Genomic DNA, 42,334 nt, shown 5'->3' with positions numbered 1-42,334 from the left:
TTTCCACTTTCGCCACTATCGAACTTGCGAAAATCTTTCAACTTACCATCTTTAAAAATGGATAAGTAATAATCTGCCACAGCTTTGGCATCTTTCTCCACCCACAAATAGGGTGTAATTTTTTGAATTGTATCAGTCATTTTTTTAGGTTTTTTATTGTTAAAACAAGATGTTGTTAAGATTGATACTGCAACTATAGTTGCAGTCCAAAAGATAATTTTAAGCTTCATCATTTTTATTTTTTAAAATTACTAATATGTTTGTCAATTCGTTTAATGTTACTGTAAATCCTTCTTTAAACCCCATTTCTATCATTTTTTCAAGTCCTTCAAGTGATTTAAAGTTCATTTTGTTAACTAAAAGTCAAGTCCAATTTGCACCTGGCAAATGTGGTGTTTCGTGCTTATCCGCAAAAACACGTAGGCATTTAAAATTTGATTTGGGTATAATGGAAGTATAATCAAATATTTGCCAACCTATTTCCGCACCTTCCGGGCTCACCATTGCATAAAATCTTCTACCACCAACTCACATTCAGCTAATATTTTTATATGTTTTGATACAGCCTGCCGGCTTGTGTTAAAATGTTCGGCAAATGCATTTGGTGTCATTGCCTGTATGGCAATAAGCACAATAATTGCCGTCTTGTGGGGTCTGCAATGGCTTGAAAAATGTCTCTTCTTATTTCCATATTTAAATTATTTGCAACTACGTGGTTGCAAATATATATGCAATTACATAGTTGCGCAAATTTTTTGTGTACTTTTTTTGTGCAACTAAAAATGTGGGAAAGTTTAAAATGTTAAGGTGTTGTGTACAATTGGTTTTATTACGGTTTTTGGCTTGGCGATGGTGTAGAAATAGAAGTGAAGTTTGATATTAATTTGTTATCTAACAGTTGGCTAAAGTTTAGAGACTATCATTTATTTTTGCTTGAATTAGTGCAGGGTGTTCAATAGGGGAACATAAAAACAAATAATGCTTAAGACGGGGGAATAGGATTTTTAAAATAATAGCAAATAAAAAAGACTGCCCTTTTGAGACAGTCTTTTTTATTAAATAATATTTTTTAAAAAATGTAACGAACACCTAACTGGCCCTGCCATACATCGGCAATAGAAGTGCCTTTTCTGTAAGTGGTATAGTTTAAACCGCTGTTTACAGTATTCATTCTAAAATATGGAACACCGTTGGCATCTACTCTTGAATAGGCTAATGGAGATGTAGTATTAATAACATTTGCAACACCCCATTGGTGATCTATCATATTGCCTATGTTAAAAATATCTGCTCTAAACTGAATGGTATGTCTTTGTTTACCGAAGTTTTTAAATACTTCAACCATAGTAGACAGATCTAATCTGGTTAACATTGGCATTAGCACACCATTGCGTTGGCTAACCTGCCCACGATGATTTTTTAAGTAAGAATTTTGCTGAATGTATGCTTCAAAAGCATCTTTTTGCTGCTGTACAGTAAACGGAGTTGCTCCTGTAATAGCATCAAAATTCATTTCACTCTGGTCTTTTGGAATGTATAATAAATCGTTACCGCTGATGCCATCTAAATTCATATCGTTTGAATAACCATAAGAAAATCTGCCCAAACTTTGCGATTGGCCAAATAAAGAAACCTGCAATGCAACTGCTTTAGCAATTTCTTTACGGTAAGTAATGTTGCCAATTATACGGTGGCGGGTATCATTATCACTAAAAGAATTATCAGGAAGATTATTACCGTTAACAGTTCTGGTTGATGTAAAACTGCTGAATGCAATAGTGCTAGAACTGGAATAATCTTTTGTACGTCCAAAATTATAAGCCAGCATCCAGCTAAGGCCTTTTTGTAAAGGCTTTTCTAATTTAAGTGTTACGCTTGTGTTAGAGCCGTAAGGTCGGCTGGCCAATACAGTTGCATCGTTTACATTAGGATTAATTCTTACAGCAGTGGCGCCACCTGCAAACCTGGGGCGTTTATCCGGCCCTGTAAAGTTTGCAGTAGCAACTTTTTGGTTAGCATTGTAATAAAAAATATTACTGATGCTTTGCGTAAATAAAAACTCAGCCGAACCCACTATGCCTGCAAATAATTTTTGATCAACTGCAAGGTTTGTACGGAACACCTGGGGAAAACGGAAGTTTTTTTCAATAGGCGCAATATTATAACTTGCCGCAGGCGAGCCTGGTGTGGTGGCAGGAATATTACGGGTAACATTTGGGCTGAAAGGATATTGTGTTACCGGAGTAGTAATTACACCGCCAGTAATTACCTGATCCCTGCTTATTTGCCCAGCCTGCATACCATTGTTACCAACAGCATTGCTAACAAATACAAACGCAGGACGGCCAGAGAATAAACCTAAACCTCCACGCAATTGTGTTTTTTTATTTCCATTAACATCATAGTTAAAACCAAACCTTGGATTTATCATTAATTTTGCCGATGGTAATTGCGAAGTGCTTAATTTGGTGGCGTTGCCTTTTTCATCTACAAAACTGTAGCTATCAACCTGTGGATTGTTTACAGCATTTGATGTAAAGAAAGGTACATCTAAACGGATACCGTAAGTAATATTTAAATTATCCTGCAGTTGCCATTCGTCCTGCACATAAGCACCAATATTTTTGGCTTTTGTAACAGCGTTCCATAATTGATTGCCGGCTAAATTACTGTATCCTAAAATGTATCTTCTTAGCGAAGTAGGATTTGTTGCCATATTATTATTAGCCAGGTAAGCGTTGGCAGAAGTATAAAAATCAGTAAGATTGTTAAAAGTATATTGCCCCTGAATTTGTGGCGTAAACTGGTTAAAAAATTTAAATGATTCAAAATTTGCACCTGCCGAAGTGGTATGTTTACCATTGTAAAAAGTAATGTTATCAGATGCCTGCCAGGTATCGGTAAACAATTTATTGTTGGGTGTAAATGGTTCCGATCCAAAAGAAATATAATTTCTGTCACTATTTGAACCATCTAGAATATCAACAATAGGAAAAATATTTCCTCCTTTAATTGCTCTGTAATCCCTGTTTGCAGTCCAGCCAAAAATTAATTCGTTAGATACTCTGTTGCTGATACGTGTATTTAATTGTCCAATTACAGAATAAATATCATTGTTAATTTCATAATTATTATTAGCGAAGTTCATGGTATTTAAATTGCTTTGTCTTGAACCTCCTAGCACGCCGGATGAACTTGCGCCAATATCTTTAAAAGATCTTAATGAGTTAAAACGAACACTGAATTTATTTTTATTACTAACGTTCCAGTCAATTTTTGCTAAAATTTTATAGCTGGTAGTAAGAAAATCATATCCTTCGTATTTACCGGGGTTATAATTAAAATTTGTATTTAAGAAAGTTGATAAAGCATCAAGATCTGTTTTTTTAACTCTTGAAACGTTTGTTTGGCCAGTGTTTGAACCGTTGTCAGCTGCAAAAGCAGTTCCGGGGTCAGTTCTCTTTTCATTTTCGTAATTAGCAAAAAAGAATAATTTATTTTTAATGATAGGGCCACCAAGGCTAAAGCCATACTGCTTTACATCAAAATTAGAAATAGTTACCGGTGTTTTACCATCGGGTCCGGCTTTAGTACCTACCAACTTTTGGTTACGGTTATTAAAAAAGCCTGAGCCATGAAAGGTATTGGTACCGCTACGGGTAACCGCATTTATACTTGCACCAGTAAAGCCTGCATCTTTTACACTGTATGGCGAAACGTTTATCTGTATTTCCTCTATTGCATCAATAGAAATAGGAGAAGCGCTGGTTTGGCTGCCGGGTAATGCCTGTAAACCAAATGAATTATTAAAAATAGACCCATCAACAGTCAGGTTGATAAAGCGGTTATCCTGCCCGGCAAACGAAGTGCCGCTCGACTGTGGGGTTAATTTAGTTAAGTCAGTTATATTTCTCGAAAGTGTGGGCAATGCTGCAATTAACCTTCTGTTGATATTGGTAGAAGTTCCTTTTCTGTCTTTAGAAATTAGCGAGCCTTTTCTTGCAGCACCTGTAACCACTACTTCAGTTAAGCTTGCATTGGCATCGGTAAGTACCACATTTATTTTTGATGCTTCTCCTAATTGAACATAAACATCAGTAATTATTTCTGGTTTAAAACCTACAAAACTTATAGTTACTTTATAAGGCCCGCCCACACGTAAACTTGGGATATTAAATACACCGTTTTTACCAGAGGAAGCCCTGTAAACCGAACCTGAAGGCTCGTGCAATACTTCTATAGTTGACCCTGTAAGATCGGTTCCTTTAGCATCTTTTACATTACCGCTGATGCTGCCTGTAGTAACCTGTGCGGTTAAGGCAAATGGAAAAATAAGCAGTACGATTAATAAACGTACTATGTTTTTAACTCTCATAAAAAATTAGCTTTAATTAAGTGCAAAGGTGCTGATAAAAGAATAAAATTGCTTTAAGAAATTATTAACAAGTTGTGTAACCTTAAATTGGGCAAAACTTAAGCCGGGGGAATATAATTTTTAAAATAGCAAATAAAAAAAGACTGCCCTTTTGAGACAGTCTCTTTTCATTAAATAACGTATTGTATTAGAAAGAATATCTTAAAGTAACCTGTCCGTTCCAACGGCTGCTATTGAAAGCAGAAATACCATCGCTAATTACACCAACTTTATTATCTACAGGCTTATTAAATCTGTAATTTGGTTTGTTGCCGGTAAAACTAACTACCTGCACAACTTGTGCCTGATCGAAATTAAAGAAATATTGACGTCCGGCATTTTTATCTATTAGATTAGTAAGGTTAAAAATGTCAAATCTTAGTGATAATGTATGGCGAACTTTTGCCACGTTAAGAGAAAAATCTTGTTGAATATTTGCATCAAGAATATGAGTAAAAGGAGATCTTGCGCCGTTGCGTTCTGCAAATTTGCCACGATTTTTCCTCATGTATTTGTCTGATTGTATAAATTCTTCAAACTGATCTTTTTGAATGGTTTCAGTTAAAGCACCATTGGTGGGAAATGACATCAAATCCATTTCTGCCCTGGTTGAAGGAATATACATAAGATCATTAAATGTTGCTCCGTCTCCAATAAAACCATTACCACTCATAGTATAACTGTAAGGGCTGCCTGATTGCCCATTATAAACAAAACTAACAGTTGTAGCCATCCTGGCTTTTAAGTAAGTAAATTTCTTAGATAATAAAGCAAATACTCTGTGCCCCATATCAAAATCAGAAGTTGAAAGACCGATATAGTTTCTTGAACTTACAGCCTCCATATTCAGCCAGTTAGAAGTATTAACCGAGCTGGTGGCTTCGTTATGCACACGTGAGTTGCCATAGGTATAATTGGCATTGAAAACCAAACCATTTTTAGCTTGTTTTTCTATACCGGTAGAAAAGTTATAAGAAAAACCTTTTTGTCCTGTTGTGTTTCTGATGAGGATAACATTGGCATAAGGGTTACGAGCCGCAGCAGTAGTACCCGCAGGCCTGTAAACCAATTTAACAGGGGCATTATTTGTAGAATAAATTAAGCGGCTATCTGGCCCTGTTGATGTTATTGCAGGAGGAGCAAAATTTATATTTATCCAATCAACCTCATAAATATTCTTTGTAAACATCAAATCAAAAGTGTAAGTCCATCCCTTTCCTAATTTTTTATCAGCTCCAAATGATCCTCTGAAAACAGCAGGCAGATGAAAGTTTTTAGCAACAATATTCATATCTCCCTGTGGTTTAATTTGGCTGGGGGCAAGGCCAAAATCTGATTGGGTATATTGATTATTTACGTTAGCTCTGAAAGGGATTGGCAAACCATTAAGTAATGCAGGAGCTGTACCAGATGCACCACTCACATCCAATGCACCAATGGTAACTCCGTTATTTTGGTAAACACCACCTGGCCATACCAATGGAGTTCTTCCGCCAAAAACTCCAACACCACCACGGAGGGTAATTTGTTCTTCATCAAAATTTGCTTTAAAACCAATACGTGGAGAAAACTGCCATTTTGGTTTGAATTTACCACCAGAAACTGCCCCTTCAATATTGTAAACTGAAGCGATAACCGGCCTGGCTGTATCATTAAAAAATTGATCTGTAGGAGCTGCAGTTGTAAAAGCATTTCTATCAGCACGAAGGCCAATAGTTATAGTAAGTTTGTTTGATACTTTAATATCATCATTAACAAAAAATCCCATACGAACAGAATTGAAATTGGCGGCAGCATTAACTGCCAGATCACCACCTTTATCGTTAGCATCAACAAGTGAATAGCCTCTTCTTAATCGATTGGGGCCACGGTCTTCCATGAATGCCTGTAATGAGCCAATTTGAGATGGGCCAGCGGCTCCAAGATTGTTATAACCATACAAACTAAGGGCACGGTTCATAAAAAGATTATACGATTTATTATAATCAAAATCCGCTCCAACTGTAATAGCATTTTTACCTGTGTAATATTTAAAAGCATCATAAAAATTAATGATCCTTTGCTTTAAAAGATTTGCAGATGAAGCAGCTTCGGTACCAAAATTAATACTAGGGCCACCATTAAACGATTGAAGCGAAACAGCAGGGAAAGGATCTCCCGTAGGCCCACGGTCATCAACAACATTTGTAAACGAAACCCGGAATTTATTATTTATTTTATTACTGAATTTAGAATTTAATTCAACGTTACCAGAATGGGTAGTTGAAGGAAACAACTCAGCACCACTAACAAAGTTAATGGTGGTATTTGTACTTCTGCCAGGGTTAACTCTTTCGGTATTGGTATAGCGGTAACTTACCGTTAGTTTATTTTTACTGTTTAAATTAAAATCGAACCGTGAATTAAGATTTACACGGTCAATATCATCTGGGTTATTTAAATAATCACCTGTGGCATAGTTGTATTTAGTTTGTAAATGATTTACAATTTTTGCAACAGAGTCTTTAATATTATAACGTATAGAACCATCAGGATTTAATACATTTTGCAGATTGGCAGGTTGAGGGCGGCTATCTTTTTGCACTTCTGCATTTATAAAAAAGAAAGCTTTGTTCTTGATGATTGGACCACCAATAGTAAATCCATAAGTTTGGTTTTTAAAATCAGTTAATTTCATACGCTGATTATCGGCTATTTTGCCAGGAGTTTTACCTGCCATATCCTGATTACGAAAAATATAATAAGCAGAGCCATGAAAAGCATTGGTACCAGATTTGGTTATTGCATTAATAGCGCCACCAGTAAAATTGCCCAATGCGGCATCATACGGTGATAATTGTACCACAATTTGATCAACAGCATCAATACTTATTGGTGGAGTACCGGCACGTCCACCGTTAGTTCCCTGATCACTTAATCCAAATACATCATTATTAACTGCACCATCTATAAGAAAACCGTTGTAACGGTTATTCTGTCCTGCGATTGAAATACCTCCTGTAGAAGTAATTTTTGTTTGAGGTGTAAACCTGACAAAGTCATTCAGGTTTCTTCCGATGGTTGGTAAAAGTGCAAGCTTATCTCTGCCAATCTGAGTTTCATTTCCTGTTTTGCCTGCTCCCCTAACACTTGCAACAACTACCGTTTCTAATTGAGTAGTCTTATCAGTTAGTTCAAAGTCAACTGCCAAAACATCACCTAACACTAAGAATATATCTTCTTTTTTGTTGATTTCGAAGCCAACATAGGTAGAAGTAATGGTATATGGCCCTCCAGGATTCATATTATTAATATCAAAACGTCCACCAGTACGGGCAACTGAAGTGTAAACAGTACCAGTTGGAACGTGAGTAGCAGTAATAGATGCTCCGGGAAGAGGGTTGCCACTTTTATTTTTTATAATACCACTAATACTGCTGGTTGTAACCTGGGCACTTAGCGCAAAAGGAAAAATTAATAGTACTGTTATTAATCGTACAATTTTTTTAATTCTCATAATAGTTTTGTTTTATTCGGTGGCAAAGAAACTAAATAATTGGCGAACTAGCGTCAACTATTATTAACAAATTAAAAGGCAACAATAGGATAACAATCGCTGCTTTGTTAAACAAGGTTGCTTTATTGTAAATTGAGGCATTAAATGATAAATTAAACCAATATTTTACAGGCAACAGTTAAAATTTCCCAATTTCAAAAGGATCTTCATCCTCCGCAAAAGCTAAACCTTATTACCTTTGCCCGATAAATAAAATATATGTTAGACAGTATTGAAAGTGCCATTGAAGAGATTAAAAAAGGGAAAATGATAATTGTGGTAGATGACGAAGACAGGGAAAATGAAGGGGATTTTATTGCGGCAGCCGAAAGTGTAACGCCGGAGATTATAAATTTTATGAGCACCCACGGCCGTGGCCTTATTTGTGCACCATTAATAGAAGAACGCTGTAACGAATTGAATTTGCCGCCGATGGTGGTTGATAATACTTCGCTGCATGAAACTGCATTTACGGTAAGTGTGGATTTACTGGGGCAGGGCTGTACCACCGGAATTTCTGCACACGACAGGGCAAAAACGGTACAGGCATTAATTAACCCGGCAACAAAACCCGAAGACCTGGGCAGACCAGGACATATTTTTCCGTTAAGAGCAAAAAAAGGTGGTGTGTTACGCCGTACAGGCCACACCGAGGCTACTATTGATATGGCGCAGTTGGCTGGCTTTTACCCGGCTGGTGTTTTGGTAGAAATTATGAATGAAGATGGCAGTATGGCGAGGCTTCCGCAGTTAAAAGAAATTGCAAAAAAATTCGACCTTAAATTAATCTCTATTAAAGATTTAATTGAATACAGGTTAAAAACCGAAACACTTATTGAAGAAGAAGTAAGTGTGCAGTTACCTACTAAATATGGTGCTTTTCAATTGATTGCTTTTAAGCAATTAAATACAGGCGAAATTCATATGGCTTTAAAAAAAGGGGAATGGAAAAAAGAGGAACCCGTTTTAGTAAGGGTACACAGCAGTTGTATGACAGGTGATATTTTGGGTTCGCTAAGATGCGATTGCGGCGACCAGTTGCACCACGCCATGAAGATGATAGAAAATGAAGGCAAGGGATTAATATTATACATGAACCAGGAAGGCCGTGGTATTGGATTATTGAATAAATTAAAAGCGTACAAATTGCAGGAGCAGGGCATGGATACCGTAGAAGCAAATTTAGAACTGGGTTTTGGTATGGATGAAAGGGATTATGGTGTTGGTGCACAAATTTTAAGGCACCTTGGTGTAAGTAAAATGAAGTTGATGAGCAACAATCCACGCAAACGTGCCGGACTTTTGGGCTACGGGTTAGAGGTAGTCGATAATGTGCCTATCGAAATAAAAAGTAATCCGCACAACGAAAAATATTTACAAACAAAAAAAGATAAACTGGGCCACAATATTTTAAATGGTTAGTTGGTTTTTGTTATAGGTTGTTTCTCCGGCGCAGGTAGGTTTTTTGTTTTTCTGCGTTGTTCTCTTCGCAATAACCTTTCAGCTTTGGTGAGTTTATCGTAATCTTTACGGTAAGTTATTTTTGCACCCGTTTTATTTCTTTGTGTTCCGGTTAAATCTGTAGCAACAATACTGCTGCGGTTAAAAACCACGGCTCTCCATCTGCCATCTTTAGTAAGCATATACTCAATAGTAATATCCGGGGTAATTAAACTTCTATTGGCCAGCAACACATTGGGACTGTTAATATCAATATTACCGCCAATTAAAACTACCAGCCTGTTATTTAAAAGTAACCGTAAACCTGTTTTCACATTTGCCTGCAGTAAAGCGGCGGTACTTTGTAAATCGAAACTCGAATTAAAATCAAGATAAACTGATGCTACTCCATTGGTAGCTTTTTCTAATCCTTTATTAAATATGCCGGTAAGCCAGCCCGAAACAACACCACCAATTGAATTGGCGGCAAGTGTAAATGGAGTATTGCCCGATAATACATTTTGCTGACCCGAAATAAATGAATTGATCAGTAATAAACTTGCCACCTGTTTATTCATTTCACTCGATTCTTTCTTAAAACCATCTAATTTATTTTGAACAAAATAATCGCCTTTGTACGGGCTCTGATCGGGTAATGCAAAACTAAATTGAATATCGGGTTTATTTAAGATACCAGTTAAAGATGCTATGATTCTTATATCACCTCTTTGTTTATAGCTATTTGAAGCAGAGATGCTGCTGAAGTCAACATTTTCTGCCAAATATTCTGCTTCTATATTTATGTTGGCAAGATAAGGATCGCCGCTCCAGGTTATGGAAGAACCTTTGTTAAGTGTAAATGGTTTTTTTAAAAACGTTTGAAAGTTAAAAGTGTAATCTCCTTTTGTAATATCGTATCTGCCCCTTATACTTAAAGGAGTTGTAGTGCCTACCTGTATTTTTAAATCACCGTTACCCTGCCCTTTTATAATATCGCCTGTTGCTTCATCTAATATCACATCTATCTTACAGGCAGGGTTAGCCTTTAAATCCATATCCACAAAAATATTACTTGCCTGTTTGCCGGTAACGTCTTCCATTTTGGTACCAAACTGTATAAAATCAATATAGTCAATAACACCTGTTTCTCTGCCGGAGCCTGTTGGCAAATAAATATGGCTGCTGTCTAAAATAGAAGGTTCTCCATTAATTTTCATACGCATATCGGTAATATCTCCATTCAAACTCATGGTTGCTTTGCCAATAACTTTTCCGTAAAACTGCGTATTATCTTTTTGAGTTGTATTCAGCAATAACATTTTACCGGTTTCAACATTTACATTATCAAATGCAAAATTTTGAAAAAATTTATGGTATATTTTTCCGCTTACTGTTCCGGTGTTGCCGAGGGTGTCTTTTAACTGCAGTGTTCCAAAATCAATTTCGCCGGGATTGAAAATAATGGTTTCGTTAGTGAACAGGTATTTGCATTGTGTGTATTTTACTTTTAACGAGCCATCAGTTATGGTTACACTGCCAGTTATAGATTTATTATTGCCACTGCCACTAATTTTTAAATTTGATGCAGCATCTCCCTGCATATTGCTGAAAATGGTGCCGAGGTAATTATCTAATAAACCAATATCAAAATGTTCCGCTAAAAAATCAATATTCATCCGGTTATCTAAAGTGTCTTTATAATTTATGCTGCCATCTGCATTAAATTTATACAGCTTATTATCTGTGCCGACTTTAAAAGTTACTAATCCAGTAGTAGTGTTAACATCACCTTTTAATGTGGTGTTGCCTATATCTTTATCATCCAGTTTAAAATTTTCTGCTATCGCATCATATTCAATAATTTGTTTTCCAAAAGGATCTTTCAGGGTAATGGTGCCGGTTAATGTTCCTTCAAGCCTTGGCTTTTTTAAAAAGAAAGGTGTAAAATCGTCTATGTTTACTTTTTTAAGTTTGGCAACTACATTAGTGTTGTCGGTTCCATCTTCTGCCGGTTCAGTTGATAAAACTATTTCCTGGTTGCCCTGTACAAATTTTACTTCGCTGGCATCAATGTAAGATTTACGAATAGTGAGTTCGCCATCTTTTTCCAGCTGCCATTTTTTATCATTTATTATAAATGAAGAAGGGGCAAAATTTATCCTCACGCCATCTTTTAAAGTTTGTACTGTTGCATTTAATTCGGCTTCGCTTAATGTTTTGCTGGCACTTGTTTTTAATGCTATAATAGATGCATCGTTGTGCGACTTTATGGACAGATCAGTTCCGGGAAAATGCAGGCTGTCGTTTATTACAATATCGCCGGTGGTTATTTTTGTATTCAGTGTATCTAAATTTCCGCTGCTTACAAGATTAACTGTATTAAATACTTTTTTATCGTACTCAAACTGCGGTACAATTGCATTTACATTCAGTTCGTTTTTTGCAAGGTTTAAGTTACCGCTGAAGGTGGAGTTATTAAAACCTTTTAATTTTTTATTAATCAGCTGCACATATTCATCCACTTCTTTTGTTTTAATAAAAAAACTAAAATCCTGGTCGCTTACGCTGTAATTGGGTTTGGGGATATATGCAGGATAGTAGCGGTTTAAAAAAACTTTAAAAGCATCTGGCAGTTCTAATATTTTAAACTTACCGGTTACATTACCTTCCACTTCGTTTGATTGAAAGGAGAGAAATTTTTTATTATCTGTTATGTAAGAATTTAATGTAAGAGAATCGAAAGATAATTTATTGCCGTTGTGCAGCAGCGTGGCACCATAAACTGATGCGGTGCCTAAAAAGTTATCGATGGTATTACCTGTAAAGTTTAATTTAAAACGGCCATCTAATGCAACATCATCTTTAGTAAGCTGCAGTTTTTTTAAATCTGATTTTGCTAAAACAGCATCAAAATTAAATACCGATTCTTTACCTGCAAAACTTACTGAACCATCAAACTGTTCAATTTTTAAATTTGGATCATCTACTTTTCCGTGGCCTGTAAAAATTTGTTTATCAAACTTGCCATCAATTGTAATGTTGGTGAAATTATAATTGTTAGCTTCTAACTGGTGGATATTTCCTTTAAAAGTGGCGTTTAAATTTTTGAGCGCAAATCCGCTGCCAATAATATTTCCATCTAATGCAATATTGCCAACAGCATTACTGTTAATAAATTGCCCCAGTTTAAAACCAGCAGAAGATATTTTGCCCGAATAAGTGGCGGATTTATTCTCCGGTAATTTCATGTTTATATCCGCAACAATATTTCCAAGGTTGGTACTAATGTTTCCGTAGGTTACAAAATCGTTTATGAAGCCGGTATAATTTCCTTTAAAATTTATATTGCCCAATTTGCTTAAAGCAGGCTTTGTTATATTTTTTAATGAAGGAATAATTGCAGAAAGATCGTTGTAATTGGTTACCAGGTTATTCGATTTAAAATCGATAAAAGTAGTGTTGATATCCGGCAAACCCCTTAATGCAATATCGCCATCAACAGATGAGTTACCTGTTTTAATAATCATTTTTTTTGCAGTAAGGTTATCAACCGGGCCTTTTGCAACACCCTCAATATTAAAAGTACGTTTCCATGTTTTTAAGGCAGGCGCAAAAAAAGCAATATCATCGCTGTTGATATAACTGTTTTCAAAATTTCCTTCAAGGGTAACGTTGTGTATAAAACTGCTGAGGTCATCATTAAAATCTTTATACCGCATTGAAAAATAATTACCCAATTTGCTTTTATTGGTTTCTAAAAGCAGGTTTTTAAATTCCATTATGTCAGGTGTAAATTTCAAGCTGGCCTGCAGGGTTTTTAATTCAAAACCACTTTTTTCTTTTGCCTTTAATTTAATATCGGTAGTTAAAGTGTCATTAAGAAATACCACGTTTTTAAGATTACCTGTAATGCCGGTAAATGCAAGGTGTTGACCATCAAACCTGTCGGTATAAGGTTGGCGTATGGTTTCTTTTTCATTTACAAAACTGGCATTGGTAAGGTCAATATTTTTTATACTTACCATCCAGCCTTCTGTATTCCATTGCAGGGCAGATAGTACAGGAATCTTTGGAACTAGATCCCTCAAGTTATCATTATCAACCTTTGGTTTATTACCGGTATAATTTGATTGCAAAAAATAAGGGGCATCTAATTTTAAATCGGAAATATAAATATGCCTGCTGTTGAAATTAACTGTATCGGCTTTTAAATCAAGTTTTTTTATCGCCACCTTCATATCCTGGCCTACCCATTTATCTTCTTTATTAAAATAAACGTTTTCTAATTGAATTACTTGCAGGTCAAATTCAATTCCGCCATCGGATGAATTAGTTTTTTTAGGGCTGGAAAAATAATCAACCAGGAACTGGTAATTCCAAACCGAATCGGTACGGTTAATATTTATCCTTGCATTTTGCAGGCCGATATATTTTAGTGTGGCGTTTTCTTTAAAAAAAAACCAATCGGTAATATTTACTTTGGCAGAGGCAGCGTATATTAAAGTGTCTTTCTTTTTATCTTCTACCAAAACACCATCAACAATTAAGGTGTTAAAAAGTGCAATATCCACATGCTTTACAGAAACCTTTGTTTGTAATTTTTTTGAAAGACTGGCAGTAACCTTATTTACTAAAAAATTTTGAAAAGGTGTAAGGTTAATGATGCCCCATAAAAATAAAAAGAGCAGGAGTATAAAAATAAAAAAGGAGAGTTTTTGTTTAAGTTTTTTAAAGATAAACAGCCAGCCAATCAGCCAGCCAGCCAGTAAAATATAAAAAAGCCATTTATAATCGGTGTATAAAAAAACCACCATAGCGCCAAGCACCAACCAAAAAAGCAGGGTAAGCGTAATCCATTTTAATATGTTAAGGCTTTTGCTCAGGGAAATGTGTAATTACTGTAAAATTAATGTTTCGCCTGTTAAAGGCAAATTCAATACCAAACTTTACAATTTATTTAGATAAGGGAGGGGCTGCTCATTATTTCAGTAAAATTATTATTCAGCCTTTATTTTATAAGCTGAAAACAATACCTGCTGAACAAAAACTTTATTTAAAATAATACCCAATATTCAGGTTCAGCATGCGGTTGCGGATGTTGCGCTGGTCAGTTTCTTCATTATTATTAATGCTGGCAAACCCGTGCATATAGCCCACTTCTACAAATACTTTTTTCATGTGATAACCCACACTTGCATTAAGGCCTAAATCGAACCAGCCCAACTCGCCAAAACCAAATTTTAATTTTTGTGTGGTGGTTACATTGCCGGTAGTTGTTGCTTTAATTTTTCCAAAATTGGTAAAACCAAATACCGGCCCAAGGCTTATGGCTAAAGATTTATCTTTATTAGGAAAATCTACACTTAAAGAAGGGATTAAATCAAGATAAGTTATGGAATATTGTTCCGTTTTATTGGTGCCGGCTTTAGGCTTAACAATAAAACCTCTTTTATTTATCATTACCGATGGCGAAAAATGCAATACACCATCAAAAGGAACTTTTGCCAATACGCCAATTCCATAACCAAAAGTAAACTCGTTAGGTTGTTTTACCCCACTGTAAACTGCCCTTGCTGTTGAATAATTCCAGCCGCCTTTTACAGCAACTTTTACCTGGGCAGCAATATTTTTTATCAGTATTAAAGCAGCCAGTACGGCAATACATTTTTTCATAACGTAAATAATTGCGGCAAATGTACAGTTTTAATAACAGAGCTAAATATTTTGCCCACTAATTCTTAAATAGTCAGCAGCGGTTTTAAAATGAATTTTAACTTTCATTTTTTTGTATTCATCTGGTTGTTGAATTGAGAAGAATTTCCTTTTGCAATAGAAAGATTTTGCCAGTTGTTATTGGTTATTGTTTTAGCAACATAAATTATTTGCCCTACATGATATGGATAATGCGCCAGTTGCCTGTTAACAGCATCCACCACCAGCAAACTTTCGCTGCGGATATAAATAGTTTTTAAAAGATCATCTTCGGCTAAAGCGTTTAACGCATCCAGTAAACATTGCCATCCTTTTTCCCAAAGATCAATTAACTGCTTTTTGGATAAATGCTGTTCTTCAAATTCGGTATCACGGTTGCGCCATTCTTTTTCGCCATCGCTGGTTAAAAAATCTGTCCAGCGGCTGAGCATATTGCCGGCAGTATGCTGAATGATGATGGCAATACTGTTACTGGCTTCATTGGGTTGGTAATGAAAATCAGCATCAGTTAATTGAGCAAATGTTTTATCGCCTAAATCTTTGTAATAGGCGAGCCGTTTGATGGCGGATTGGAGGAATGATTTTTCTATTGTCATTTTATTTAGTTTAATAAAAGTCTAATTACTACGCTGACAATTGCAAGCGAAAATGATGCAAATATTAACCTTGCAGACTTGTAAAATAATTCATAACCCTTGTTGAATAAATCGGCATCATTTTTTTGAAAAGAAAGATCAATTAGTTTATTAGCTTTTACACAATAACCCCAACTAACAATTCCCATACTTAATAGAATAACTGCTATTACTGGAATAATTCTGTAATTAAAAAAAACGGAGTAAGATGAGATTATTTTACCAATTGTATCACTTATTGCTATATACCAATTTGTTAATTCTAATATTGAATAAACAATAGTCAAAGTTAAAACAGCTTTTGAAAAATTAAATGTCTTTTTAATTACTATTCTGTTTACATTGTCAACAAAATTATTGGAAATTAAATCGTCACTCATCTTTAAAGTATTTTAATAAAAAATATTTTTAGCTTCTATCTTCTCCATTTCGCTCTCCTCAGGGGATGATAGGAGCGGCCGCTAGTATCCCTCCGCCGCATCATCACCCCTCTTATCACCCACAGCAATAATTTGTTTGCCTTTAATTTGTATCACCTCTGTTCTTCCAATTTGTCCTCTTGTAATTATTTTGTATCCCATTGCTTCCAATTGCTTTTTAACGGTTTCGTCAAAATCTTTTTCTACAAACAATTGGTCGGGTAGCCATTGGTGATGAAACTTTGGTTTGTTAACCGCATTCTGGGCGCTCATACCAAACTCTAAAATATTTACCAGTGTTTGGTAAACACTGGTAGGAATGGTGGTGCCGCCAGGAGTGCCGACTACTAAGTAGGGTTTATTATTTCTCAACACAATGGTTGGTGTCATGCTGCTCAGCATTCTTTTACCGGGAGCAATAGCATTTTTTTCGTTACCTACTGCGCCATACATATTCGGTACACCGGGCTTTACACTAAAATCATCCATCTCGTTATTTAATATAAAACCTGCACCACTCACAACTGTTCTGCTGCCATAGCCACCATTTAATGTGGTGGTAACTGCGACCACATTTCCTTTGTTATCAGCAATACTTACATGAGTAGTTTCTTCGCTTTCTGTAATCATCCCGGCTCTGGTTACATCGCTACTGCCTGCTTTATTTGCATCATAGTCTTTCATTCTTTCAGCTAAATAAGCATCGCTGTTTAATTTTTTCACGGGTACTTTTACAAAATCAGGATCACCTAAAAATTCGGCACGGTCGGCATAAGCCCTTCGTTCTACCTCTGTCATTAATTGCACACTGGCAGCAGTTTGAAATTTCATAGCGCCAATATTTCTTTTTGCAATCATCTTCATCATCTGCTGCAAAATTATGCCGCCGCTGCTGGGCAATGGCATTGTAACAATAGTATTGCCCTTGTAATTAAATACATCCGGTATTCTTTCTTTTGCCTGGTAATTTTCTAAATCATCGTAACTGATAATGCCATTGGCCTTATTCATTTCGGCAACAATTAATTTGGCAGTTTCGCCACTGTAAAAACCTTTGTGTCCATTATCTCTTATTCTTTTTAAAGTATTGGCTAAATCTTTTTGCGTTAATGTATCACTGGTTTTCCAGAGTGTATTTTTTGTAAATGCAGTTGGAGAAGTGTTTAGTTCTAAAAATTCTTGCCGGTGTGCATTAAGCGATGCAGCTTCTGCTGCTGTAATTGCAAATCCATTTTCGGCCAAATCAATTGCAGGCTGAATTAATTTTGCAAATGGCAAGCTTGCATATTTATGCGATGCAAATAGACCTGCAATGGTGCCGGGTACGCCGGCAGCTAAATGTCCATCCTGCGATAAATGCATTTGCGGATTACCTGCACTATCCAAATACATATCTCTTGATGCTTTAGCTGGCGCTTTTTCCCTGTAATCGATAGCAATATTTTTTCCGCTTTTTAAATGTGCTACCAAAAAACCTCCGCCACCAATATTACCAGCACCCGGATAAACTACGGCTAATGCTAATTGTGTGGCAATGGCTGCATCAAATGCATTGCCACCCTGCTTTAAAATTTGCACACCCACTTTACTTGCTAATGGATGGGCCGAAACCACTGCACCGTTTGTACAAACTATTTTTTTTTGTGAGTGGTAACTATAAGGATTAATTTGTGCCGTACATTGCAGCACTAAAAAATAGATTAATATTAACAGTGCTGTTGTTTTTTGTATCATACTTAATAATTATTTTTCAACTTAGCCAGGCAAAAGTTTACATTTTATGAAGAAGATCTTTTTTGTTTTTTTTACTTTCCTAATTTCAAGTTACACTTCTTTTTCGCAATCCCTAAAAAGCCCTGATGAATTTTTAGGATATTCACTAGGCAGTAAATATACACTGCATTACAAAATTGTAAATTATTTTCAGCAGGCTGCAGCAGCAATGCCAAAAATGATGAAGCTGGAGCAATACGGCACCACTAACGAAGGTCGTCCGCTGTTGCTGGCTTTTGTAGCCTCCGAAGAAAATTTTATAAAATTGGAGGAGATACAAAAAAATAATTTACGACTTACAGGAATGTTGAATGATAAACCTGGGGATGTAAATACGCCATCCATTGTTTGGCTCAGTTATAATGTACATGGCAACGAAACCAGCTCTTCCGAAGTGGCCATGAAAACTTTATTTGAATTATTAAATGCAAACAATACGCAAACAAAAGAATGGTTGAAAAATACAGTGGTAATTATTGACCCCTGTTTAAACCCAGATGGACGTGACCGTTATGTTAATTGGTTTACACAAGTGGTGGGAAAGAATGCAGATGCCAATTTAGATGCAAGAGAACACAGTGAACCATGGCCCGGCGGCAGAACCAATCATTATAATTTTGATTTAAACCGTGACTGGGCATGGCAAACACAAATTGAAACGCAGGGCCGCTTAAAAAAATATAACGAGTGGATGCCGCAGATACATTGCGATTATCATGAGCAGGGCATTAATAATCCTTATTATTTTGCGCCTGCGGCAGAACCTTTTCATGAAGTGATAACTAAATGGCAGAGAGATTTTCAAACTACCATTGGAAAAAACAATGCAAAATATTTTGATGCCAATGGCTGGTTATTTTTTACTAAAGAAGTTTTTGATTTATTTTACCCTGCTTACGGTGATACATATCCCATTTACAACGGCGCCATTGGCATGACGTATGAACAGGCCGGTGGGCCCGGTGGTGGTGCAGCAGCATTAAAAGCAGATGGCGATACGCTTACTTTAAAAGACAGGATTGCACATCATTTTACTACCAGCATGAGTACTGTAGAAATGGCATCAGTAAATAATAACCGGTTGATGACGGAATTTAAAAAGTTTTTTGATGATGCGAAAAACAATGGTGTTGGAGAATACAAAACTTATATTGTTACAGATAATAATGCAGGTAAATTAAAAGCGCTGCAAAACTTTTTTGATGTTAATGGAATAAAATATGGCACAGTAAATGGCGCATCGTTAAAGGGGTATAATTATTTTTCGGGCAAGGATGAAAGCTTTGCCGCAAGCAACAGTTTAGCAATAAGTGCCTATCAACCCAAGTCTGCATTCATAAAAGTATTGTTTGAACCTAAATCAAAATTAAGCGATTCGGTTACTTACGATATTACAGCGTGGAGTTTACCTTATGTGTATGGTGTGCAGGCATATGCTGTAAAAGAAAAAATAGTGATCGGCAATTATGCAGTTATAAAAACTGAAAATAATATTGCTGCAAACGCTTATGGTTATATTATTCAATACAATTCATTTAGCGATGCAAAATTTTTAGCAACCATTGTAAATGCAAAAATTAAAACAAGGTTTGCTGAAAAAGATTTTACTTATAGCGGTAAAGCTTTTAAAAAAGGCACTTTAATTGTTTTGAAAAAAGGTAACGAAGAAAAGATGAATGCATTTATGAATGCTGTAACAAAATACAATGCTGCTGTTACTTCGGTTGCCGGTGGTTTTATGGAAACCGGGTTTGATTTTGGCAGCGAGAAAGTACATTTTATTAAGCAACCCAATGTAGCTATGCTAACTGGCAGAGGAGTTGGCTCCAATGCAGCAGGTGAAGTTTGGCATTTGTTTGAGCAGCAGTTGGATTATCCCATAACATTAATTAATGCAGAAGAGATAAATGGCGCTGCTTTAAAAAATATGGATGTCCTTATTTTGCCCGATGGCAATTATAAATTTTTTAATGATAAAGATGCCACATCTGAAATTAAACAATGGGTACAACAGGGTGGAAAAATAATTGCTCTTGAAAATGCCGCCGCACAAATTGCAAAGGCAGATTGGGGTTTTAAATTAAAGAAGAACGAAGATGATGAAAAGAAGGACGATAAAAAAGACGATAAGAATTTATACGACGATATAAAACGTTTTGAAGACAGGGAGAGAGAAAGTATTGCAGATTATATTCCCGGCTCAATTTATAAAGTGATACTGGATGATTCTCATCCTTTGGCTTTTGGTTACAAGGGCAATTATTTTTTGCTGAAACAAAATGCTGACCTGTATGAGTTTATGAAAGATGGCTGGAATGTGGGTGTAATTAAAAAAGAAAACCAGGTAGCAGGTTTTGTAGGCAATCGCTTAAAAGAAAAAATAAAAGACGGAACAGTAATTGGCGTACAGGATTTAGGCAGAGGAAGTATTGTTTACTTTGCTGATGACCCGATATTCAGGAGTTTTTGGGAGAACGGGAAGTTAATGTTTGCGAATGCAGTGTTTTTGGTTAATCAGTAAATCAAAAGTTGTCAGCCTGAGCTTGTCGAAGGCGGGTTGCAACAAAAAGGATAGATCGCCTGGGTTAACTTAGCATCAAATTCTAATAGTTTTAAAAATGGTAATAATAATTATTTAAAGGATGAAAAAAATCATAAAAGTAAAGTCTCTTATTGGAATTGTTGCGATGAGTTGTTGTTTTTTAAACCTTCCTGCACAAACTCCCAAATCCTACACCTCCTCCGAAATATTATTACAATTAAAAAAATTGAATGTACTTGGCTCAGTGTTATACATCGCCGCACATCCCGATGATGAAAATACAAGGCTGCTTGCTTATCTGGCCAATGAAAAATTATACCGCACCGGTTATTTAAGTTTAACCAGGGGGGATGGTGGACAAAATTTAATTGGTGATGAACAGGGTGTTGATTTGGGTTTAATAAGAACACAGGAATTATTGGCCGCAAGAAGAGTAGATGGCGCCGAACAATTTTTTAGCCGTGCATTTGATTTTGGGTTTAGCAAAAGTCCCGAAGAAGCTTTACGTATATGGGGACACGATAAAATTTTAAGCGATGTGGTTTGGGTGATACGCAAATTTAAACCCGATGTAATTATTTCGAGATTTCCAACAACAGGCGAGGGCGGGCACGGGCATCACACTGCATCGGCAATATTGGCCGAAGAAGCATTTGATGCAGCAGCTGATGCAACAAAATTTCCTGAACAATTAAAATATGTGAGTGTGTGGCAGGCTAAACGTTTGCTTTGGAATACTTTTAATTTTGGCGGCAATAATACACAACGTGATGATCAGTTAAAATTAGATTGCGGCGATTACAACCCGATACTCGGTAAAAGTTATGGCGAGATTGCAGCTACCAGCCGCAGTATGCACAAGAGCCAGGGCTTTGGTGTACCTGGGCAAAGAGGAAGTATTTTGGAATATTTTAAAACCATAAAAGGGGAAGCACCTAAAAATGATTTGATGGATGGAGTTGATTTAAGTTGGAAACGCTTAGATAAATATTTTAATTGCGGAAATTCACAGGAACCTAATCGTGTCATTAAACCCATTTCTATTGAAATAAAAGGAGAAAAAATTTTTTATGAAAAACCGGAAGCTTTGATACCTGTTTTAGTACAGTATTATGAATTGCTGGCAGAGGCTAAAAATTTATGTAAAGAAACCTCAAAGTTCACAGAGGCAGATTATTGGGTTGATAAAAAAATAACAGAAATAAAAAGTATTATTGAAAACGCCAGCGGTTTATTTATGGAAGCAGTTGCCAACACCCAATATGCTGTACAGGGCGACAGTTTAAAAGTTACTTTAACAGTTAATAACAGAAGCGGTGCAAATATTTTAAGTGCCGATGCACAAATAGATACCACCTATGTAATTTTTGATCAGCTGAAAAAAAATACTAACGCTGTAAAAAATTATACCTGGTTTATACAACCCGATACAAAATTAACGCAGCCTTACTGGCTGGAAAATCAAAAAGAAAAAGGGAGTTTTAATGTAGATGACCAGCTTAAAATTGGCAAAGCAGAAAACGATCCGTTAAGTGTGAATTTTAGTATGATGATTGAAGGGAAAGAATTTGTATTTACTAAACCTTTGGTGTACAAATATACCGATCCGGTGAAAGGAGAATTGTATGAACCTGTAAATATTATTACGCCGGCTTTTATTGGCAGCTCGCCTTCGTTAGTACTTTTAAATAGTGCTGTAAAAAATCAAACTAAAAGCATAAATTTTGTTGTTCAGGCAAATAAGATAATTACTGATAGCGTAAAGTTAATCTACAACAAAAATGATATTGATGTAACAGCATTTAATGATTTATCAAGTTTTGCAAAAAGCGAAAAGAAAAATTTTACTGTGCCATTTTCAAATACGGGATTGAATGAGAATGATCCTTTAACAGTTAACGGAATTTTTGCTGTGAAAAATATTTTGCAAAAACAATTGGTTGGACAGCGAAAGATTAATTACGATCACATACCTGATATTGTTTATAATTATGTAGATCCTGTAAAAATTATTAATCTGGATTTAAAAACCGTTGGCAACTACGCCGGCTACATCCCCGGCGCAGGAGATAAAATTCCTGAAGCGTTAGAACAAATGGGGTACAAAGTAGTAACATTAAAAGAAAGCGACATCACGCCAAATAATTTGCGGCAGTTTGATGTAATTGTTACAGGTGTAAGAGCTTACAATACCAACGACTGGATGGCGAATGTGTACGATGCTTTAATGCAGTATGTAAAAGAAGGCGGCGTTTTATTTACGCAATACAATACTAATAATTTCATCAGCAGTGTAAAAAGTAAAATTGCGCCTTATCCTTTTACCATCAGCCGCAACAGAATTACTGATGAAGAAGCTAAAGTAAATTTTTTAATTCCCGATCATAAAGCATTAAACTATCCCAATAAAATTACACCAAAAGATTTTGACGGATGGATACAGGAACGCAGTATTTACAATGCCGAAAATGCAGATACAGCATATAAAAAAATATTGAGTATGAAAGATCCCGGTGAAAAAGAGCAGGAGGGAAGTTTAATAATTGCTAATTATGGTAAGGGAAGATTTGTTTATACTGGATTGGTTTTCTTTAGAGAGTTACCTGCAGGTGTACCCGGTGCATACCGGTTGTTTGCAAATTTAATTGCTAATAAAAGGGTGAAGTATATAAAGTAAAACGCCCCTCTGCCCCTGAAGGAGAACCATGGCGGAGAAGCCTAATCTCCTTGCTCAGCATCCTATGAAAAAAGGGGGATAGGAGAAGAGCTTAGCGAAGACGAAAAGAAGATTATGGAATAAAATAGTTCCGTAGGAGCTTAAGGTGAGTAGAAAATGAGGTTTATGTTTGTCAACGTGTAGGGACGAAAGGTGCTTTTGCAAAACATAATTAAAGCTCAATAAAGGTATTCCGTAAAAGTGAGGTTCTTCTTTCCTTTTACTAAAAGAAAAGAAGAACAGAACAAGTTCACAACGATGTTGATAGAAATAAAAATGCTTGTTACCAAAAATGCAAAACGAAAAATCATATTGGAATAAATGGTACATAGGTGTACTGCTGTTTTTAATTGTGCAAATAATTATTTTTTATTTAATAACCCGCTATTTTAATTAATTACTTTGAATAAGCGAAGAGAACATAAAATTATTATACTCTTTAAAGCCCCTTCAGGGGTTTGGCGCAAATGAGTACCATTGACTGGACGATATTAATTACTACACTTACTTCCATAATTATTTATGGTATTTACAAAAGCCGTACAACAAAAAATTTAGAAGGTTATTTTTTAAGCAACCGCAGCCTGCCCTGGTATTTAGTATTATTAAGCATTATGGGTACGCAGGCAAGTGCCGTAACTTTTTTAACCGGGCCTGGCCAGGCGTACAGCGATGGGATGCGTTTTGTGCAGTATTATTTTGGATTGCCATTGGCCATGATCGTCATCAGTATTTTTTTTGTTCCTGTATTTAGTAAGCTAAAAGTTTATACAGCTTATGAATTTTTGGAGAACAGGTTTGATGTTAAGACAAGAACTTTTACCTCTGCATTATTTTTATTATCCCGTGGGCTAAGCACCGGCGTTAGTATATTTGCGCCATCGCTTGTGCTAAGTTCTTTAATGGGCTGGAATATTTATTACACCAATTTAGTAATGGGTGGCTTGCTTATTATTTATACCATGAGTGGTGGAGCAAAAGCTGTGGCACATACGCAAAAGCTGCAAATGATCATAGTTTTTGTAGCATTATTTTTAACAGGATACCTTGCTGTAAAATTATTGCCGGAGGCAGTCAGCTTTACCGACGCATTAAAAGTTGGCGGGCAAAATGGCAAGATGAATATTATTACCACCGGCTTTACAGATAAGGGCTTCGACTGGAAAGACAAATACAATATATGGAGTGGTTTAATTGGTGGATTTTTTTTAGCGCTCAGTTATTTTGGTACCGATCATAGCCAGGTAGGCAGATATTTAACAGCAAAAAATATTAAAGAAAGCAGGAAAGGATTATTAATAAACGGACTGGTAAAAGTACCCATGCAATTTTTTATTTTGCTGATAGGTATTTTAATTTTTTCTTTTTATCAGTATACTAAAGGGCCGGTGTATTTTGATAAAGTAACGCAGGAGCAGGCGAAAAAAACCAACAAAAAAGATTCGTTGAATATGCTGGAAGCGCAATACAATACGGCTTTTGCAATGCCTGATAAAACTGAGGCCAATGCTTTAAGAAAAACTTATGCCGGTGTTATGAAGAGAGCGATGAAAAATGATGATACCAAAGACACCAACTTTATTTTTTTATGGTTTGTAAAAGAAAATTTACCGGTGGGATTAATAGGATTAATTTTTGCCATTATTTTTTTGGCGGCCTGGGGCAGTATTGCAGCAGCGCTTAATTCCCTGGCGGCTTGTACTGTAATTGATTTTCATAAAAAATTCTTTGCAAAAAAAGATACTGATGTTGACGATTATAAAATTTCGCAGTGGTACACTTTGGCCTGGGGCATTTTTTCTATCATCATTAGTATGTTTGCTTACAATATTGGTAACAGTTTAATTGAAGCGGTAAATATTATTGGGTCTTTATTTTACGGTGTGATTCTCGGCGTTTTTTTAGTGGCCTTCTGGTTAAAATTTGTAAAAGGTAATGCTGTTTTTTATGCAGCAATTATTTCTGAGTTATTGGTAATTGCAGTTTATAGAATGGATGTTATTTCTTTTTTATGGTTGAATGTTATTGGCGCAGTACTTGTAATTTTCTTCAGCATATTATTGCAGCCATTGTTAAAAGAAAAAGCACCGCAATAATGCAGTGCATTTAAAATAATTTCTTTGGAGTTTTATCTCAACTTCTTCAACAACTGCTCATTCATTTTTACGTAATCCTCATTGTTGGCTTCCCTGGCAAGCTCTAAAGATTTTTGTGCGGTAATTTTTGCGCCAACTTTATCACCCATTTCCTTCTGAATTTTTGCTTTGTATAAATAAATCCAAAAAGCTTTTTTATCTTCTTCAATTGCTTTAGTACAATTATCGAGTGCTTTATTTAAATTGTCATCGTACTCTTTATAAAATTGTGCAGCCTGCCAGTAAGGTTTTTTATCTGTCAGCATGGCTTTATCAATTTGTGCTTTTAATCGATCTTTAATATTTGAAGTAACAGGAATGGTTACTACCGTTTTCTCCCACATAATTTGCAGGTCGCAACTTTCAGGTTTAATATTTGCAAACTCCATGGAAAATGTTTCATAGTTAGGCCGCATTTTTTGTGGTACTACTTTAAAACGAATAACATCCTGTCCTTCTTTATAGCCATCAATTCCCCAGTTAGATATTCCTTTGTTCAAAATTATTTCCCACATGTCAAATCCGGGTATGGTATATAAAACATAAGTGCCGGTATCAATTTTTTTACCTCCTAATTCAACAGCATCAGTAAAAGTTATTTTTGTTGCAGCATTAGCACCGGTGCGCCACAATTTATTATAAGGTACAAGATCGCCATAAACCTTACGGCCTTTTGCATTTGGCCTGCTGTAAATAATTTCAATGGTACCCATGCCAAAATCCTGCTTAACTGTTTGCGTTGGCGATGATGCAGGCATTTTTACCTGTGCGGCTGCAGCAGCGGTAAATAATAAAAAAGCAATAAATATTGGCAGTATTTTTTTCATACATTATTTTTTAGAAAGTAAAAGTATCAACATGGTCTGACGTGGCGTCTGACCATGTTGATACTTTATTAAAGTTTAAAACTGTACCGTTATTTTTCCTTTACCTCTTTTACCGGTTTTCGTTTTCCATTGCGGACCTTGTTCAATAAGTCGTTTTGCAGCTTCATCGCAATTATCGCAAAGCGATTTATCAACTTTAATATTTGTAATGCTGCCGTTAGGTCTTACGTCAAAAGAAATTTCTACCTGCCCGTGAATATTATTTTTCAAAATATCGTCAGGTATTTCAATATTATTATTCACATAAGTATTGTAATTGTCCCACCCATCAGCAGGCTCTACATTAACAACCGAATCTTTTAAAAGTGTTGCCCTTCTGGATAATCTGCCTTTTGTTTCTATTCCATAGCCGACCACGGTTTTTTCTTTAAATGCTAAAGCATCTTCAGTAAGTACAATTTTATTTTGCTGCACATTACTTTGCAACGTGTATAATTTATTTTGATAACCTGCTGATTTTATCTCCACAGTTAGTAAAGAATCTGCCGCCACTAATCTGAAGTTTCCGTTAACATCAGCATAAGTACCAAAGTTTTCACTTTTAATACTGATGTTGGCAAAAGGAAGTGGGGTATTATCAGCCGCAACTACCTGCGCTATAAAACTTTTGTTAAGCTGCTGATCTCTTACCGCTTCACCTAAGCCTTTTTTATCGTTGGGTATTTTATAATTTTCTGCTTCGGTTGCTGCTTTAGATTTCAAGACTTCTGAATTATTAAAAACACCATTTGCTGCAATGTTAGCATTTGTTTTATTAACAGCTTCTGCTTTTTGAAAAGCAACATTATTTTCGGAAGCAACTGTGGGTGCCGCATTATTATTTAATGCAGGATTTGAATTTGCCTTGGCTGCATAATCAGAATTTTTATAATTGTAGTAAGTTTTTGCTGCAGGAGCAGCAGGCTTAATATCTGGCCTGTAAACAAAATTGCTAAAACTGCTATCTGCTCTTTTTGTTTCTGCTTTCGCAATAACATTTTTATCATTAATATCACCATCAATAATTTTATCCTCAGCTTTTATTTTATTAAGTTGAATATTATTTGCAGTTAGTGGTTCCGATATAGAGGATTGTGCAGAAATCGAATCAGGTATTATTTCTTTAGTTATTGCCTTATCAACAACGGTATCAGGCGCCGTATCTTTTTGTACTGTTTGTGCAATTTGCTGATTATCTTTTTTATTAACCAGTAAATATGCGATAGTGGCAGTACCGCCAATTAATAAAACTGCGGCTGCAATTTTTAACCAATTGTTATTGCGCCTGGGTAATGCAATAACTTTTGCTGTATTGCCATTAGTTTCAAATTCATTTTTTAAAGCAGCTAAATCATTTTTCCATTCACCATTTTTCATCTCCCCATAGCCTTCCATTGCTTCGGCTAAAAACAGATCGTCCAGCGCTGCTTTTTCCATGGCATGCATTTGCAAAGGCGAAAGTTTGCCGGCAAAATATTGTTCAATATCCTGTGCGTTGTAAATAATATCGTTTTCTTTATTGTTCATTATTGTCAATGGTCAATTGTGAATGGTCAATTGTGAATAGTGAATTTTATTACTTATCAACCACAAACAAATAAGATAACTAAAATCATAAACCTAATTCCAAATTCCAAATTACTAATTCCTAATCCCTATTTTGATCCATACATAACTTCAAATTCCTTCTGCCATTTTGAATATAACTTCTTACTTTATTCCAATCATAACCCGTAATGGCGGCAATTTCATTATAACATTTGTTGTCTAAATAAAATAACCTTACGCTTTGCTTTTGTTCCTCCTGTAAAGTGTCCAAACATTGTTCCAATTTAACAAAGTTCTCCTCTTTTTCCAACACTTCCCCATTCAGATGTGTATTTTCTGCCGATTGCATAAAATCTGCATTAAATTCTGTGGTTTTCTTGTTTCTCGGGCTCCTCAACTGCATAAGGCAGTAATTACGGGCTAAAACATGCAGCCAGCCCTTAAAATTATCTACTTCATAATTTTTTAACTTTGTATTTAAATCAAGATAAATCTCCATTACCGCATCCTTGCTTTTTTCCGCATCTTTAAAATATTTCAGGCAAACACCAAACACCAGGTCCATATAGCGCTGGTACAATTTGCTTAAATAGTCATTGTCGCCGCTTTCTTTAAAAGCGGCCACCAACTCTTTGTCGGTTTCTGTGGTTGATATGTTTTTTAAAAAAGGCAAGCTCAATTTCTAAAAGCCCCTCTATCTCCCGAAGGGGAAGAAAAGGAGAAGATTGTGTTATGGTGAAAAATATTTAGAAATAAATTATTAATGGTTACGTTTTAAAATTAACCGGCTTGGTGTCTTTACGCATTTAAAAATTTACTTGAATAAATATCCGCTATGTTCTTCCTCATTTCCCTCCCCTTCGGGGAGGATAGGAGGGGCTGTAGCGCCTCCTACTCAAAATAAACCTTCACCGTTTGATAAAAAATTCTGTTACTCATATACTGATGCTGCTGTTGTTTTTCGGAATAACCCTGCAAACCAAATAACCCGGCAGCATTGCCTTTGTTAATAGCAATTTCTAAGTAACCCGCCGAATTAAATAAGGCTAACTTTTCTCCTTCATTAACATCAGCGTAAGTTTCGCTCACCCTGTCTATTACTTCATCTCTTTTAAAAACAATTTTAAAACTTCTTCCTTTGCGCTGTTCTTCAAAATCTTCTTTAGTAATATTTACAATTACGTTTTCAAAATTGTCAATAAAAATAATTTGCCCTTCAATCCAGTTATTGCCCAGCATGGGTTTTAAAGGATTTTTTACCTGTATAGAAACTGTATTGTCACCAGTGTCTTCAATGGACTTTCCATCTAGTAACTGGTTAAATGCTTTTGCAAAAATACTGGTGCAGTACAAAGTGTTTTTTTGCTGTGTTTTATCAAGCGTAAGCGCTACAACTTTTTGCGGTACTTCTTCTAAAATCATGGTGAGTAAACCATTATCGGCGCAGCCAATAAAATGCCCATTGTGTTCTGCAAGTAACATATGTTCTGGCCTTTCATCAAATAAATTTACCAGCACCAAATGAAATGTGCCTGAAGAAAAATTTTTTATTGCATTGCGGCAAACATAAGCCGCCTGCGGATAATTAAAAGGGGATAAATGATGAGTAACATCAACAATATTAAAACTTTCATTTGCCTGCAGCAATTGCCCTTTTACAGCCCCAACTAAAAAATCTTGGTGGCCAATATCAGATGTAAGGGTTAGTAAAGGCATTCGGTAATAATGAATAATTAGTAATGAATAATTAATAATGAAAAATCTAAACTTCTAAACCCTAAACTTCTAAACATATTACCGTACCAGTTCGCCATTTTTAAAAAAGAATTTTTTAGTTAATTTATCAGTCCACGATGGGAAAAACTTATTCATAAAAACAGTTCGCATTCCGGTAAATGTAAGTACTAAAGTTCTTTTACGTTTTTCAATGGCTTTTAAAATATGTGCAGCACATACTTCTGAACTCATCATTGCGCCTTCATCCATGGGGCTTTCGCCATGCATTTGTCCTTTATTATTTAATGCAGCATTGCGAATATTGGAGGATGTAAAACCGGGGCAAACCCACATTACATTAACACCATCATCCAGCAATTCTGTTCTTACCGCTTCCAGCCAGCCATTAACAGCAAACTTACTCGCCGAGTAGCCGCTTCTGCCAGGCAAACCACGGTAACCGGCAATGGAAGAAACACCTACAATAGTTCCTTTTCTTTCAACAATAGAATGTAATGCCAGTTTAGTGCAATACACCATCCCGTGATAATTTATATCCATTACTTTTTTAAACACATCCAGTTCTGCATCTTTTAATAATGCCCTCATGGAAATACCGGCATTATTTATTAATATATCAATACCGCCAAAAGTACTGATGGTGGAGTTGATAAAATTTTTACAGTCATTTAAATTACTTACATCGGCTACAAGTGTGTGTAAGGGCCTGCCTGAATGTTTAACCTGTAAATCGTACAACTTATCCTGGTTGCGGCCACAGGTGGCAACTTTTGCACCCAGTTTAATTAATGAATCTACTAAGGCTTTTCCAATGCCATCGCTGCCTCCGGTAATGGCCACCACTTTATTTTCAAAATATGTACTCATATAAATAATTATTGGCAAAAATAAGTGAGTTAGATGGCTGTAAGCAAACAAATTTTAAATAAAAAACCCCCGAGAAACGGGGGTTTGTGAACTGGCTGGGACTCGAACCCAGGGCCCATACATTAAAAGTGTATTGCTCTACCAACTGAGCTACCAATTCAACTCTTAAATTTTTGGATTGCAAAGATAGGGGTATCAGTTTAAATAATACCAATCAAAAAATGATTTTTTCCACGAAAAATAAAAATTGTTGATAAGCTTTTTTAGAGTGCCATTAAACTGCATCCTCTTATATCACTATTATCCATGCGGCCCAGTACTTCAAAACTTTCGTTGCTGTACAGGCGGCCCACATCTGCAGTAGCAATAAAACTGCAACTGTAAATATTGGCAAGGTCAATAATATTAATTGCGCCGGTCATTGGTTTTTTCTGTAAAATGTGTGCTGTTTTTATTGCAAAGGGGTCATCTTCTTCTCTTATTAAAACTTTCATCCATGGCGGGCAATGAAAAATACCATCGCCTTTTGAATAAGCCTGCGATAATAATTCCGTCATTCCATATTCGGAATGTATAAGACTTGCACTTAAATTATTTTGCAACTGGATGTGTACCTGCTGCCTTGTCATTTCTTCCCGTCTTCCCTTCATGCCACCGGTTTCCATAATAATGGTATTTCGTAATTGCATAGAATGTTTTTCGGCAAAATCAAGCAATGCATAAGTAACGCCAATTAAAACTGTGGGTTGTTTTAAAATTTCGTTGTGTAAAATGGTACGCAGTAATTTATCATAATCAGATAAATAAAAACCGCTTAAATTATTATCGCTTTGCTTTATCAATTCTTCCACCATAAATACTAAAGAAGAATTATTGCGTTCTACATAAGAAGGCAATAAACCAAGGATACATTTGTTTTTTGCCTGGCCATAAAATTTTTCGAAACAGGCGGTAAAACTTTTTCTATAAACAGCAATATCCTTTACAAAATGCCTGCTGTTAAAGGCAGATGTGGTGCCACTGCTTTCAAAAATAACTGCTGGTTCAAAAAAAGTAGTTTTAATTTCGTGAGATTTAAAAAATTGAATGGGCAGAAAAGGAATTTTTCTTATAGTATCAATGGTGTCGGGTAAAATGTTGATGGTATTACAATAATTGCGGTAAACCTCGTTATAACGGTACTGAAAATGGAATAATTCTACAGCCAGTTCAGTAAAATTAACTGAGGAGGCAGCAAAAATTCTTTTTTCTAGGTCTGTATTTTTAACGGGTTGTTTCAATTTGTATTTGTAAATTTGAATTATTAAAATTACACGATGCGTTACATACTATCAATATTTACGGTTACCATTCTTTTTTTCGCTTGTAAAAAAGATAAATTTACAACTGTTCCGCAAATCACTTTTAAATCAGTGAAACCTAATGCCTGGTTATCTACTAATACAGCTGTACAAAAAGATATTGCACCCGTGCTTACCATAAGGGTTACTGATGCCGAAGGCGATTTGGGATTAAAGGCTGGTAAAGATACTTCTCTTGTGTATGTTAAAAATCTTTTGAACAACGTTATAGATTCTTCACAACTTCTTCCTGATATCGGCACTTCGTCTAAACCGGATTTTCAGGCAGATATTGAAATTAATTTATTTTCTGTAATGGGCGGCAACCCAAATTCAAATGTAAGGCCCAGGGTGGATACTTTATATTTTGAAGTGTACATTAAAGATTTTGCAAAAAACAAAAGCAACGTTATTAAAACCAGCGATCCTGTTTTTTATATTGTTCAGTAATGCGGCTGCTTTACTTCATCCTCTCACATTCTATTTTTATTGCAATTTGTGCTGTAGCACTTTGTTTTCAAACTGCTTTGTTGCTGCATATTAATTTACCCGTTTATTTATTTGCATTTATTTTTTTCTCCACACTTTGCAGTTACAATTTTTACTGGCTGTTAAGTGGCTATGCTTTTGCCGGCCAATCACTAACACAGGTTTTAAAACAGTATTATACTAATGTTATTGTATTGGTATTAGCCGCTGCAGGATTACTTTTTTCTCTTGCTAAAATTCCAAAATTATTACCTGTAATTATCGTAGGCTTAATTTTAACTTTATTGTATGCGACGCCATTGTTACCTTTTAAAATATTTCATCTTGCAAGAAAAGCAGGGCTGGTAAAAACTTTTTTACTGGCTTTTACGTGGACGTTTGTAACAGTTTATATCCCTTATTATTTTGCACCAGCTGCACCTTTGAGTACATTACTAATGCTTTTTATTAACCGATTTTTATTTATGCTGATGCTGTGTATTATTTTTGATGCAAGAGATACAAACATTGATAAAATACGGGGCTTGCATAGCCTTACTACTATTTTAAAACCCACAACAGTTAAATATATAATGATTGCAATCTTTGCAGCTTACATTATTAATGGTATTGTGTTAAGGGTTTATTATAATGAATCCGAACAAATAATTGCACTATTACTAACCGGGCTTATTACAGCCATAGTCTATTTTTTCTCACAAAAAAAACAAGGTTATTTTTTTTATTATTTTTTGGTAGATGGGTTGATGTTATTTTCCGCTTTAGCTACTTATGTGGCAAGTATTGCCCCTATCCACTAAAGGGAATTGCAACTTTTAAATTGAAGTTTGCATAAAATTTCACCTTTTTAGGGTTATTGAAATGCAGGATTATTAAATGCACAATGCTAATATGATAAGTATTTAGTTATTTTGCCATTATAAATAAATACAAATGGCAAAAACAAAAAAAATAAAAAGCATTTTAACCGATCAATCTTATACATTTTTAAAAAACTATATCAACAATCCTTCGCCAACTGGTTTTGAGACCAGCGGGCAAAAAATTTGGCTCGAATATTTAAAGCCTTATGTAGATACTCACTTTACAGATCCATACGGTACTGCAGTAGGAGTTACAAATCCTGATGCACCATTTAAAGTGGTTATTGAAGCACATGCAGATGAAATAAGCTGGTTTGTAAATTATATTTCTGCCGAAGGATTGATTTATTTAAAACGTAATGGTGGAGTAGATCATCAGATTGCGCCATCGATGAGAGTTTTTATTCATGGTAAAAAAGGCCCGGTAAAAGCGGTGTTTGGCTGGCCGGCTATACATACCCGTATGAGTAATAATGAGGGCAAAGAAACACAGCCAAAGGTGGATAATTTATTTTTGGATTGCGGCGCCAGAAATAAAAAAGAAGTGGAAGAGTTAGGCATACACATTGGTGCAGTTGCTACTTACGAAGAAGGTTATGAAGAGCTGGCCTACGATTATTTAATTGGCCGTGCATTTGATAACCGCATTGGTGGTTTTATGATTGCTGAAGTGGCAAAATTATTAAAACAAAATAAGAAAAAGTTACCCTTTGGTTTATACATTGTAAATGCCGTGCAGGAAGAAATTGGTTTACGTGGGGCCGAAATGATTGCACGAAGAATAAAACCCAACATCGCTATTATTACCGATGTTACACACGATACCTCCACACCAATGATTAATAAAATGATTGAGGGAGAATGCAGTTGCGGTAAAGGACCTTCGCTGGCTTTTGGCCCTGCAGTGCACAATAAATTATTGGATGTAGTGCAAAACACAGCTGCTAAAAATAAAATACCGGTGCAGTTGCGTACCGTTAGCAGAAGTACCGGTACCGATACCGATTCTTTTGCGTATGCCAATGATGGCTGCCCATCAGTTTTAATTTCTATTCCGCTGCGTTATATGCATACCACTGTAGAAATGCTGCATAAAAATGATGTTGAAAATACTATTAAGCTGATGTATGAAACTTTATTGTCGCTGACTCCAAAAACTAATTTGAGTTATTTTTAAACAATACCCATGCATAAAGGGTTAATAGCATTAATTGTAGTTGCCAGCATTTGCCTTGCATTATTGTCAATTATTCTAATGAAACAATCTGCGGAAAAAGCACACCAAAAGAGGGATAAAATTTTGGAAGATTTTAAAATGGTAGAGAAAGATTTAAAACGTTCAACTATTGTAATAGACTCCGCAAATAAAATTTTGCATGATTCTATATTGAAAAGTATAAACAAATAAAAATGGACGACAGGTTTACAAAATATTCAAAACTATATTTTCTTATATTTTTATTATTCTTGTCTGTACCTGTAATCATAGGTTTATTTGTTGCAGTAATGTATGGTTTATCCACGCTTGTTTCTTCAAAGCTAATTGATACCCTTTACGAGTTATTAATTATTTCTCTTGCACCTTCTATTTTTGCAACAGTTTATTTTATTTTTTTTAAGCGAACAAAAAAGCATCCGTCTTTTATTGTAAAAATAATTTCTTATATAGTTTTTATAATTGGCTTTTGCAGTTGTGTTGTTGTACTGGTAAAAGATTATACCAGCTTTTTTAATAAAACAGTTTCTAATACTGAGGGCTACTGGGGTTTTGGTTTAATTTTTTTGGCAGGTAATGTTGCTTCGCTTTTTGCTGTTGCCATACTGCAGGCATTTACTACAAATAAAGAAGAGGACTGGTTAGAGAAAAGAAAAAAAATGCAGAATTAATTTTTTCTTTTCTGCGCTATCCCCGAAATCTGCGGGCAAACTTTCATAAAAAAAATTCCCCGCTAAGACTAACGGGGAATAATCAAAACCAACTGTATGCTTATGAAAACATTTTCTTACTGAATAGTAATGTCTTTAGTTGCAGCTTTTACTTCTTCTTTTTTAGGCAGGCCTACATGTAAAATGCCATTTTCGTATTTGGCACTAATGTTTGCCGCATCAATTTTTTCATCTAAAGTAAAAGTGCGTTTAAAAGATTTTGCACTAAATTCTTTGCGAATTACTTTGTCTGTTTCAGTTTTCGCTTCTTCTTTTCTCTCTGCACTCACCGTTAAAATTTTGTCATCTAATTTTACATTAAAATCAGCTTTTTCAAAACCGGGAGCCGAAACCTGTAAATGATAAAAATCATTTTTTTCTACAATGTTTACAGGAGGAAAACCTAAAACATCTTCTCTCATTGTTTTGCCAAATGTTGCAGGCAATTCATTAAAAAGTTCGTTCATTAATCCGTCGAAAGATTTTGAAAGCGGATTGTTTGCTTTTACAAAAGTCATGGTTATATAATTTTAATTTTTAAAAATTTGTTTTACATCCAATGTTCTTCAAACAGTATTCCAATTGAATTTTTACGTCTTTCTTTCATTTATCAACCAATTTTATAGACACAATGTCTGATTTGGCTAATCTGAGCTGACAAAAATTCCTTTTCTTTTTAAAAATAATATTCCAAATATGGTAAAGTGGATTTTAATTTTATAGTGGTTTAAACAGAATAAGTGCATAATTTTGCCCTCTAAATAAAAATCTACTACACATGTATCCAGAAGAAATTGTAATACCAATGAAGGAAGAGCTTACTGAAAATGGCTTTTCCGAAATGCTTACATCTGCAGATGTTGAGCAAAATATTAATGATGAAGGCACTACTTTAGTGGTGATTAATTCGGTTTGCGGTTGCAGCGCCGGTACTGCTAGGCCGGGTGTTTTAATGGCTGTTAATAACAGTGCAAAAAAACCCGATCATCTTACCACCAGTTTTGCAGGATTTGATGTGGATGCAGTAAAAAAAATAAGAGAACATTTATTGCCTTATCCTCCGTCATCGCCATCTATTGCACTTTTTAAAAATGGCCAGCTGGTGCATTTTATAGAAAGGCACATGATTGAAGGCAGAAGTGCACAAATGATTGCCGAAAATTTAATCGGCGCATTTGAGCAGCATTGTAATTAATTTTAAAAAGATGGGTTAGTAAATACATCCTCCTGTTTTTGCAGGAGGATTTTTTATTAACTTCAGGAGGTTTAAGGCTTTAATTTTTTCTTCGCTTTATTCAATATCTTGCAACATTAAAACGGTAGCGGTTTTTAATAGCTTCCAGAGCTAATAAAAATCTAAAATCTAAAAATATAAAATCAAAAATCGAATGTATCCCAATTTATATTATGTTTTTAAAGACTGGTTTGGAGTAGAGTGGAAAGGGCTTAGTATTTTAAATACATTTGGTTTAATGGTTGCCATTGCATTTATCGTAGCAGCTATTGTACTTACCAGCGAATTAAAGCGAAAAGAAAAACTGGGTTTATTATTTCCAAGAGAAGAGATGATAACGGTTGGCAAGCCGGCTTCTTTAATGGAATTGATAATAAATGCATTGATCGGTTTTGTTTTTGGCTTCAAAGTTTTATGATTAATTTTCAACCGGCCAGAAGGTATGAATCCTCAGGAATATATTTTTTCAAGCCAGGGTAATATTTTGGGAGGATTGGCGGTGGCCTTGCTTTTAGGCGGATTAAAATGGTACGAGAGAAACAAACAAAAACTTAAGGAACCCGAACGTCGTAACGTACGCATATGGCCTCACGACAGGGTGGGAGACATAATAATTCTTGGTTTGATATTTGGAATTTTAGGCGCCAAATTATTTGATAACCTCGAAAACTGGGATGATTTTATAAAAGACCCCATTGGAAGATTATTTTCTGCAAGCGGCCTTACTTTTTATGGTGGATTAATTTTGGCAGCAGTAGCCATTTGCTGGTATGCTTCAAAGAGAGGTATAAAAATTATTCATTTGGTAGATAGTGCAGCACCTGCCTTAATGATTGCTTATGCTGTGGGCAGAATTGGTTGCCAGGTAGCTGGTGATGGTGATTGGGGAATTTATAACAGTGCTTATGTTGCAGATAGTAAAGGAAAAACTATTGTTGCTAAACCAGATGATTTTAAAAATGTATTAACCGCTAATACTGCTTATTTTTTAGAGGGAAAAGCGCCTGATAGCACCGGTAAATTAATATATGTTACGGATAGAAAGCATGGTAGCCTTGTCGAAGTAGCAAATAAAAATTTTAAAGGCCCTTCTTTTTTACCCAACTGGATGTTTGGATATGCTTACCCCAAAAATGTAAACAGCGATGGAATTTTAATTGCAGGCGATAATGATGAACACAATCGCATGTTGCCCTCACCGGTTTTTCCTACTCCTTTTTACGAAACCATTGCCTGCAGCTTACTTTTTCTTTTTTTATGGGGGATAAGAAAGCGTATAAAAACGCCTGGTGTAATTTTTGGTATTTATCTAATTTTAAATGGGGCCGAAAGATTTTTCATTGAAAAAATTCGGGTAAACACAACCTATACTATAGCTGGCTTTCATCCTACACAAGCCGAAATAATTTCGTTTTTATTATTTCTTGCAGGAATTTGCCTGATCCTAGTTCAAAAGCAAAGGACAAAAAGCGCTGTATAATATATTTACAGAATTAAAAAGAGACTTGATATTATTATATACAACTTTGTTTTATATAATAATATCTTTCTTGTAACTATTATTATCCACCCAACGTATCAATCTCTGTACAGCTTTTCCTGCATTTTATATTTTTTAACCAGTCATCCATTTATTTTACCGTTCAGTACAAAACAATGTACTATGCAAAACAAAGTACCTACTTTTGTGAAGTAGTTATCAAAGTATATAACTGCTTTTATTAATAGCCATTCTGGCCTTAGCCACCAGGATTAAAACAAAAAAAAGTATAGCCATGAAAAAATTTTTCAACCTTTTGGTTGCAACCACTATTGTTATGTGCAGCCAGGCTCAAACAAACACTGCCGGCAAAGTAACCGGAAGCATTAAAGATGGCGGACAGCAAAAAATTATTGATGCCGCCTCAGTTTCCCTTTTAAAAGCAAAGGATTCCAGCCTTGTAAAAGTTGCCATTACTGATTCAGCCGGAAACTTTGTTGTAGAAAATGTAAAAGATGGCACTTACTTAGTGCTGGCCACTTCAATCGGCCATTCAAAAACCTACAGCAATGTTTTCTCTATTTCTCCCGAAAAATTAAATGTAAATCTTGGAGTGCTGCAGTTAATTCCTCAGGATAAAAGCCTTGCAGGCGTTACCGTAATTGCAAAAAAGCCTTTTATAGAAAGAAAAATTGACCGCACTATTGTAAATGTAGATGCTGCAATTTCCAACGCCGGTACTACAGCTTTAGAAGTCTTGGAAAAAAGCCCTGGTGTTACCGTTGATAAAGATGGTAATATAAGCCTTAAAGGAAAAGCAGGTGTAACCATTATGCTTGATGGTAAACCGGCCTATTTATCAGGACAGGAGCTTACCAATTTGCTTAGAACAATGCCATCAAGTAATTTGGATCAAATTGAAATAATGACCAATCCTTCTGCAAAGTATGATGCATCGGGTACTGCAGGTATCATCAATATAAAAACTAAAAAGAACAAACAAAAAGGGTTTAATGGCAGCGCCAATACATCTTACGGCCAGGGTATTTATGCAAGAAACAATAACAGCCTTAACCTTAATTACCGCAACGGAAAATTTAATTTGTTTTCAAACTTTGGTGCCAGCTTCGATAGAAATTATCAGGAACTGTATATTTTAAGAAAGTTTAAAAATAACAGTGGTGTTATTAACAGGATATTCGAACAAAATGCATTTATGGGCAGAAAAAACCATAATTACAATGGAAAAATTGGTGTTGATTTTTACGCCTCTAAAAAAACAACCATTGGGTTTGTGGTAAATGGCTCTTCTGCATTGCAGCAGCAAGATGGCTTAAACACCACTTATTTTTATGATGGCATACAGGCATTAGATTCCATCGCTATTGCTGACAACGATGAAAAAAGTCCATGGAAAAACGGTTCCATCAATTTTAACTTTCGCCATACATTCGATTCAACCGGTAAAGAATTAACCATCGATGCGGATTATGTAAAATACAAATCAGACAGATCAATGGGCCTGTTAAATAAGTATTATGCCAGTAACAGGCAACAAAGTGGTGGCGATAATTTAGTGGGTGAACTGCCAACAGGCGTTAATATTTACACCTTTAAAATGGATTATACACAGCCATTAAAAAAAGGCATTAAATTAGAAACAGGCATTAAAGCTGGTTTTGTAAATACAGATAACACCGCCGGATATTTTAATGTAATAGGAGGAGTTAAAAATGTAGATTATACAAAAACAAACCGTTTTCAATACAAAGAAAATATTAATGCAGCATACATAAACGTGTCTAAAGAAATTAAAAAATGGGGGTTGCAGGGCGGCATAAGGGTAGAAAATACCAATAACAGTGGCCATCAGTTTGGCAATCCGCAAAAAGGAGATTCAGCTTTTAAAAACAGTTATACAGGATTATTTCCCAATGTATTTGTAAGTTATAAAGCCAATGATAAAAATCAATTAACTTTTTCGTATGGCCGTAGAATACGCAGGCCCGATTACGAAGATTTAAATCCATTCCTTTTCTTTATAGATAATTATACTTACGAGCAGGGCAATCCATTTTTGCAACCTTCAATAGCAAATACGCTGGAAGCATCGCATACCTATAAAGAATTTTTAACCACTTCTGTTAATTATACACATACCAAAGGTCTATTTGCCGAAGTGTTTGAACCCAACGGTAACGCAATTGTAGTAACAAGAAGAAATTTTGGGAGTACCGATAACGCCAGCTTATCTGTAAATGCGCAAATACCGGTAACAAAATGGTGGATGGCAATACCCTACACAGAATTAAACTACAGCAGTTATAAAGGTGCCTTTGCATCGGGCAATATAAATATAAATGCCACCTATTTTATGGTTAACGTAACTAACCAATTTACTTTTAAAAAAGGATGGAGTGCAGAGTTATCGGGTTTTTACCGTACAAAAGGTATTGAAGGGCAAATACTTATTTTTCCATTGGGGCAGTTAAGTGGTGGGGTGCAAAAACAGGTATTAAAAAAGAAAGGCACTGTTAAATTAAATATTAGAGATGCTTTTAGAACAATGAGGCCAAAAGGAGAAATAAACATACAAAGCACAGAAGCAAGTTTCAGGCAACAAAGAGACAGCCGTGTGGTTACTTTAAGTTTAATCTACCGCTTTGGAAAACCCATTAAGGGAGTAAAAAACAGGAAAAGCGGTGGTGCAGGAGATGAGCAGAACAGGGTGAAGGGAGCCAATTAAACCCTGGCTAACAGTAAATTTGCTGAAACCTGCCTTTAAGTATCGTTAAAATACGCTACTATGGCAGGTTTTTCTTTTAAATAGGTGGCCTAAACTACAAAATTGGTCTGCTTTTAAACGGTAATTTTACTGGTTTGGATGTCGAAAAGTAGTAAAATTTACAGATTTGTCAGTAATTTCCTCTTTCAAGCCAACAATTTTTAAAAATTTGCAGGGAAAAATATTTTTTATAAATAACTGATAATCAATACTATTTTAGAAATATGGTGATTACCACTTCGGATTTTCGACGAATGGACAGTAATTTTACTAAAAAATTTGCAAAAATACTTGCACAGTAAAAATACTGCATGTACATTTGTATCACAATCGGCGGTAAACAAAGATTGTTTTAATCTCAAACCCAGAAAAATGAAACACATTATCACTCTTGCAGCAACTTTATTCATCTTAGCAGTTTCTTTTGCAGATGTTAAGCCTTACAAAACTTCTCTAAAAATTAAGTCAGAAAATACATCTTTAAAGGTATCATTACAAGCTGCCGGTAAGGTTAGTATAGTTTGGACAGCAGTTGAAGAATCTACTACTACTGTATATAAAATTCAAAAAAGTGTAAATGGTGCTGAGTTTAAAACCATCGCTTTATTAATGGGCGAAAGCAATCCTTCTTACACTTTTAAAGATAAATTGAACGGTGTTAGCGGAACAATTGAATACCGTGTAGTTACTACAGATAACAGTGTTGTAGTTAGCACATCTTCTCAAAACGTTGTAATATTTTAGTTTCAGTTAAATATATTAATAAAATGCTGCCGGTTTCTACCGGCAATTTTTTTGCCCTGTAAATTGCCGGAATATTTTTAGAAGATACTTGGATAAATTGTACATATTAATTAATACTTTTGAGCAAAACTCACCGATATGCCTTCATTTGACTTCAGCAGTAAAGTTGACCTGCAAACACTTGACAATGCAATAAACACCATTCATAAAGAAATTACCAACCGCTTTGATTTTAAGGGCAGCCATGTGGTTATTGATCTTAATAAAAAAGAGTTTAAAGTAAATTTGGAAGCAGACAGTGAAATGAAACTGGGCCAAATAAGAGATGTGATGATTACCCGAAGCATGAAGCAGGGTCTTGCTGCTGAAATTTACGATTTTACTAAAGAGCCTCACCAAAGTGGTAAAGTTGTAAAACAGGAAGTAACTGTAAGAAATGGTATAAAACAGGAAGATGCAAAAAAGATAGTGAAGATGATAAAGGATAGCGGCTATAAAGTTCAGGTTGCAATTATGGATGATATAATACGTGTTACCGGTAAAAAAATTGACGACTTGCAGGAGGTTATTCAGGCAAGTAAAAGCTGGAATTTAGGTATTGCGCTGCAGGTGGTTAACATGAAAAGTTAAGAATTTAGAGCTATTGCTTAATCTTAAAACCTGAAACCTATAGATAATTAGCAAAAACCTATTAATTTTTTGGCGTAAAATTAAGCACTGTACCAAAAAACCAGATTTTTTTATTAAATTTGCAACTTATTATAATTATACGGCAAAATCCGTATGCAAAACAAAAAACATGAAAAAAGGAATTCACCCGGAAGCTTACAAAACAGTAATCTTTAAAGATATGAGTAACGGGACCTCATTTTTAAGCCGTTCAACAGCTTATAGCAAAGAAACATTAAAGTGGGAAGATGGTAACGAATATCCTGTAATTAAACTGGAGATTTCAAATACTTCTCATCCTTTTTATACCGGTAAAAATGTATTGGTAGATACTGCAGGCCGTATTGATAAATTTAAAAAACGTTACGAAAAGAAAGCAAATTAGTAAATTATTAAAGTTTGTTTTTCATGGCTATACTTTGAGTCCCTCCGGTTTCCCCGGGGGGATTTTTGTCTCTTCCAATT

The 42,334-nt window shown here is 35.4% G+C and carries 31 protein-coding genes, 1 tRNA gene and 1 pseudogene; 16 read left to right on the top strand and 17 right to left on the bottom strand.

The window, feature by feature from the left end:
- Window positions 1-219: 219 nt before the first annotated feature.
- The 4 genes and pseudogenes from ACY651_RS11665 to ACY651_RS11650 form a co-directional block, all read right to left on the bottom strand.
- On the bottom strand, window positions 220-348 hold the full coding sequence (locus ACY651_RS11665) for a hypothetical protein (RefSeq protein WP_462252885.1): 129 nt from the start codon (window positions 346-348) through the stop codon (window positions 220-222).
- A gap of 170 nt (window positions 349-518) precedes the next feature.
- A pseudogene (locus tag ACY651_RS11660) lies at window positions 519-685 on the bottom strand (ArsR/SmtB family transcription factor); the annotation flags it as partial.
- Window positions 686-1,069: 384 nt separating this feature from the next.
- Complete coding sequence (locus ACY651_RS11655; protein ID WP_462252883.1) at window positions 1,070-4,375, bottom strand: TonB-dependent receptor; 3,306 nt, start codon at window positions 4,373-4,375, stop codon at window positions 1,070-1,072.
- Window positions 4,376-4,562: 187 nt separating this feature from the next.
- Complete coding sequence (locus ACY651_RS11650; protein ID WP_462252881.1) at window positions 4,563-7,910, bottom strand: TonB-dependent receptor; 3,348 nt, start codon at window positions 7,908-7,910, stop codon at window positions 4,563-4,565.
- Between the two features lie 258 nt (window positions 7,911-8,168).
- On the opposite strand from ACY651_RS11650, the gene ACY651_RS11645 reads away from it, so the two are divergent.
- Window positions 8,169-9,371, top strand: a complete 1,203-nt coding sequence (locus ACY651_RS11645; RefSeq protein ID WP_462252879.1) for a bifunctional 3,4-dihydroxy-2-butanone-4-phosphate synthase/GTP cyclohydrolase II — start codon at window positions 8,169-8,171, stop codon at window positions 9,369-9,371.
- Here ACY651_RS11645 and ACY651_RS11640 read toward each other — a convergent pair.
- From ACY651_RS11640 to ggt, 5 genes are all read right to left on the bottom strand, one after another.
- Complete coding sequence (locus tag ACY651_RS11640; RefSeq protein ID WP_462252877.1) at window positions 9,368-14,203, bottom strand: translocation/assembly module TamB domain-containing protein; 4,836 nt, start codon at window positions 14,201-14,203, stop codon at window positions 9,368-9,370. The two genes, ACY651_RS11645 and ACY651_RS11640, sit on opposite strands and share 4 nt — an antisense overlap.
- A gap of 235 nt (window positions 14,204-14,438) precedes the next feature.
- Window positions 14,439-15,062, bottom strand: a complete 624-nt coding sequence (locus tag ACY651_RS11635) for an outer membrane beta-barrel protein (RefSeq protein ID WP_462252875.1) — start codon at window positions 15,060-15,062, stop codon at window positions 14,439-14,441.
- Window positions 15,063-15,166: 104 nt separating this feature from the next.
- A complete protein-coding gene (locus ACY651_RS11630) occupies window positions 15,167-15,697 on the bottom strand; it encodes a DUF1572 family protein (RefSeq protein WP_462252873.1) in 531 nt (176 codons plus the stop codon).
- Window positions 15,698-15,702: 5 nt separating this feature from the next.
- Complete coding sequence (locus ACY651_RS11625) at window positions 15,703-16,116, bottom strand: hypothetical protein (RefSeq protein ID WP_462252871.1); 414 nt, start codon at window positions 16,114-16,116, stop codon at window positions 15,703-15,705.
- A gap of 81 nt (window positions 16,117-16,197) precedes the next feature.
- The gene (gene ggt / locus ACY651_RS11620) at window positions 16,198-17,889 is read right to left on the bottom strand and encodes a gamma-glutamyltransferase (RefSeq protein WP_462252869.1); all 1,692 of its coding nucleotides are present in this window, start codon (window positions 17,887-17,889) and stop codon (window positions 16,198-16,200) included.
- Between the two features lie 46 nt (window positions 17,890-17,935).
- On the opposite strand from ggt, the gene ACY651_RS11615 reads away from it, so the two are divergent.
- The 3 genes from ACY651_RS11615 to ACY651_RS11605 all read left to right on the top strand — a co-directional run bounded on the left by ACY651_RS11615 (window position 17,936) and on the right by ACY651_RS11605 (window position 25,282).
- Window positions 17,936-20,449 (top strand): M14 family metallopeptidase, encoded by a 2,514-nt coding sequence (locus tag ACY651_RS11615; RefSeq protein WP_462252867.1) that lies wholly within the window; start codon window positions 17,936-17,938, stop codon window positions 20,447-20,449.
- 121 nt (window positions 20,450-20,570) lie between these two features.
- On the top strand, window positions 20,571-23,147 hold the full coding sequence (locus ACY651_RS11610) for a PIG-L family deacetylase (protein ID WP_462252865.1): 2,577 nt from the start codon (window positions 20,571-20,573) through the stop codon (window positions 23,145-23,147).
- Between the two features lie 506 nt (window positions 23,148-23,653).
- Window positions 23,654-25,282 (top strand): sodium:solute symporter family protein, encoded by a 1,629-nt coding sequence (locus ACY651_RS11605; RefSeq protein WP_462252864.1) that lies wholly within the window; start codon window positions 23,654-23,656, stop codon window positions 25,280-25,282.
- A gap of 32 nt (window positions 25,283-25,314) precedes the next feature.
- On the opposite strand, the gene ACY651_RS11600 is transcribed toward ACY651_RS11605, so the two are convergent.
- The 7 genes from ACY651_RS11600 to ACY651_RS11570 all read right to left on the bottom strand — a co-directional run bounded on the left by ACY651_RS11600 (window position 25,315) and on the right by ACY651_RS11570 (window position 31,619).
- Window positions 25,315-26,148 carry a DUF2911 domain-containing protein gene (locus tag ACY651_RS11600; RefSeq protein ID WP_462252863.1) on the bottom strand — a complete coding sequence of 278 codons (834 nt, stop codon included), beginning with the start codon at window positions 26,146-26,148 and terminating at the stop codon, window positions 25,315-25,317.
- Window positions 26,149-26,223: 75 nt separating this feature from the next.
- Entirely contained in the window at window positions 26,224-27,714 is a 1,491-nt protein-coding gene (locus ACY651_RS11595) for a TonB family protein (RefSeq protein ID WP_462252861.1), read from the bottom strand.
- Between the two features lie 121 nt (window positions 27,715-27,835).
- Window positions 27,836-28,408 carry an RNA polymerase sigma factor gene (locus ACY651_RS11590; protein WP_462252859.1) on the bottom strand — a complete coding sequence of 191 codons (573 nt, stop codon included), beginning with the start codon at window positions 28,406-28,408 and terminating at the stop codon, window positions 27,836-27,838.
- 218 nt (window positions 28,409-28,626) lie between these two features.
- Window positions 28,627-29,451, bottom strand: a complete 825-nt coding sequence (locus ACY651_RS11585) for an SAM hydrolase/SAM-dependent halogenase family protein (RefSeq protein WP_462252857.1) — start codon at window positions 29,449-29,451, stop codon at window positions 28,627-28,629.
- A gap of 78 nt (window positions 29,452-29,529) precedes the next feature.
- Window positions 29,530-30,339, bottom strand: coding sequence for an SDR family oxidoreductase (locus ACY651_RS11580; RefSeq protein ID WP_462252855.1), 810 nt, complete (start codon window positions 30,337-30,339; stop codon window positions 29,530-29,532).
- A gap of 87 nt (window positions 30,340-30,426) precedes the next feature.
- Window positions 30,427-30,499, bottom strand: a tRNA-Lys gene (locus ACY651_RS11575).
- 103 nt (window positions 30,500-30,602) lie between these two features.
- Window positions 30,603-31,619: a LuxE/PaaK family acyltransferase gene (locus ACY651_RS11570; protein WP_462252853.1), complete on the bottom strand. Its 1,017-nt coding sequence runs from the start codon at window positions 31,617-31,619 to the stop codon at window positions 30,603-30,605.
- Between the two features lie 36 nt (window positions 31,620-31,655).
- Here ACY651_RS11570 and ACY651_RS11565 point away from each other — a divergent pair, with 36 nt between their 5' ends.
- From ACY651_RS11565 to ACY651_RS11545, 5 genes are all read left to right on the top strand, one after another.
- Complete coding sequence (locus ACY651_RS11565; RefSeq protein WP_462252851.1) at window positions 31,656-32,129, top strand: hypothetical protein; 474 nt, start codon at window positions 31,656-31,658, stop codon at window positions 32,127-32,129.
- Entirely contained in the window at window positions 32,129-32,968 is an 840-nt protein-coding gene (locus ACY651_RS11560) for a UbiA prenyltransferase family protein (RefSeq protein WP_462252849.1), read from the top strand. The genes ACY651_RS11565 and ACY651_RS11560 overlap by 1 nt, the downstream gene beginning before the upstream one ends.
- Before the next feature lie 133 nt (window positions 32,969-33,101).
- Complete coding sequence (locus ACY651_RS11555; protein ID WP_462252847.1) at window positions 33,102-34,208, top strand: M42 family metallopeptidase; 1,107 nt, start codon at window positions 33,102-33,104, stop codon at window positions 34,206-34,208.
- Window positions 34,209-34,217: 9 nt separating this feature from the next.
- Complete coding sequence (locus tag ACY651_RS11550) at window positions 34,218-34,439, top strand: hypothetical protein (protein ID WP_462252845.1); 222 nt, start codon at window positions 34,218-34,220, stop codon at window positions 34,437-34,439.
- Window positions 34,440-34,441: 2 nt separating this feature from the next.
- Window positions 34,442-34,918: a hypothetical protein gene (locus ACY651_RS11545; RefSeq protein ID WP_462252843.1), complete on the top strand. Its 477-nt coding sequence runs from the start codon at window positions 34,442-34,444 to the stop codon at window positions 34,916-34,918.
- A 116-nt stretch (window positions 34,919-35,034) separates the two neighbouring features.
- Here ACY651_RS11545 and ACY651_RS11540 read toward each other — a convergent pair whose 3' ends face one another.
- Complete coding sequence (locus ACY651_RS11540; RefSeq protein WP_462252841.1) at window positions 35,035-35,475, bottom strand: Hsp20/alpha crystallin family protein; 441 nt, start codon at window positions 35,473-35,475, stop codon at window positions 35,035-35,037.
- 260 nt (window positions 35,476-35,735) lie between these two features.
- Here ACY651_RS11540 and ACY651_RS11535 point away from each other — a divergent pair, with 260 nt between their 5' ends.
- The 7 genes from ACY651_RS11535 (at window position 35,736) to ACY651_RS11505 (ending at window position 42,254) form a co-directional block, all read left to right on the top strand.
- A complete protein-coding gene (locus ACY651_RS11535; RefSeq protein ID WP_462252839.1) occupies window positions 35,736-36,152 on the top strand; it encodes a BrxA/BrxB family bacilliredoxin in 417 nt (138 codons plus the stop codon).
- A 193-nt stretch (window positions 36,153-36,345) separates the two neighbouring features.
- The gene (locus ACY651_RS11530; RefSeq protein ID WP_462252837.1) at window positions 36,346-36,609 is read left to right on the top strand and encodes a hypothetical protein; all 264 of its coding nucleotides are present in this window, start codon (window positions 36,346-36,348) and stop codon (window positions 36,607-36,609) included.
- A gap of 24 nt (window positions 36,610-36,633) precedes the next feature.
- Window positions 36,634-37,671 carry a prolipoprotein diacylglyceryl transferase gene (locus tag ACY651_RS11525; protein WP_462252835.1) on the top strand — a complete coding sequence of 346 codons (1,038 nt, stop codon included), beginning with the start codon at window positions 36,634-36,636 and terminating at the stop codon, window positions 37,669-37,671.
- Window positions 37,672-37,966: 295 nt separating this feature from the next.
- Window positions 37,967-40,417 (top strand): TonB-dependent receptor domain-containing protein, encoded by a 2,451-nt coding sequence (locus ACY651_RS11520; protein WP_462252833.1) that lies wholly within the window; start codon window positions 37,967-37,969, stop codon window positions 40,415-40,417.
- A gap of 411 nt (window positions 40,418-40,828) precedes the next feature.
- Window positions 40,829-41,200 carry a hypothetical protein gene (locus tag ACY651_RS11515; protein ID WP_462252831.1) on the top strand — a complete coding sequence of 124 codons (372 nt, stop codon included), beginning with the start codon at window positions 40,829-40,831 and terminating at the stop codon, window positions 41,198-41,200.
- A 138-nt stretch (window positions 41,201-41,338) separates the two neighbouring features.
- Window positions 41,339-41,830, top strand: coding sequence for a YajQ family cyclic di-GMP-binding protein (locus ACY651_RS11510; RefSeq protein ID WP_462252829.1), 492 nt, complete (start codon window positions 41,339-41,341; stop codon window positions 41,828-41,830).
- A 169-nt stretch (window positions 41,831-41,999) separates the two neighbouring features.
- Window positions 42,000-42,254 (top strand): type B 50S ribosomal protein L31, encoded by a 255-nt coding sequence (locus tag ACY651_RS11505; protein ID WP_462252827.1) that lies wholly within the window; start codon window positions 42,000-42,002, stop codon window positions 42,252-42,254.
- Window positions 42,255-42,334 lie beyond the last annotated feature (80 nt).

It is taken from the genome of Ferruginibacter sp., assembly GCF_031391665.1.
Classification (GTDB): Bacteria; Bacteroidota; Bacteroidia; order Chitinophagales; family Chitinophagaceae; genus Ferruginibacter.
This window is presented reverse-complemented; position numbering and strand designations above follow the sequence as displayed.

Coding starts and splice junctions, on each gene's coding strand:
- ACY651_RS11665 (WP_462252885.1), bottom strand. CDS start 348: ATGAACTTTAAATCACTTGAAGGACTTGAAAAAATGATAGAAATGGGG.
- ACY651_RS11655 (WP_462252883.1), bottom strand. CDS start 4,375: ATGAGAGTTAAAAACATAGTACGTTTATTAATCGTACTGCTTATTTTT.
- ACY651_RS11650 (WP_462252881.1), bottom strand. CDS start 7,910: ATGAGAATTAAAAAAATTGTACGATTAATAACAGTACTATTAATTTTT.
- ACY651_RS11645 (WP_462252879.1), top strand. CDS start 8,169: ATGTTAGACAGTATTGAAAGTGCCATTGAAGAGATTAAAAAAGGGAAA.
- ACY651_RS11640 (WP_462252877.1), bottom strand. CDS start 14,203: ATGGTGGTTTTTTTATACACCGATTATAAATGGCTTTTTTATATTTTA.
- ACY651_RS11635 (WP_462252875.1), bottom strand. CDS start 15,062: ATGAAAAAATGTATTGCCGTACTGGCTGCTTTAATACTGATAAAAAAT.
- ACY651_RS11630 (WP_462252873.1), bottom strand. CDS start 15,697: ATGACAATAGAAAAATCATTCCTCCAATCCGCCATCAAACGGCTCGCC.
- ACY651_RS11625 (WP_462252871.1), bottom strand. CDS start 16,116: ATGAGTGACGATTTAATTTCCAATAATTTTGTTGACAATGTAAACAGA.
- ggt (WP_462252869.1), bottom strand. CDS start 17,889: ATGATACAAAAAACAACAGCACTGTTAATATTAATCTATTTTTTAGTG.
- ACY651_RS11615 (WP_462252867.1), top strand. CDS start 17,936: ATGAAGAAGATCTTTTTTGTTTTTTTTACTTTCCTAATTTCAAGTTAC.
- ACY651_RS11610 (WP_462252865.1), top strand. CDS start 20,571: ATGAAAAAAATCATAAAAGTAAAGTCTCTTATTGGAATTGTTGCGATG.
- ACY651_RS11605 (WP_462252864.1), top strand. CDS start 23,654: ATGAGTACCATTGACTGGACGATATTAATTACTACACTTACTTCCATA.
- ACY651_RS11600 (WP_462252863.1), bottom strand. CDS start 26,148: ATGAAAAAAATACTGCCAATATTTATTGCTTTTTTATTATTTACCGCT.
- ACY651_RS11595 (WP_462252861.1), bottom strand. CDS start 27,714: ATGAACAATAAAGAAAACGATATTATTTACAACGCACAGGATATTGAA.
- ACY651_RS11585 (WP_462252857.1), bottom strand. CDS start 29,451: ATGCCTTTACTAACCCTTACATCTGATATTGGCCACCAAGATTTTTTA.
- ACY651_RS11580 (WP_462252855.1), bottom strand. CDS start 30,339: ATGAGTACATATTTTGAAAATAAAGTGGTGGCCATTACCGGAGGCAGC.
- ACY651_RS11565 (WP_462252851.1), top strand. CDS start 31,656: ATGCGTTACATACTATCAATATTTACGGTTACCATTCTTTTTTTCGCT.
- ACY651_RS11560 (WP_462252849.1), top strand. CDS start 32,129: ATGCGGCTGCTTTACTTCATCCTCTCACATTCTATTTTTATTGCAATT.
- ACY651_RS11555 (WP_462252847.1), top strand. CDS start 33,102: ATGGCAAAAACAAAAAAAATAAAAAGCATTTTAACCGATCAATCTTAT.
- ACY651_RS11550 (WP_462252845.1), top strand. CDS start 34,218: ATGCATAAAGGGTTAATAGCATTAATTGTAGTTGCCAGCATTTGCCTT.
- ACY651_RS11545 (WP_462252843.1), top strand. CDS start 34,442: ATGGACGACAGGTTTACAAAATATTCAAAACTATATTTTCTTATATTT.
- ACY651_RS11540 (WP_462252841.1), bottom strand. CDS start 35,475: ATGACTTTTGTAAAAGCAAACAATCCGCTTTCAAAATCTTTCGACGGA.
- ACY651_RS11535 (WP_462252839.1), top strand. CDS start 35,736: ATGTATCCAGAAGAAATTGTAATACCAATGAAGGAAGAGCTTACTGAA.
- ACY651_RS11530 (WP_462252837.1), top strand. CDS start 36,346: ATGTATCCCAATTTATATTATGTTTTTAAAGACTGGTTTGGAGTAGAG.
- ACY651_RS11525 (WP_462252835.1), top strand. CDS start 36,634: ATGAATCCTCAGGAATATATTTTTTCAAGCCAGGGTAATATTTTGGGA.
- ACY651_RS11520 (WP_462252833.1), top strand. CDS start 37,967: ATGAAAAAATTTTTCAACCTTTTGGTTGCAACCACTATTGTTATGTGC.
- ACY651_RS11515 (WP_462252831.1), top strand. CDS start 40,829: ATGAAACACATTATCACTCTTGCAGCAACTTTATTCATCTTAGCAGTT.
- ACY651_RS11510 (WP_462252829.1), top strand. CDS start 41,339: ATGCCTTCATTTGACTTCAGCAGTAAAGTTGACCTGCAAACACTTGAC.
- ACY651_RS11505 (WP_462252827.1), top strand. CDS start 42,000: ATGAAAAAAGGAATTCACCCGGAAGCTTACAAAACAGTAATCTTTAAA.